This is a genomic window from Halorubrum tibetense (genome assembly GCF_055396225.1).
Genome location: NZ_AP043742.1, coordinates 2,914,629 through 2,970,556, shown reverse-complemented (window position 1 = coordinate 2,970,556; position 55,928 = coordinate 2,914,629). Strand labels below are relative to the sequence as shown.

General features: G+C 66.1%; 54 protein-coding genes and 1 pseudogene (2 of these 55 cut by a window edge). 31 read left to right on the top strand and 24 right to left on the bottom strand.

From position 1 onward, the window contains the following. Positions 1-142 carry the 5' end (the start) of a desampylase gene (locus tag ACZ5TV_RS14680; protein ID WP_379780084.1) on the bottom strand. It extends 287 nt beyond the left edge of the window, so only the first 142 of its 429 coding nucleotides appear in the window; it begins with the start codon at positions 140-142; its stop codon lies off the left edge, out of view. Positions 143-312: 170 nt separating this feature from the next. On the opposite strand from ACZ5TV_RS14680, the gene ACZ5TV_RS14675 reads away from it, so the two are divergent. Together ACZ5TV_RS14675 and ACZ5TV_RS14670 are read left to right on the top strand one after the other, a co-directional pair. After that, positions 313-2,811, top strand: a complete 2,499-nt coding sequence (locus ACZ5TV_RS14675; RefSeq protein WP_464383946.1) for a DNA topoisomerase VI subunit B — start codon at positions 313-315, stop codon at positions 2,809-2,811. Beyond that, the gene (locus ACZ5TV_RS14670) at positions 2,812-3,897 is read left to right on the top strand and encodes a DNA topoisomerase IV subunit A (RefSeq protein WP_379780703.1); all 1,086 of its coding nucleotides are present in this window, start codon (positions 2,812-2,814) and stop codon (positions 3,895-3,897) included. Between the two features lie 115 nt (positions 3,898-4,012). On the opposite strand, the pseudogene ACZ5TV_RS14665 reads toward ACZ5TV_RS14670, so the two are convergent. Beyond that, positions 4,013-4,246, bottom strand: a pseudogene (locus tag ACZ5TV_RS14665) (CDGSH iron-sulfur domain-containing protein); the annotation flags it as partial. A gap of 92 nt (positions 4,247-4,338) precedes the next feature. Between ACZ5TV_RS14665 and msrB the strand changes: the two are divergent. Further along, entirely contained in the window at positions 4,339-4,749 is a 411-nt protein-coding gene (msrB, locus tag ACZ5TV_RS14660; protein WP_379780701.1) for a peptide-methionine (R)-S-oxide reductase MsrB, read from the top strand. Between the two features lie 39 nt (positions 4,750-4,788). On the opposite strand, the gene ACZ5TV_RS14655 is transcribed toward msrB, so the two are convergent. The 5 genes from ACZ5TV_RS14655 to ACZ5TV_RS14635 form a co-directional block, all read right to left on the bottom strand. Continuing rightward, positions 4,789-5,493, bottom strand: coding sequence for a sensor histidine kinase (locus ACZ5TV_RS14655; protein WP_379780699.1), 705 nt, complete (start codon positions 5,491-5,493; stop codon positions 4,789-4,791). A gap of 54 nt (positions 5,494-5,547) precedes the next feature. Next, entirely contained in the window at positions 5,548-6,702 is a 1,155-nt protein-coding gene (locus ACZ5TV_RS14650) for an acyl-CoA dehydrogenase family protein (protein ID WP_379780697.1), read from the bottom strand. Positions 6,703-6,830: 128 nt separating this feature from the next. Then, positions 6,831-7,538 (bottom strand): GIDE domain-containing protein, encoded by a 708-nt coding sequence (locus ACZ5TV_RS14645; RefSeq protein ID WP_379780695.1) that lies wholly within the window; start codon positions 7,536-7,538, stop codon positions 6,831-6,833. A 163-nt stretch (positions 7,539-7,701) separates the two neighbouring features. Further along, positions 7,702-8,844 carry a pyridoxal phosphate-dependent aminotransferase gene (locus tag ACZ5TV_RS14640; RefSeq protein WP_464383945.1) on the bottom strand — a complete coding sequence of 381 codons (1,143 nt, stop codon included), beginning with the start codon at positions 8,842-8,844 and terminating at the stop codon, positions 7,702-7,704. Continuing rightward, on the bottom strand, positions 8,841-9,329 hold the full coding sequence (locus ACZ5TV_RS14635; protein ID WP_379780690.1) for an Lrp/AsnC family transcriptional regulator: 489 nt from the start codon (positions 9,327-9,329) through the stop codon (positions 8,841-8,843). The genes ACZ5TV_RS14640 and ACZ5TV_RS14635 overlap by 4 nt, the downstream gene beginning before the upstream one ends. 219 nt (positions 9,330-9,548) lie before the next feature. Between ACZ5TV_RS14635 and ACZ5TV_RS14630 the strand changes: the two genes are divergently transcribed. The 6 genes from ACZ5TV_RS14630 (at position 9,549) to ACZ5TV_RS14605 (ending at position 14,323) form a co-directional block, all read left to right on the top strand. Continuing rightward, positions 9,549-10,343 (top strand): SDR family oxidoreductase, encoded by a 795-nt coding sequence (locus ACZ5TV_RS14630; protein WP_379780688.1) that lies wholly within the window; start codon positions 9,549-9,551, stop codon positions 10,341-10,343. Positions 10,344-10,407: 64 nt separating this feature from the next. Continuing rightward, positions 10,408-11,691, top strand: a complete 1,284-nt coding sequence (locus tag ACZ5TV_RS14625) for an MFS transporter (RefSeq protein WP_464383944.1) — start codon at positions 10,408-10,410, stop codon at positions 11,689-11,691. Between the two features lie 123 nt (positions 11,692-11,814). Then, positions 11,815-12,426 carry a hypothetical protein gene (locus tag ACZ5TV_RS14620; protein WP_379780957.1) on the top strand — a complete coding sequence of 204 codons (612 nt, stop codon included), beginning with the start codon at positions 11,815-11,817 and terminating at the stop codon, positions 12,424-12,426. Beyond that, entirely contained in the window at positions 12,423-13,205 is a 783-nt protein-coding gene (locus tag ACZ5TV_RS14615; RefSeq protein WP_379780959.1) for an RNA methyltransferase, read from the top strand. The genes ACZ5TV_RS14620 and ACZ5TV_RS14615 overlap by 4 nt, the downstream gene beginning before the upstream one ends. A gap of 57 nt (positions 13,206-13,262) precedes the next feature. Then, positions 13,263-13,937 (top strand): AzlC family ABC transporter permease, encoded by a 675-nt coding sequence (locus ACZ5TV_RS14610; RefSeq protein WP_379780961.1) that lies wholly within the window; start codon positions 13,263-13,265, stop codon positions 13,935-13,937. Further along, positions 13,934-14,323 carry an AzlD domain-containing protein gene (locus ACZ5TV_RS14605; protein WP_379780963.1) on the top strand — a complete coding sequence of 130 codons (390 nt, stop codon included), beginning with the start codon at positions 13,934-13,936 and terminating at the stop codon, positions 14,321-14,323. The genes ACZ5TV_RS14610 and ACZ5TV_RS14605 overlap by 4 nt, the downstream gene beginning before the upstream one ends. 133 nt (positions 14,324-14,456) lie before the next feature. On the opposite strand, the gene ACZ5TV_RS14600 is transcribed toward ACZ5TV_RS14605, so the two are convergent. Genes ACZ5TV_RS14600 through ACZ5TV_RS14590 form a run of 3 tightly spaced genes read right to left on the bottom strand, consistent with a single transcriptional unit; the run spans position 14,457 to position 17,183 of the window. Next, positions 14,457-14,828, bottom strand: a complete 372-nt coding sequence (locus tag ACZ5TV_RS14600) for a DUF8147 domain-containing protein (protein WP_379780965.1) — start codon at positions 14,826-14,828, stop codon at positions 14,457-14,459. A 42-nt stretch (positions 14,829-14,870) separates the two neighbouring features. Next, on the bottom strand, positions 14,871-15,203 hold the full coding sequence (locus ACZ5TV_RS14595) for a DUF8066 domain-containing protein (RefSeq protein WP_379780967.1): 333 nt from the start codon (positions 15,201-15,203) through the stop codon (positions 14,871-14,873). A gap of 54 nt (positions 15,204-15,257) precedes the next feature. Next, a complete protein-coding gene (locus tag ACZ5TV_RS14590; RefSeq protein WP_379780969.1) occupies positions 15,258-17,183 on the bottom strand; it encodes an aldehyde ferredoxin oxidoreductase family protein in 1,926 nt (641 codons plus the stop codon). Between the two features lie 291 nt (positions 17,184-17,474). Here ACZ5TV_RS14590 and ACZ5TV_RS14585 point away from each other — a divergent pair, with 291 nt between their 5' ends. The 4 genes from ACZ5TV_RS14585 to ACZ5TV_RS14570 all read left to right on the top strand — a co-directional run bounded on the left by ACZ5TV_RS14585 (position 17,475) and on the right by ACZ5TV_RS14570 (position 22,383). Next, a complete protein-coding gene (locus tag ACZ5TV_RS14585) occupies positions 17,475-17,927 on the top strand; it encodes a VanZ family protein (protein WP_379780971.1) in 453 nt (150 codons plus the stop codon). A 37-nt stretch (positions 17,928-17,964) separates the two neighbouring features. Beyond that, the gene (locus ACZ5TV_RS14580; protein WP_379780973.1) at positions 17,965-19,059 is read left to right on the top strand and encodes an archaeosine biosynthesis radical SAM protein RaSEA; all 1,095 of its coding nucleotides are present in this window, start codon (positions 17,965-17,967) and stop codon (positions 19,057-19,059) included. 20 nt (positions 19,060-19,079) lie between these two features. Continuing rightward, positions 19,080-19,847 carry a helix-turn-helix domain-containing protein gene (locus ACZ5TV_RS14575; RefSeq protein WP_464383943.1) on the top strand — a complete coding sequence of 256 codons (768 nt, stop codon included), beginning with the start codon at positions 19,080-19,082 and terminating at the stop codon, positions 19,845-19,847. 79 nt (positions 19,848-19,926) lie between these two features. After that, positions 19,927-22,383 (top strand): heavy metal translocating P-type ATPase, encoded by a 2,457-nt coding sequence (locus ACZ5TV_RS14570; RefSeq protein WP_379778556.1) that lies wholly within the window; start codon positions 19,927-19,929, stop codon positions 22,381-22,383. Here ACZ5TV_RS14570 and ACZ5TV_RS14565 read toward each other — a convergent pair. Beyond that, on the bottom strand, positions 22,373-23,776 hold the full coding sequence (locus tag ACZ5TV_RS14565) for a metallophosphoesterase (protein ID WP_379778554.1): 1,404 nt from the start codon (positions 23,774-23,776) through the stop codon (positions 22,373-22,375). The genes ACZ5TV_RS14570 and ACZ5TV_RS14565 overlap by 11 nt on opposite strands. 237 nt (positions 23,777-24,013) lie before the next feature. On the opposite strand from ACZ5TV_RS14565, the gene ACZ5TV_RS14560 reads away from it, so the two are divergent. From ACZ5TV_RS14560 to ACZ5TV_RS14550, 3 genes are all read left to right on the top strand, one after another. Continuing rightward, the gene (locus ACZ5TV_RS14560) at positions 24,014-24,370 is read left to right on the top strand and encodes a DUF2209 family protein (protein WP_379778559.1); all 357 of its coding nucleotides are present in this window, start codon (positions 24,014-24,016) and stop codon (positions 24,368-24,370) included. A 68-nt stretch (positions 24,371-24,438) separates the two neighbouring features. Continuing rightward, the gene (gene hflX / locus ACZ5TV_RS14555; protein ID WP_379778558.1) at positions 24,439-25,779 is read left to right on the top strand and encodes a GTPase HflX; all 1,341 of its coding nucleotides are present in this window, start codon (positions 24,439-24,441) and stop codon (positions 25,777-25,779) included. Between the two features lie 151 nt (positions 25,780-25,930). Further along, positions 25,931-27,118: a CobW family GTP-binding protein gene (locus ACZ5TV_RS14550; protein WP_379778552.1), complete on the top strand. Its 1,188-nt coding sequence runs from the start codon at positions 25,931-25,933 to the stop codon at positions 27,116-27,118. 283 nt (positions 27,119-27,401) lie between these two features. On the opposite strand, the gene ACZ5TV_RS14545 is transcribed toward ACZ5TV_RS14550, so the two are convergent. Both ACZ5TV_RS14545 and ACZ5TV_RS14540 read right to left on the bottom strand, forming a co-directional pair. Further along, complete coding sequence (locus ACZ5TV_RS14545) at positions 27,402-27,554, bottom strand: hypothetical protein (protein ID WP_379778550.1); 153 nt, start codon at positions 27,552-27,554, stop codon at positions 27,402-27,404. Between the two features lie 138 nt (positions 27,555-27,692). Beyond that, entirely contained in the window at positions 27,693-28,862 is a 1,170-nt protein-coding gene (locus ACZ5TV_RS14540) for a glutathione-independent formaldehyde dehydrogenase (RefSeq protein WP_379778548.1), read from the bottom strand. 175 nt (positions 28,863-29,037) lie between these two features. On the opposite strand from ACZ5TV_RS14540, the gene ACZ5TV_RS14535 reads away from it, so the two are divergent. Beyond that, positions 29,038-29,205: a hypothetical protein gene (locus ACZ5TV_RS14535; RefSeq protein ID WP_379778546.1), complete on the top strand. Its 168-nt coding sequence runs from the start codon at positions 29,038-29,040 to the stop codon at positions 29,203-29,205. Between the two features lie 57 nt (positions 29,206-29,262). On the opposite strand, the gene ACZ5TV_RS14530 is transcribed toward ACZ5TV_RS14535, so the two are convergent. Further along, positions 29,263-29,844: an HhH-GDP family DNA glycosylase gene (locus tag ACZ5TV_RS14530; protein ID WP_379778544.1), complete on the bottom strand. Its 582-nt coding sequence runs from the start codon at positions 29,842-29,844 to the stop codon at positions 29,263-29,265. Positions 29,845-30,052: 208 nt separating this feature from the next. On the opposite strand from ACZ5TV_RS14530, the gene fdhF reads away from it, so the two are divergent. Beyond that, entirely contained in the window at positions 30,053-32,191 is a 2,139-nt protein-coding gene (gene fdhF / locus ACZ5TV_RS14525; protein ID WP_379778542.1) for a formate dehydrogenase subunit alpha, read from the top strand. 68 nt (positions 32,192-32,259) lie between these two features. On the opposite strand, the gene ACZ5TV_RS14520 is transcribed toward fdhF, so the two are convergent. The 3 genes from ACZ5TV_RS14520 to ACZ5TV_RS14510 are packed head-to-tail and all read right to left on the bottom strand — an operon-like array spanning position 32,260 to position 34,520. Continuing rightward, positions 32,260-32,472 (bottom strand): hypothetical protein, encoded by a 213-nt coding sequence (locus ACZ5TV_RS14520; RefSeq protein WP_379778540.1) that lies wholly within the window; start codon positions 32,470-32,472, stop codon positions 32,260-32,262. A 7-nt stretch (positions 32,473-32,479) separates the two neighbouring features. Beyond that, positions 32,480-32,992, bottom strand: coding sequence for a cyclic pyranopterin monophosphate synthase MoaC (gene moaC, locus ACZ5TV_RS14515; RefSeq protein WP_379778538.1), 513 nt, complete (start codon positions 32,990-32,992; stop codon positions 32,480-32,482). Then, positions 32,985-34,520 (bottom strand): NAD(P)H-hydrate dehydratase, encoded by a 1,536-nt coding sequence (locus tag ACZ5TV_RS14510; protein ID WP_379778536.1) that lies wholly within the window; start codon positions 34,518-34,520, stop codon positions 32,985-32,987. The genes moaC and ACZ5TV_RS14510 overlap by 8 nt, the downstream gene beginning before the upstream one ends. A gap of 98 nt (positions 34,521-34,618) precedes the next feature. Here ACZ5TV_RS14510 and ACZ5TV_RS14505 point away from each other — a divergent pair, with 98 nt between their 5' ends. Then, positions 34,619-35,200 carry a DoxX family protein gene (locus ACZ5TV_RS14505; protein ID WP_379778534.1) on the top strand — a complete coding sequence of 194 codons (582 nt, stop codon included), beginning with the start codon at positions 34,619-34,621 and terminating at the stop codon, positions 35,198-35,200. A gap of 21 nt (positions 35,201-35,221) precedes the next feature. On the opposite strand, the gene ACZ5TV_RS14500 is transcribed toward ACZ5TV_RS14505, so the two are convergent. Then, a complete protein-coding gene (locus ACZ5TV_RS14500) occupies positions 35,222-36,022 on the bottom strand; it encodes a Sir2 family NAD-dependent protein deacetylase (protein ID WP_379778532.1) in 801 nt (266 codons plus the stop codon). Between the two features lie 130 nt (positions 36,023-36,152). Here ACZ5TV_RS14500 and ACZ5TV_RS14495 point away from each other — a divergent pair, with 130 nt between their 5' ends. From ACZ5TV_RS14495 to ACZ5TV_RS14475, 5 genes are all read left to right on the top strand, one after another. After that, a complete protein-coding gene (locus tag ACZ5TV_RS14495) occupies positions 36,153-36,983 on the top strand; it encodes an MBL fold metallo-hydrolase (protein ID WP_379778530.1) in 831 nt (276 codons plus the stop codon). Between the two features lie 104 nt (positions 36,984-37,087). Further along, positions 37,088-38,704, top strand: coding sequence for a coiled-coil domain-containing protein (locus tag ACZ5TV_RS14490; RefSeq protein ID WP_379778528.1), 1,617 nt, complete (start codon positions 37,088-37,090; stop codon positions 38,702-38,704). 76 nt (positions 38,705-38,780) lie between these two features. Next, on the top strand, positions 38,781-39,686 hold the full coding sequence (locus tag ACZ5TV_RS14485; protein WP_379778527.1) for a hypothetical protein: 906 nt from the start codon (positions 38,781-38,783) through the stop codon (positions 39,684-39,686). Positions 39,687-40,976: 1,290 nt separating this feature from the next. Further along, positions 40,977-41,357 carry a DUF5805 domain-containing protein gene (locus tag ACZ5TV_RS14480; RefSeq protein WP_379778525.1) on the top strand — a complete coding sequence of 127 codons (381 nt, stop codon included), beginning with the start codon at positions 40,977-40,979 and terminating at the stop codon, positions 41,355-41,357. After that, complete coding sequence (locus ACZ5TV_RS14475; RefSeq protein WP_379778523.1) at positions 41,350-42,399, top strand: tyrosine-type recombinase/integrase; 1,050 nt, start codon at positions 41,350-41,352, stop codon at positions 42,397-42,399. Before ACZ5TV_RS14480 ends, ACZ5TV_RS14475 begins: the two co-directional genes overlap by 8 nt. Before the next feature lie 158 nt (positions 42,400-42,557). Here the strand turns inward: ACZ5TV_RS14475 and ACZ5TV_RS14470 are convergent, their stop codons facing one another. The 4 genes from ACZ5TV_RS14470 to ACZ5TV_RS14455 form a co-directional block, all read right to left on the bottom strand. Continuing rightward, a complete protein-coding gene (locus tag ACZ5TV_RS14470; RefSeq protein ID WP_379778521.1) occupies positions 42,558-42,986 on the bottom strand; it encodes a universal stress protein in 429 nt (142 codons plus the stop codon). Between the two features lie 64 nt (positions 42,987-43,050). Further along, positions 43,051-43,914 (bottom strand): ABC transporter permease, encoded by an 864-nt coding sequence (locus tag ACZ5TV_RS14465; protein ID WP_379778519.1) that lies wholly within the window; start codon positions 43,912-43,914, stop codon positions 43,051-43,053. Further along, positions 43,911-44,810 carry an ABC transporter ATP-binding protein gene (locus ACZ5TV_RS14460; protein WP_379778517.1) on the bottom strand — a complete coding sequence of 300 codons (900 nt, stop codon included), beginning with the start codon at positions 44,808-44,810 and terminating at the stop codon, positions 43,911-43,913. The genes ACZ5TV_RS14465 and ACZ5TV_RS14460 overlap by 4 nt, the downstream gene beginning before the upstream one ends. After that, a complete protein-coding gene (locus tag ACZ5TV_RS14455) occupies positions 44,807-46,783 on the bottom strand; it encodes a NosD domain-containing protein (protein ID WP_464383942.1) in 1,977 nt (658 codons plus the stop codon). The genes ACZ5TV_RS14460 and ACZ5TV_RS14455 overlap by 4 nt, the downstream gene beginning before the upstream one ends. 104 nt (positions 46,784-46,887) lie before the next feature. On the opposite strand from ACZ5TV_RS14455, the gene ACZ5TV_RS14450 reads away from it, so the two are divergent. The 4 genes from ACZ5TV_RS14450 to ACZ5TV_RS14435 all read left to right on the top strand — a co-directional run bounded on the left by ACZ5TV_RS14450 (position 46,888) and on the right by ACZ5TV_RS14435 (position 50,887). Further along, entirely contained in the window at positions 46,888-47,463 is a 576-nt protein-coding gene (locus ACZ5TV_RS14450) for a nitrous oxide reductase accessory protein NosL (protein WP_379778643.1), read from the top strand. 201 nt (positions 47,464-47,664) lie between these two features. Continuing rightward, positions 47,665-48,996 carry an RNA-guided endonuclease InsQ/TnpB family protein gene (locus ACZ5TV_RS14445; RefSeq protein ID WP_379778645.1) on the top strand — a complete coding sequence of 444 codons (1,332 nt, stop codon included), beginning with the start codon at positions 47,665-47,667 and terminating at the stop codon, positions 48,994-48,996. A gap of 79 nt (positions 48,997-49,075) precedes the next feature. Then, positions 49,076-49,813 carry an SOS response-associated peptidase gene (locus ACZ5TV_RS14440; protein ID WP_379778647.1) on the top strand — a complete coding sequence of 246 codons (738 nt, stop codon included), beginning with the start codon at positions 49,076-49,078 and terminating at the stop codon, positions 49,811-49,813. A gap of 138 nt (positions 49,814-49,951) precedes the next feature. Further along, complete coding sequence (locus tag ACZ5TV_RS14435; protein ID WP_379778649.1) at positions 49,952-50,887, top strand: DUF4349 domain-containing protein; 936 nt, start codon at positions 49,952-49,954, stop codon at positions 50,885-50,887. Here the strand turns inward: ACZ5TV_RS14435 and ACZ5TV_RS14430 are convergent, their stop codons facing one another. Then, positions 50,888-51,340, bottom strand: coding sequence for a TIGR00725 family protein (locus ACZ5TV_RS14430; RefSeq protein ID WP_379778650.1), 453 nt, complete (start codon positions 51,338-51,340; stop codon positions 50,888-50,890). It abuts the gene before it with no gap. A 308-nt stretch (positions 51,341-51,648) separates the two neighbouring features. On the opposite strand from ACZ5TV_RS14430, the gene ACZ5TV_RS14425 reads away from it, so the two are divergent. From ACZ5TV_RS14425 to ACZ5TV_RS14415, 3 genes are all read left to right on the top strand, one after another. Continuing rightward, positions 51,649-52,308 carry an HAD family hydrolase gene (locus tag ACZ5TV_RS14425; RefSeq protein ID WP_379778652.1) on the top strand — a complete coding sequence of 220 codons (660 nt, stop codon included), beginning with the start codon at positions 51,649-51,651 and terminating at the stop codon, positions 52,306-52,308. 112 nt (positions 52,309-52,420) lie between these two features. Continuing rightward, a complete protein-coding gene (locus tag ACZ5TV_RS14420) occupies positions 52,421-54,769 on the top strand; it encodes an ATP-dependent DNA helicase (protein WP_379778654.1) in 2,349 nt (782 codons plus the stop codon). Between the two features lie 131 nt (positions 54,770-54,900). Next, entirely contained in the window at positions 54,901-55,053 is a 153-nt protein-coding gene (locus ACZ5TV_RS14415) for a hypothetical protein (protein WP_379778655.1), read from the top strand. Positions 55,054-55,068: 15 nt separating this feature from the next. Here ACZ5TV_RS14415 and ACZ5TV_RS14410 read toward each other — a convergent pair whose 3' ends face one another. Next, positions 55,069-55,928 carry the 3' portion of a M24 family metallopeptidase gene (locus ACZ5TV_RS14410; RefSeq protein WP_379778657.1) on the bottom strand. The gene runs 316 nt beyond the window's last position, so the window shows 860 of its 1,176 coding nt (coding positions 317-1,176); its start codon lies beyond the right edge, outside the window — the gene reads right to left on this strand; its stop codon occupies positions 55,069-55,071.

The window sequence follows — 55,928 nt, the reverse complement described above, 5'->3', positions numbered from 1 at the left end:
CGGTTTCGTACGTCCGGGTGACCACGCTCGGATCCCCGTCAGTGCCACGGTGTCCGACCAACACTCCACAGACCTCCGCTGGATCCCCCTCGCGGGCATGCGCCACGACGGCGTCGTACGTCGCCCGGGTGAACTCGATCACGGTCGACGGAACGCGTCCCACTGATAAGTGTCTCCCGCCCGCCGTGGGATCCACCGAGTCGCTGATGTGACGGCGGAATCTCTGGCAACACAGCGGTCGGAATCCGCTGCTCCACTTTCGCTACGCTGCCGGTTCGTTTTTATCCCCGTCGCTGGAAGGTAGCCTACCGAATGACGTCCTTCCAGTCGAGCCTCGGCGAGGACGAGGGGATCGCGGAGGAGCTGGCCGAGAGCCAGCGCGAGATCTCCATCGCCGAGTTCTTCGAGAAGAACAAACACATGCTCGGGTTCGACTCGGGTGCCCGAGGGCTCGTCACCGCCGTCAAGGAGGCGGTCGACAACGCTCTCGACGCGACCGAGGAGGCGGGGATTCTCCCCGACATCTACGTCGAGATCACGGAGGTCGGCGACTACTACCGTCTCGTGATCGAGGACAACGGACCCGGTATCACGAAAGAACAGCTCCCGAAGGTGTTCGGGAAGCTGCTGTACGGCTCGCGGTTCCACAAACGCGAGCAGAACCGCGGGCAGCAGGGGATCGGGATCTCCGCGGCGGTCCTCTACTCCCAGCTCACCTCCGGCCAGCCGGCGAAGATCACGTCCCGGCCGAAGGGGCAGTCCGACGCGCAGTACTTCGAGCTGATCATCGATACGGACACGAACGAGCCGGAGATCAGCGTCGACGAGACCACCTCTTGGGACCGCCCACACGGCACCCGGATCGAACTGGAGATGGAGGCGAACATGCGCGCCCGCCAACAGCTCCACGATTACATCAAACACACCGCCGTCGTCAACCCCCACGCCCGGATCGAGCTGCGCGAACCGGGACTCGACGAGCCGTGGAAGTTCGAGCGTGCGACGGATGAGCTGCCCGCCGAGACCTCCGAGATCCGGCCGCACCCGCACGGCGTCGAGCTCGGCGCATTGATCAAGATGCTGGAGGCGACGGAGTCGTACTCCCTTTCGGGGTTCCTCCAAGAGGAGTTCACGCGGGTCGGCAAGAAAACCGCCGACAGCGTCATCGACGCGTTCCGTGACCGGTACTACGGCCGGGAGCTCGCCTGGTCGCCACCTTCCGCGCGGTCGACACTCGCGGACAGCGCGGCGGCCGCTGACGACGTCGAGACCGCCATCGAGGCGGCGGTCGCCAACAAGGGCGCGGCGGCGACCGCCGCGTTCGCCGAGGGCGTCGCGGAGACGGTGGGGAACCACGACCACCTGACGCGCTCCGAGCTGGTTCGGATCGTCGGCAACGTCGCCGACGGCGTCGAGGACGACACCGGCCGCACGTTCGGATCGACGGTCCGCGAGAACGCGGTCGACGCCGCGTGGGGTGCGATACTCGGCGTCGACGGCGCGACTGACACCGACCGTGAGGGCCGGGACGGGGACTCGGACGGCGAAGACGGCGTAGAAGAGTCCGACTCGGTGTTCGTCACCGACCTGTACGCCCTCGTCGACGAGGCGACCTCCACGCGCAAGGACGACGAGACGGTTCGGGCGATGGCCGAGGCGCTCGCGCGTCGAGTCGCGGACCTCGACGGTACCGCCTGCCGGATCACTCGCGACGACCTCGAGCGGCTCGTCGCCGATGCCGCCGCGTTCGTGGCCGAGCAACACGACGCTACGTTCGGCGAGACGGCTCGGGAGAACGTCGTCGAGGCGGTGTGGGCGCGCGCCCGGACCGTCCCCGACGACCCGCCGAAAGTGCGGGTGGTCGCCGGGGACCGCGACGCCGCGGCCGACCTCCTCGAGGCGATGCGGCACACGGACATCCTCGCGCCGCCGACCGACTGTCTCGCCCCGATCACGGCCGAGCTCGTGGAGGCCGGGCTCCGGAAGGAGTACGACGCCGACTTCTATGCGGCGGCGACGCGGGACGCCGAGGTCCACGGCGGCGACCCGTTCATCGTCGAGGCCGGGATCGCCTACGGCGGCGAGATCCCGGCGGAGGGGAGCGTCGAGCTCCTCCGGTTCGCGAACCGCGTCCCGCTGGTGTACCAGCGCGGCGCGTGCGCGACGACCGACGTGATCCGGGGTATCGGCTGGCGGAACTACGGGCTCGACCAGCCCGGCGGGTCGGGGATGCCGAACGGCCCGGCGGTGATCTCGATCCACGTCGCCTCCACGAACGTCCCGTTCACGAGCGAGTCGAAGGACGCCATCGCGAACGTCCCGGCGATAGAGGACGAGATCGAGCTCGCTGTTCGGGAGGCGGCCCGCGAGCTCAAATCGTACCTCAACAAGCGCCGCTCGATGCAGCAGCGCCGCGAGAAACAGGACGTCCTCGGCCGGATCCTCCCGGAGATGGCCGACAAGGTGTCGGAGGTCACGGAGCGGCCACGACCCGACATCGACGCCGCGTTGGCGCGGATCATGAACAACGTGAGCGTCGAGCGCGAGGTGGACGGAGAGACGGTGACGCTCGTCGTCGAGAACCACTCGGACGTCGCCGAAACCGTTGAGATCACGGATATCCTGACGGTCGAACCGACCGACCTCTCGGAGGGGACGGTCGTCGACATGGACGGCGAGTGGTTCGTCCAGTGGAACCCGGAAATCCCGTCGGGCGACGAACGGGAACTGACGTACTGCGCGGCCGACGACGCGGAGTTCGAGATCAGCGTCGGCGGCGTCGAAACGGAGAAACTCACGGTGAACGCCTAAATGACGACCGACAGCGACGCACGAGACGAGCTCATCGAGTTGGCCGCCGACTTCTACGACCAGTTTGCGGCGGGATCGATCCCGGAGATGCAGCTGCCAACCCGGACGAAAAGCAACATCGAATACGACGAGGAGAGCGGGGTCTGGACGTACGGCGACCGGACCTCGACCCGGAGCGCGAACTCCGTGCGCGGGGCTCGAAAACTGTTGAAAGCCGCGTACACGATCGAGTTCCTCGCGAACCAGCTCGACGACGACCGGTCGTCGACGCTGCGGGAGCTGTACTACCTCTCCGAGTCGTGGAACAACGACGAGGCGCAGTTCAACAGCCAGGACGAGTCGAACGACCTCGTCGAGGACTTGGAGGTCGTGACGGGCGTCACCCGCGAGGACTTCCACATGCGCCCGGAGGAGTCGGGGGCGACCCTGATGGGCCCGCTGGAGATCCGCGAGCAGACCCGCCGCGGCGAACGCGAGATCCACTGTCAAGAGGACGTCGGGGAGGGTGGCTACCAGATCCCGAACAACCCGGACATGATCGAGTTCCTCGATCACGACATCGACTTCGCGCTCGCCGTCGAGACCGGCGGGATGCGCGACCGGCTCGTGGAGAACGGGTTCGACGAGGCGTACGACTGCCTCGTTATCCACCTCAAGGGTCAGCCCGCCCGAGCGACCCGTCGGATCACGAAACGGATCCACGACGAGCTCGACGTCCCGATCGTCGTGTTCGCCGACGGCGACCCGTGGTCCTACCGGATCTACGGCTCCGTCGCGTACGGTTCGATCAAGTCCGCACACCTCTCGAAGTACCTCGCCACGCCGCAAGCGAAGTACGTCGGGATCCAGCCGGAGGACATCGTCGAGTACGACCTCCCCTCGGACCCGCTTTCCGACTCCGACATCAACGCCCTGGAGTCCGAGCTTGAGGACCCACGGTTCCAGACCGACTACTGGGAAGAGCAGATCGAACTGCAGCTCGATATCGGAAAGAAGTCCGAACAGCAGTCGCTCGCGAGCCGCGGGCTGGATTTCGTCACCGACACGTACCTCCCGGAGCGGCTCGACGCGATGGGCGTGATCTGATCGCCCAGCTCGCTCGACCGGCCAGCTCGCTCAACCGGACCGATCACTCAGTCTTCCCGGCGGACCGCTTCGTCGAATCGGTCGAATCGGTCGAATCAGTCGTGCCGGCCGATCCCTCCTCGGCGTAGACGATGTCGGCGATCACGCGACGGTCGCCGTCCGCGTCGTCGTCGGCGTATTCGTAGACGGCGCCGTCCGACTCGTCCGCGGTCGCGTTGTGCGACCCGTCACAGAGCGGCTTCGAATCCGAGAGCCCACACTCACAGACGTAGATCCTTCCGTCGTCGCCCATGTCGGACTCGTCGAGCACCGCCGGGCCGCGCTCCTCGTGTGTCACGGTTCGCGCCATGTGTATTCGATCCGACCCCGACGGCATACCGTTTGGGGACGGCCGACGGCCGCCGCCGCAACCCCCTTGCCCGTGCGGTGCCTATCGGGCGTATGAGCGAGTCGAGCGACCCTGACCCGGCGGCGTTGACCGACGAGGAGTGGCGGGAACGCCTCACGGACGAGGAGTACCGGATCCTCCGCGAGAGCGGCACCGAAGCCCGGTTCTCGGGCGAGTACGTCGACCACCTCCCCGATGACGGCGAGTACCGCTGTGCCGGCTGTGGGACCGTGTTGTTCGACGCCGAAACGAAGTACGAGTCCGGCTGCGGCTGGCCGGCGTTTTACGCCGCCGAGGAGGAGTCGGTGACGACGACGCTCGACACCAGCCACGGGATGCGCCGTACCGAAGTCCGATGTGCGAGCTGTGACTCCCATCTCGGCCACGTGTTCGACGACGGGCCGGAGCCGACCGGCAAGCGGTTCTGTATCAACTCGGTGGCGATGGAGTTCGACGAGCAGTGAACCGTCGGCTGCCCGCTGCGAGCCGAAAACGAGGGGTCCCTATCCCTCCGCGAGCGGGAGCCTGACCGCGAACACTGCCCCCTCGGGCTCGTTACCCTGAACCCACACGTCGCCGCCGTACGTCTCGACGAGCGATCGGACGAGGTACAGCCCGATCCCGGCGCCCGGGCTGTCGAGCCCTTTCTCACCTTTTCCGAATATCTCGTCGCGGTGCTCCGCCGGAACGCCGGGTCCGTTGTCGGCGATCCGCACCTCGGCGACGTCGGCTTCCTCGTCGACCGCCGCCGAGACGTCGACTTTCGGCGGCGTCTTGTCGTTGTGTTGGACCGCGTTCCGCAGGAGGTTCCGAAACACCGAGCCCAGCATGTCGTCGGCGACCACCGTCGCTTCGGGGAAGGCACCCTCGACGGTGAACACCGCCTCGGCGTACGCCGAGCGCACCTCCTCGACTTGCTGTGAGAGTACCCGATCGAGGGCGATACCGCTCTGTTGGGCGTCCTCACGAAGCATCACCTCTGCCAGGTCGCGAACCGTCGTCGTGAGCGCGACGGCGCTCTCCGTGCTCTCTCTGATCACTTCGAGATACGCCTCGCCGTCCTCGTCGACGTGATCCTCCAACAACGACGCGTACGCGCCGACGAGCTGGAGGTCGTTGCGGATGTCGTGGCGCATTACCTGGTTCAACAGCTCGAGGTCGTCGCGCTGCTGCTTGAGTCGACGTTCGGGGTCCATCTCGTCCGCCATATTCCGCGTTCGCTGTCACAACGTATGGAGATAGCGATTCCCGACGCGGACCGCTCAGAACCCCTCGTCGAGCAGTTCGCGGGCGATGATGTTCTTCTGGATCTCCGAGGTACCCTCGTAGATCTGGGTGATCTTCGCATCGCGGTAGAACCGCTCGACGTCGTGGTCGTTGACGAACCCTGCCCCACCGTGGACTTGAACGGCCTCGTTCGCGACATCGACGGCGACGCGCGAGGCGAACTCCTTGGCCATCGACGCCAGCGCCGTCAGGCTCTCCGACTCGTTGTCCACGGCCCACGCGGACCGATAGGTGAGCCACCGCGCGGCCTCGGTGTCGGTGTGCATCTCCGCGAGCTTGTGTTTGATCGCCTGGAAATCCGAGATCGACCGGCCGAACTGCTCGCGCTCCTCGGCGTACTCGAGCGCGCGTTCGGCCGCCCCCCGAGCGATCCCGACGCCCTGGGCGGCGACCGCCGTCCGGGTCTCGTCGAAGAACTCCATCAGCTGGAGAAAGCCCATTCCGCGCTGGCCGATCAGGTTCTCCTCGGGGACCCGTACGTCGTCGAAGACGAGCTCTGCGGTGTCGCTCGCGCGGATACCGAGTTTCCCCGTGATCTTCTCGCGAGTGAGCCCGTCGCGGTCGGCCTCGACCAAGATCTGTGAGAAACCGGTGTAGCGGTCGTCGATCTCCGGATCGGTCTCACAGACGACGACGAAGTAGTCCGCGACGGTGCCGTTGGTGATCCACATCTTCGAGCCGTTGATCACCCACTCGTCCCCGTCCTTTTCGGCACTGGTCGCCACCGACGTCACGTCCGACCCCGCCTGTGGCTCCGAGATCGCCGACGCCATGATCGCGTCGCCGGCGGTGACTTCGGGCAGTATCTCCGCTTTCTGTTCTTCGGTACCGAACCCCATGAGCGCCTCCGCGCCGAACCCGGCACTGGAGACACAGAGCCCGATCCCGGGGTCCGCCGCGAACAGCTCCTCGGTCAGGATCGCGTTCTCCAACGCGGAGTAGCCGACACCGCCGTACTCCACTGGGACGTGCGGCGCGAGCAACCCCATCCCGGCGGCTTTCTCCATGACCTCGTGTGGGTACGACTCGTCGACGTCGTGTTCGGTCGCGACCGGTCGGATCTCCTCGTCGGCGAACCGCCTGACCTCCTCGCGAAGGTGACGCTGCTCGTCGGATAGCTGGAACTCCATGTACCCACGTCGTTCCGTATCTATCATAGTCGTTCGTAAATGATCGGGAATTCGACGCGCGTTTATATACTAGGTGGTCGCCTCGGGGTCCGAATCGGTCGCGTCCACCGATCGGTGATACTTGCCGCCTACGCTACCGTGTCTAAAAGCATGAACCCGGCCATGCCAGCGATGAGCGTACCAAAGACGATACTCGCGGCGGATCGGCCGAACATTCGAACGACCGTTTCGAGCTCGCTTCCGTCCGTGACCCGGAACGTCGGAGCTGCATCGCCGTCGCCGATGTACTCGGTCGCGTCGTCAAGCTCGGGGCGCGTCTCCGTGACCGACCGCTTTTGGCCGATCACGTGTACCTCGTCGCCGGGGTCGATCCGGTTCTCCGAGTACTTGATGTCCCCGCTCCGGTTGCTGTACTCACCGTCCATTCCGAGCGTCGCCGCCTCCGGATCGACCGCGATCGAACCCGTGTCGTCGACGACGTTGAACGGGACCGAACCGCTCGGCGAGGAGATGGTGTTCCAGTTCGTCTCCCACTCGCCGTCATCGTTCTTTTCCCGCTCCTTGCGCTGCTTCTTCGCCGAGTACGCGAGACACGTTCGGCCGGAGTACGGCGCGCTCGCGGTTTCGACGAGCGTTTCGGCGGTGCCCTCGATCTCGATAGTGCCGTCCGTGAGGTGAGACTCCTCGATGGGGATCGGATCGCTCCGCCATACCGATATCCCCTGCCGAAACCCGTTTAGTCCCCAAACGATCAGGTATCCACCGATCGCTATACCCCCGAGTGTGAGCGCTCCTATCCCGATTCCGACCGCAAGAACCGCCGTCCCTCCGAACATGTCGTATCACTACCTCCACCGTATAATATCAATTATTTAAAATTACTGTTTGGTAACACACGACACGGACTGAACGAAAGCGGACTGACAGACCCCGGCGTACCCGAAGCGACTGGGTTTCGGCAACCGGATCGGAACCGCGCAGCTGGGCGGTCGGAGCCGCTCAGCGACGGTCGGCGACGAAGTCGGCGATCCGAGAGGTCGCCTCCTTCAGCTCGCGCATGGAGGTCGCATACGACACGCGGAGATGTCCTTTACCCCCCTCGCCGAACACCGACCCGGGAACGACGGCCACGCCCTCGGCTTCCAACAGCGCCTCGGCGAACGCCTCGTCGTCGCCGCCGCAGTTCGGGAACGCGTAGAAGGCACCGCCCGGCTCGAACGTGTCGAGCCCCATCTCGTTGAACCGCGAAACCACGAGGCGGCGGCGTCGGTTGTACTCCCCGACCATCTCACTGACCTCGTCGTCACAGCTCCGGAGCGCCTCCAACGCGGCGTGTTGGGCCGTCGTGGGCGCGGAGAGCATCGTGTACTGGTGGATCCGGTTCATCGCGTCGATGGCGTCGGCGGGGCCGAGCGCGTAGCCGAGCCGGAGTCCCGTCATCGCGTACGCCTTCGAGAACCCGTTGACGACGACCGTCCGCTCGCGCATGCCCGGTTGGGTCGCGATCGACGCGTGGTCGCCGGTGTAGGTGAGCGCCGCGTAGATCTCGTCGGCGACGACACGGAGGTCGTTCTCCCGACAGAACGCGGCGACCTCGGCCAGCTGCGAGTCGCTCATCACCGCGCCCGTCGGATTGTTCGGGTAGCAAAGGACGAGGAGGTCCGCGGACGCCGCGCCGGCGGCCTCCAGTCGCTCGCGAGTGAGCGCGAAGTCGTCGGCGGCGCGTGTCGGTACTGACAGCGGCTCGCCGCCGGCCAGTTCGACGCCGGGCGCGTAGGAGATGTACGTCGGCTCGTGAATCGCGACGGTGTCGCCGGGGTCGACGAGCGCGCGAAACGCGAGGTCAACGGCCTCGCTCGCGCCAGTCGTGACGAGCACCTCCTCGGACGGGCCGTACGACTGGTCGTACCGCTCGTGGTGGGCGGCGACCGCCTCGCGGAGCTCGGCAGTCCCGCGGTTGGCGGTGTAAGAGGTCTTTCCCCGGTCGAGTGCGTCGATCGCGGCGGTGCGAGCGGCCCACGGCGCGGAGAAATCGGGCTCGCCGACCCCCAGCGAGATGACGTCGTCGCGGGCCTCTGCCAGCTCGAAGAACTTCCGGATCCCGGACTCGGGGAGCTCCCGAGCGCGACCGGCGGTCCTCATGGGGAGACGGAGAGTCGGTCGTCGTCGTCCCCATCGGCGAAACGGACCCCACCGTCCTTGTACGTCTCCATGATGTAGTGGGTGACCGTCTGGGTGACCTCCGGCATCGGCGCGACCTGCTCGGAGATGAATCGGGAGACGTCCTGCATCGTCCCGCCGAGTACCTCGACCGCGAAGTCGTAGTCGCCGGAGACGAGGTGTAACGCGTCGACTGCAGGGAACTTCGCGATCCGGTCCGCGACCTCCTCGTACCCGGTCTCGCGGTCGAGCTCGACGTTGATCTCGACGACTGCGCGGATCTTGCCCTCGTCGACGCGGTCCCAGTCGACCACGGCCTGGTAGCCGTGTACGACGTGGTTCGCTTCGAGCGCTGCGATGGCGTCCGCTACCGCGTCGGCATCGAGGCCCGTCTGGGCCGCGATGTCGTCGATGTCCTCGCGGGCGTTCCGCGCCAACACGTCGAGTACCTCGCGCTCGGCGTCCATACCGTGACCACTCGCGGCGAGGGTTTCAATATGGCGACGCGCGCAAGCGTTCCGACCGCCGAGGGTTCCGTGTGGGTCCGAACTGACACCGTGGGAACCGCCTCCGAGAGGACCCAAAAGCGGTCTCGTGACTCCAACTGACCGGACTCGGTGGCTCGGCGGCCCATCATCGCGGTTTCGACACCCGTATTTATCTCCCCCGTCACCGACGGTCCATCCATGCCGACACGTGACGAGACTGCCGGACCGGAGTCCGAAGCCGGATCGACCCGACCCGCGACGCCACGGCTGTCCGGGGAGACGGCGCTCTTGACCGGCGCGAGCGCGGGGATCGGTGCGGCGACGGCTCGCGCGCTGGCCGCCGAGAGTGCGGATCTCGTTCTGGTCGCTCGGCGTCGCGAAGCGTTAGACCGCCTCGCCGACGACCTCAAAACGAGCTACGAGGTCGGAGTCGAAGTGATCGACGGCGACGTCCGCGAGCGGGCGACGTCGACGGCGGCGATCGAGGCGGCTATCGACCGGTTCGGCGGCCTCGATGTCGTGGTCGCTAACGCGGGGATCGGGCGCGGAAGCGACGTGGCGACGATGACCGACGAGGAGTACTTCGCGATGCAGGAGACGAACGTCGACGGAACGTTTTTCCTCACCCGTGAGGCGATTCCACACCTCCGAACGAGCGACGGCACGCTGGTCGTCGTCGGCAGTTTCGCCGGGAAATACCCCCGATCGTCGAACCCCGTGTACGCCGCGACGAAGTGGTGGGTTCGCGGGTTCGCGCACAGCGTCGCCGCACAGGTCGGCGACGATGGCGTTGCCGTCTCCGTAATAAACCCTTCAGAGGTCAGAACCGAGTTCGGTAGCGAGGGCGGCGAGGCGTTCGCGGAGCGATTCGAACCGGGCAGCGTGACGGAACCCGAAGAGGTCGCCGAAGCGATCGTGTTCGCGGCGACGCGCCCTCGGACGGCGGCCCAAGAGATCGACCTGTATCGTCGTGACAAGTTCGACGTGTTGTGACCTCCCTCACCGAGAGGACGTTTCGAACCGAAATCCCTTTTAAACCAGTGGGTCGCCTACGTGTGTGAGCAACGCCGACAGCCGATCCCAGTTCTGGGCGCTCTATCTCACCCGGTTCGCCGAAGGGTTCGGTTTCATCACACTCATCACGCTGCTGGGGCCGTACATAAACACTCTCGACCCGCAGGCGACGACGGTGCTCGGCGTCACCGTCTCCGCCGGGTTCATCATCGGGATGTACACGACGGGGTTCACGCTGGCACAGACCGCGGCGGTGGTCCCGCTCGCATGGGCCGGCGACCGCTTCGACAAGCGGACCGTCCTCCTCGTCGTCCTGGGCGTCGGCGCGGGCGTGTACGCGCTGTTCCCGCTCGTCGACTCCTCGGCGTCGTTCATCGCGATCCGCGCGCTCCAAGGGGTGGTCGTCACCGGGGCGGGGCTGATGACGCTCTCGCTCGTCGGACAGATCGCCGACGTCGGGACCCGAGCAGACAAGATCGGCAAGGCGAACGCGGCGTCCTTCGCCGCCTCGATCGTGGGGTCGCTCTCGGCTGGAGCCGTGTACGACGCGTTCGGGTTCGGTCCGATCTTCACCGTCATCTCGCTTCTGATGATTCTCGCGTGGATCGTCACGTGGGCCGTCCTCGACGACGACGACACCCGCGTCGAGGGGTTCCCGTTCTCGGATCTCGCGGTCAACCGGAAGATCCTCACGATCTCCACGTTCCGCGTTCAGTACGCCTTCGCCGTGACGATGGTCCGGACGTGGATCCCGATCTACGCCGGGACGTCGATGGCGTCCGGCGGGCTGGGTGTCGCCGGGATCGCCATCGCGATCACGGTCACCGCGGAGAAGGCGACGAACATGGTCGGGCAGCTGTTCACCGGCCGGCTCTCGGACGGATACGGCCGCTCGCTGTTCGTCTTCGCCGGCGGCGGTGCCTACGGGGTGATCGCGGTCCTGATCCCGCTCGCGCCCGCCGCCGGAGTCGCGCTCGGGGCCGACGTGACGCTCCCGATCCTCGGAGACTTGCCGCCGGCGTACCTGCCGCTGGTCGCGCTTTCGGGGCTGCTCGGTGTCGCCGACTCGTTCCGTGAGCCCGCCAGCATGGCGCTGTTCGCCGACGAAGGGACCGACGAGGGCGGCGTGGCCTCCAGCTTCGGCATCCGCGAGCTGGTGTGGCGACCGGGGTCGGTCGCGGGCCCACTCATCGCCGGCTGGCTGATGGTCGAAGTGAGCATGGCCGCCGTGTTCTACGTCGGCGGCGCGTTCGCGATCACCGGGGTGCTCGCGTTCCTCGCGATCCTAGCCCGGGATCACGGCCGGGCCGCGTTGACGACGTGGTGAGCGTCCGAAGCGGCCGATAGGTGGTGAGGGTTCGGGAGCGTCGGTAGCGTCCGGAACGGTGGATAAACCGTCCGCGGAGCCGCGAAGGACGCGCTTTTATCCGCGCCGGCTCTATCCGCCATCATGGCGAAAGTGAGCGTCGGCCTCCGCGGATGGCGGTTCGACGAGGACGAGATCATCACCGAGAACGGCGAGTTGAAGCCGCTGGAGGAGATCCCCGAGGAGCCCCGGGAACGCCTCGTGCGGCTCGTCGCGCTCGTCGAGGAGCCGTGTGACGCCTGCTACCTCGAACACGGGGAAGACGAGATCCACCGCTGTAACCAGGCGGAGATCGTGTACGGCGAACCGCGGGGGGAGGTCCTCTTGTGTCCGGCACACGAACCCGACTTCGTCTACTGGTTCCGTGAGGCCGGCGGGAGCGAGCACGCGGGAACGATCGAGTTCGGCGACCGGTTTCACGAGTGGGTCGCCGCCGGCAACGAGGCCCCCGACGGGTACGCCGCTATCGAGCACATCGACGAAGACCCGGACGCGCTCCCCGATCTCCCCGACCAACAGGAGATCCAGCGCCGGGTCGAGGAGGGGTTCGAGGGCGACCGGATCGACATCCGGGAGCTCGCCGGTGAGGGGTCGGCGGACGAGCGCGTGAACGACCCGGACGACGAACCCGTCAGCGAGACCGACCTCCAGGACGCGGGCGTCGACCTCTCCACGGAGTACCCCTCCGACCGATGACACGCGACACTCGCCCGAAGCCGGTCGTCGTCGTGGTCGAGCCGGAGACGCCCGGCAACGTCGGCACGATCGCCCGGGCGATGAAGAACTTCGGGCTGTCGGACCTGAAGCTCGTCGACCCGCCGGAGCTCTCCGAGGACGGCGAGGCGTACGGGTTCGCGGGTCACGCCCGCGAGGACGTCCTCCCGAACGCGGAGGAGGTGACGTTCGACGAGGTCGTCGAGAACTACCACACCGTCGGCACCACGGCGATCACCGGCGAGGACGACCGCAGACACGAGCGGTGGCCGTTCAAGACACCCGTCGAGTTGCGAGAGTCGCTGCGGACCGTCGACGCCCCCACCGCCATCGTCTTCGGTCGTGAAGGGCGCGGCCTCAACAACGACGAGCTCAGCCGGCTCGACGAGGTGTGTTCGATCCCCGCGGCCGATGACTACCCCGTGTTGAACCTCGGACAGGCGGCGACGGTGCTCCTGTACGAGCTCCGCGACCTGACCGTCGAGGAGACGCAGCTACCGGACGCGTCGGTTACGCGCGCGCCGGAGGAGGACATCGAGCGGCTCCACGACCGCTTCGGCGAGTTCCTCGACGCGACCGGGCAGCGGTCGCACCGACAGGAGAAGAACGCGCTGTTGGTGCGCCGTCTGCTGGGACGGGCTCACCCCACCGAACGGGAGATCCACTCGCTTCTGGGCACCGTCCGGAAGGCGACGACCAAGCTGGAACACGCCGACTACCTCGCGGCGAAGTACGACGAACACCCCTACCCGCGCGAATGACCGTGACCGACCGGCGGGCTCTCGCCGATCCGGAAGCCGGTCGGGGAGGACCGGGACGTGAATGAGGACCTGCGGGCGGGGATCCGGGACGTCTCGCCGCTGCTGCTCGGGATCGTTCCGTTCGCACTGGTCGCCGGGATCGCCGCGGTCGAAGCGGGGCTTACCCTCACCCAGGCGGTCGGCCTCTCCGTGATCGTGTTCGCGGGGGCCTCCCAGCTCGCCGCGCTCGACCTGCTCGGGTCGAACGCGCCGCTCGCGGTCGTGATCGGGACCGCCGTGGTGATCAACCTGCGAATGGTGATGTACTCGGCGTCGATCGCGCCGCACTTCGCTCGATACGGCCGCCGAGTTCGCGCGGCGCTGGCGTACGTCCTCACCGACCAGGCGTACGCGCTGTCCGTGGCGGAGTTCGCAGAGCACGACGACCGGAGCCGCTGGAAGTACTACCTCGGGGCTGCTGGGTCGCTATGGCTCGTCTGGCAGGTCGGAACCGTCGTCGGCGTCGTGCTCGGTGCCGGCGTCCCCGAGGAGTGGGGGCTGACGTTTGCCGTCCCGCTCGTCTTCTTGGCGCTTCTCGTCCCCGCGATGAAGGACCGGCCGACGACCGTCGCCGGGGCGGCCGGTGGGGCGGTCGCGGTCGTCGCCGCGGGGCTACCGCTCAATCTCGGCCTGCTAGCCGGCGCGCTCTCGGGGATCGTTGCGGGGCTCGTCGCCGAGGAGGTGATCGCATGACAGCCGCCGTCGATCCGACGGCGCTCGTGGCGCTCGCGGGAGACCCCGGCTCGCCCGGTGCCGCCCGGATCTGGGTCGCGATCCTCGTCATCGGGGTCGCGACCTACGGCTTCCGGCTCTCCTTTATCCACCTGTTCGGCCGTATCGACGAGGTCCCGCCGCGGGTGACGCGGGTGCTTCGGTACGTGCCGCCGGCCGTCCTCGCGGCGCTCGTCGTCCCCGACCTGCTCACCGTTCGGCCGGGAGTCGTCGCGACCCTCGCCGACGAGCGACTGATCGCGGGTATCGCGGCCGGGATCGTCGCGTGGCGCACCGAGAACGTGTTCGCGACGATCGCCGTGGGGATGGTGACGCTGTGGCTGTTCCGGTTCGTCGTGTTCGCGTGAGCGACGGGTCGGTTCCGTGGACGGTGGAGCTGAAACCAGGTGGGCCATCGGCACGGGTAGAGGGAGAGAGGGACATCGGCACGGGTAGAGAGAGGGCCATCGGCACGGGCGAGAGTGGCGAGGACAGGGGTGCTCATCCGTCGAACCGCTCGGGGAACCGCCAGACCGCGAGGAAGACGACGACCCCGATAACACCCGCGATCCCCAACAGGCCCTGTAGATCGAAGAGCCCACGAGCCGCCGGAACCGCGTACTGGACGAGCAGCCCCCCGAGAACGGTGTATCCGATCGCGGCCCCGCCGAGGAGGGCGGGCCTCGAATCGGGGTCGTCCGGGAACCGGAGCCACGTCAGGACGGCGACGACCCCGCCGGCGACCGCGCCGACCGGGAGCGCGACGATCGCGGAGAACGCGATCCGGGCGGCGAGGACGGACGTCAGGGCCGCGGTGACGACGAGGAACGTCGTCAGGCCGGTTCCGATCGCCGCGAGGTGCCGACTGTTCATAGGGGTCAGATCCCCGTCTACCTACTTATAGTACGGTCCGGGCTACTCCTCCCGCTCCGTGAGTCGACTCGTCGTCCGAGACGCACCCATCTCCCCGCGGCCGTCGGGCGAGCTCGCCCGGTCCGCTTCGTCGGCCTCGGCTTCGCGCTCGCGGACGGCCGCGTATCGCTGGGCAGCATCCGCAAACGAGTCGGCGACGGCGAGGGTGCGGTACGTGAGGTAGGCCCCGCCCAGCGCGACGAGCGACCAGAAGCCGACCAGTATTTGCCCGACGATCACGAGCGAGTAGACGAACGTGAGGAGGCTGATCCCGAGGAGGCCGATTCCGAGCGGGGTTCGGGCCGCCTCGCCGGGGGAGAGCGGATCGTGGACCATACTGGTGGCTTCCGGCGCGGATAAATAAAAAGAACGGCTCGGACCGGAAGGAGTTTAGTCGTCGGCGGGCGCGGCGGAGTCGCCGGCGGAGACGCCGGTTCCGGGGCCGATGTCGATCCCGAGTTCGTCGAGCTTTTCGTCGGGGACGACGCCGTCGATCCACTCGCGGTGCGTGTAGTACTCGTCTTTCATCAGGTCGAGCTCGGCGAGCTCGCCCTCGCTCGCACCCTGTCCGGGGATCGCGTCGGGGTGTCCCTCGACGAACCGTCCGGGGAGCGTGTCGTCCTCGCCGTCGAAGCCGGCGAGGTTGTTGTAGTAGCGTTCGAGGTTGTAGATCCGCTCGCCGATCTCGAACAGCTCGTCCTCCGTGACGTCGCGGCCGGTCATCCCGTTGTACTGGAGCACGTACTCCTCGATCCCCTCCGCGAACGCGTTGAACTTGCAGATGTCGAACGAGTCGGAGATCGCGTGGAGGTCCTGGAACGTGGCGGTGAGCTCGCCTTTCCCCTCCCACTCGTAGGGGTCGACCTTCTCGGGGATCCCGAGGATCTCGGCCGCGGGCGTGTACCCGCGGAGGTGACACGCGCCGCGGTTCGAGGTGGCGAACGCGATCGCCATCCCCTTCATACAGCGCGGGTCGTACGCCGCGATGCTCTGGCCCTTGACGGAGAGCTTGTTGTCGTGGGCGTCCTTCCGCTCACCGATCCGGTCGGGTCCTTCAGCGAGGAGGTCGCCGAGCTCGGTCGACCGGTTCCCGATCTCGTCGATGAGGTCGATCATCCGCTCGGAGTCGCCCCAGTCGATCCCGACGTCGAGTTTCCCCTGTTCCGTCATCTCCATCGCCATCGCCATCGTGTTGCCGACCTCGATGGTGTCGACGCCGACGTCGTTACACCGCTGGAGCATCAGGGCGATCTCGTCGCGGTCGGAGTGCCCGGAGTTCGGGCCGAGCGCCCACGCGGACTCGTACTCGTATGATTCCGTGCGGACGTTCATCTCCTCGCCCTTGTGATGCATCTGTACCTCGACTTCCTTCTTGCAGGCGACCGGACAGGAGTGACACGTCGGTTCATCGACGAGGATGTTCTCGCGGACGTTTTCGCCGGAGACCCGCTCGGCGTCGATGTCGATCCCTTCGCCGTCGTTGTACGCCTCCGTGGAGGTGAACTTCGCGTTCTTCGTCGGCAGTCCGTCCATCTCCTCGGTCGCGTTCATCAGGACGTTGGTACCGTACATCGACAGCCCACCCTCGTTGGGCGCGGTGACGTCAGATTCGCGAATGACCTCCATCGCCTGCTGGTACCCCTTCTGGAACGTCTCGGGGTCGGCGGGTTTCGGCATCCGGGTGCCGCTTTTCACGACGACCGCTTTCACGTTCTTCGAGCCCATCACCGCACCGGTGCCCCCGCGGCCCGAGGCGCGGTCGTCCTCGTTCATCACGCAGGCGTAGCGGACACCGTTCTCCCCGCCCTGTCCGATCGCCATCACGGAGACGTTCTTGCCGACGGAGCCGTCGACCTCCTCACCGAGCGTCTCGATCGTGTCGTGGACGCCCATCCCCCATACGTGGGAGGCATCGCGTACCTCGATGTCTCCGTCCTCAACGAACAGGTACACCGGGTCCTCGCTCTCGCCGTCGAGCAGGATCCCGTCGAGGCCGGCCCACTTGAGCCGCGCTCCGGACCAGCCGCCGTGGTGTGAGTCGGTGACCGTCCCCGTCAGCGGGGACTTCGTCACCAGTGCGATCCGGCCGCTCATCACGGTCTGCGTCCCCGTGAGCGGGCCGGTCATGAACGCCAGCCGGTTCTCCGGTCCCATCGGGTCCACGTCCGGTCCTTTCTCGAAGACGTACTTCACGCCCAGCCCGCGCGCGCCGATGTACTTCTCAGCGTCCTCTTGGTCGATCCCGTGATAATTGACCTCGCTCGCGTCGAGGTCGACCTGTGCGACTCGGTCCCTGTAGCCACCCATTTCAGTCATGTAATGCTCGTTCGTTATAGACGGACCACAGCGTGTTAGGTCTTCACGTGTATCCGAAGCTTTTTCCAGTTACGTCCCGATCGACGTGATCGGTTGGGATATATAAATACGGAGACTGGTTCTCGGACCGAAACCGTTCACGGTCCGGCGGTTTCGTCGTCGATACCGGCGGTTCAGCCCCGTGCGTGTTGTCGAGTGGTTTCGTTCGTCGATCAGGGACACGGGAGCAACGGGTGCCCGATCGAACGCTCGTCCACGAACCCTATCCGGCTCGGTCGCGAACGGTCGGGAGTGACCGATCGATCGCCGTCATCTACGGGACGGATCGACCGGCTCGAAGCGTGGCGGCCAGCCGTCGCGTTCGCCACCGTCGTGTTCGTCTCCTCGGTCGTTCCCATTCCCGGATCGGGTGGTGCCTCCTCGGCGAACGGTGGGTTCGTCCCGTTCGAACCACTCGGTCCGATCGGGCTCACCGACCCGTTCCACCTCGTGGGCTATGCCGTCCTCGCCGCGCTCGTCACGCGAGCGACCGGCCGGACGGTCCGGGGACTCGTCGTCGCCGTCGCCGTCGCGACCGTGTTCGGGCTCGGGATCGAAGTCGTCCAAGCGGCGATCCCGTGGCGCGGGTTCGCGTGGCGGGACGTCTTCATAAATGCCGTCGGGGCGACCGCCGGGGGAGCCACCGTCCGGGCGATGGGCTTTGCGTTTCGGGACACGGGCGGCGACGGGTCGGATCCCCGATGACGACACGGCTTTACGCGTCCGGGCGCTCTCCCCGACAATGAGCCAACCGAGCCCCGAGGCGTACGAGCAGGGGCGCGGCATGGACGCGCACAACGCCGTCATGCGCGACATCCGCGCCGAGCGCTCGGAGACGTACGACCCGACGGAGCCGACCCGCGTCTGGATCGACGAGGACAACACCCCGGACGGAGTGGTGAACTCGCTCACGATCATTCTGAACACCGGTGGCTGCCGGTGGGCCCGCGCGGGCGGCTGTACCATGTGCGGCTACGTCGCCGAGTCGGTCGAGGGGGGAAGCGTCGCCCACGCCGACCTCATGACCCAAATCGACGCCTGTCTCGACCACGAACGGGAGAACGCCGACGAGCCGGCCGAGCTGATCAAGATCTACACCTCCGGCTCCTTTCTCGATGAGCGCGAAGTGCCCGCGGAGACCCGTCGCGCCATCGCCGAGACGTTCGCGGACCGCGACCGGATCGTCGTCGAGTCGCTTCCCGACTTCGTGAGCCGTGAGAAGATCGCCGACTTCGCGACACACGGGATTGCGACCGACGTGGCGGTCGGCCTGGAAACCGCGACCGACCGGGTGCGCCACGACTGCGTGAACAAGTACTTCGACTTCGCCGACTTCGAGGACGCCTGCGCGGAGGCGGCCGCGGCGGACGGCGAGTTCGACGCCGACGTGGGGATCAAAGCGTACCTCCTGTTGAAACCGCCGTTCCTCGCCGAGCCCGAGGCCGCCGCCGACATGATCGACTCGATCCGACGGTGTGCCGACGTCGACGGCTGTCACACCGTCTCGATGAACCCGACGAACGTCCAGCGCTACACGATGGTCGACGAGCTGTTCTTCGAGGGCGGCTACCGGCCGCCTTGGCTCTGGACGGTCGCACACGTCCTCGAAGCGACCGCCGACGTCGACGCCATCGTCGTCTCTGACCCGGTCGGACACGGCTCCGATCGCGGCGCGCACAACTGCGGCGAGTGTGACGACCGCGTCCAGACGGCGATCAAGGACTTCGATCTCAGACAGGACCCGAGCGTCTTCGAGCAGGTCTCCTGTGAGTGCGAGGCGACGTGGGAGCTCGTGATGGCCGAGGAGACGAGCTACAACATGCCGCTCGCGCGGTGAGCAGTGGAGGGGGAGTCACCGTGCGCGAACTCGTCTTCTCGCTGACGTACGAACCGGAGTCGAACGCGGTCGCCGACGTGCTTTCGGCCGACCCGGACGCACGAGTACGGTCGTTGTCGCTACACGCCACCCGGGAGAGCCTCTGGCGCGTCGACCACGCGACGGGGACGCCGGGGACGCTCGACGCGCTCGAGGACGCGTTCCTGACGGCCGATTACTACGCGGACTGTCTCGCCGACGAGCCGTGCGGCGCGACCCAGACGACGCGGGTGCTCGAACACACGGACGATACCCTCGTCTGTTACTCATACTGGGAGCGCACGCCGACCTGCACCTCCGTGCCGCACCTCGCGTTCGACCACCTCGGCGAGGGCCTCCTTTTCGAGACCGATCACCGGAGGCGCGAGTACCGCTGGCGCATGATCCACGCCGGAACCGACGGGAGCGACGTCCGCGGCTTCCTCGACGCGGTCGAGAGCGCCGTCGGCGACGCCGCCCGGATGGATATCCGACGGATCAGCGAAGCCGGGTCGTCGAGGGAGGATGCAGGAGCGGCGAGCGACGAACTCGATTCGGGACTTCCGTCCGAGCAGGCGGCCGCGTTGCGGGCGGCGGTCGAACACGGCTACTACGAGACGCCGCGCGCGGTCGACGCCGCCGAGCTGGCCGACCGCCTCGACGTCCCCCGGTCCACGCTCACGTACCGGCTCCGGCGCGCTGAGGCGGCCCTCGCCGAGCGACACGTCGAGCGCCGGTCACTCCTCGACGGGTCGTTCTCGAACCCGTGAACGGGATTGGGTATATCCACCCATACAGTTGGCATATTCCAATAAAGACGTAACCGGGTCGGGGCCGTAGTTCCCGGCAATGAGCGATCCGACGGGCGAACCGGGTGACGAGACGGCTACGCTCGCCGTAACCGTCCCCGAGATGGACTGTCCCTCCTGTGCCGCGAAAGTCGGCAAGGGACTTGACCGCCTCGACGGCGTCCTCGACGCCGACCTCCGGCCGACGAGCGGTATCGCGCGGATCACGTACGATCCCGATCGGGTCGGGAAGTCTGACCTGATCGCGGCGGTCGAGGGCACCGGATACGCCGTCGCGGATCGGTCGGATCGGACGAGTGAGTCGGCCGAAACGGGTGAGTCGGTCGGGACGGGTGAGTCGGCCGGGACGGATGAGTCGGCCGGGACGGATGAATCGGACACCTCTGGGAACGTGGCGGCTGGAAGCGAGCGGCCCGCCGTCGCCGAGCCCGCCGACGTCTGGCGGAGCGATCGCGCCGTCCGAACGTGGATCGGCGCGGCGTTCCTAGCCGTCGGACTCCTCCTCGAGTTCGTCCTCACCGGACTGAACTACGCGCTCGTGACGGTCGCCGGCTTTGGTGTTTCCGTCGCCGGCGGTGCGTTCCTCGTCGCGACCGTGACGAGCGGGATCCCCGTCGTCCGGAGCGGCTACTACTCCGCGCGCAACCGGAGTCTGGACATCGATCTCCTGATGGGGACGGCCATCGTCGCCGCGACGGCCATCGGACTGTTTATCGAGGCGGCGACCCTCGCCGTCCTGTTCAGCATCGCCGAGCTGCTCGAACGGTATGCGATGGACCGAACGCGCGACTCCCTCCGCGAGCTGTTGGAGCTCGCCCCGGAGGAAGCGACGGTGATCCGCGACGGCGGGGAGGTCACGGTGCCGATCGACGAGGTGAGTGTCGGCGAGCGCGTCGCCGTCCGACCGGGCGAGAAGCTCCCCGTCGACGGCGTGGTTCGGGAGGGTGCCTCGGCGGTCGATCAGTCGCCGATCACGGGCGAAAGTGTCCCCGTCGACAAGGCCGTCCGGGACGAGGTGTATGCGGGCACGTTCAACGAGACGGGGTATCTCGAAATCGAGGCGACGAGTGCGGCCGCGGAGTCGACGCTCTCGCGGATCATCGACCTCGTGCGCGAGGCAGGGGCGAAGTCGACCGACAAGGAGCAGTTCGTCGACCGGTTCGCCGGCTACTACACGCCCGTCGTCGTCGTCCTCGCGGTCGCGACCGCGTTCCTCCCGCCGCTTCTCGTCGACGGAACCGCGACACTCACGCTTGCGGGTGTCGAACACACGTTCGTCGGGGACCGGCTGACGTGGTTTGTTCGCGGGTTGACGCTGCTCGTTATCGCGTGTCCCTGCGCGTTCGTCATCTCCACGCCGGTCAGCGTCGCCTCCGGCGTCACTGCCGCTGCCCGCAACGGAGTCCTGATCAAAGGTGGCAACCACCTCGAAGCGATGGGCGACGTTGACGCGGTCGCGTTCGACAAGACCGGGACGCTCACCACTGGCGACCTGACGGTGACCGACGTCGTCCCGGCCGACGACGCGAGCGAGGCCGACGTGCTTCGCTATGCAGGGGCGCTCGAACGTCGAAGCGAACACCCGATAGCCGAGGCGATCCTCGCGCGGGTCGAGTCCGGCGATACCGAGGTCCCCGAAACGATCGGCTTCGAGAGCCTCACCGGAAAGGGTGTGACGGGTCGTGTCGACGGGGAGACGTACTACGCAGGCAATCCCGGCCTGTTCGGAGAGCTCGGCTTCGACTTCGACGTGCCCGATATCGACGGACACGGTACGTCCGAACGCACCGATGGCGGGGCCGTCGAACTCAACGGGCCGAACGCCGGACCGGACGCCGAATTCGGCCCGGAGACGATCGAGTCGCTCCAGCGCACGGGCAAGACCGTCGTGCTCGTCGGGACCGAGGACCGACTCGTCGGCGCGATCGCGATCGCCGACGCGGTCCGGCCGGAGGCGAAGCGTGCGATCGCGAACCTCCGCCGACTCGGAGTGTCGTCGATCGTGATGCTCACCGGGGACAACGAGGGGACCGCTCGCGCGGTCGCCGACGAGCTGGCGATCGACGAGTACCACGCCGAGCTGCTGCCCGGGGACAAGGTCGCCGCCGTCGAGGAACTGGAGGCGACCCACGGCTCGGTCGCGATGGTCGGCGACGGGATCAACGACGCGCCCGCGATGGCGAGTGCGACCGTCGCCGTCGCGATGGGCGCGGCCGGGACCGACACCGCGATCGAGACCGCCGACATCGCGTTGATGGGCGACGAGATCGAGAAGCTGCCGTATCTCTACGCGCTCTCGAACGAGGCGAACGACGTGATCCGGCAGAACGTCTGGAGCAGTCTCGGTGTGAAAGCGCTGCTCGCCGTCGGCGTCCCGTTCGGGTACGTGAGCGTCGCGGTTGCCGTCATCGTCGGCGATATGGGGATGAGCCTCGGCGTGACCGGGAACGCGATGCGGCTCTCACGGATGGAACCGGAGCGATACCTCACCGACTGAGGGAACGGTCAGGGTCCGGTTCGACGACATCGTCGGCGGGTGCCGCGTCGTCCGCAGCTGTCGCATCGTCCAGTGGATCCGCGTTGTCGCTGGCGTCCGAGTCCCCGATGACCGTCCGATCCGGGATATCGAGGTCGGGTTCGCGACCGACGGTGAACACCCGCTCAGTCAGCGTCAGCTCCTCCTCGGCCGGGCTCGGCTTCCCGATCGTCCGGTACTCGACCGCAACCCCGTCGGGCTCGTCAGCGATCCGGACGGTGCCGAGCTGGTAGGTGGGGTAAAACACCGGCGGTAACACGCCGATGATCCCGTCGCGACGGTGGAGGCGCTTGAGCCACGTCCCGGTGTTGACGAGGACGCCACCGTCGAGCTCCCGGACGGTCGGGCGGTGCGTGTGGCCGTAACAGAAGACGGCCACGTCGGGGTCCGCCTCGAACGTCTCCCGCGCGGCCGACTCGTACGGTCCCTCGGCGTCGACGGTCAGCGACGTCTCGAACACGCCGAACCGATCGATCGTGCGCCGCAGGTCCCGCCGGATGAAGTACAACGGAACCGCGACGAGCACCAATAGCGTGGTGACGACGACGTTGATCGCGAGCAGGAACCAGACCGCAGTCCCCGCGGTGCCGAACTGTCCGAGGAACGAAGTCGTGCGGTCGACGGGCATCGACCAGATCCCGGCGATGTCGAGCGCCGCGAGGACTGCGACCACGACGCTGACGTTGAACAACAACAGGAACGGGACTAGGGCGTATCGCAGAACCGGGTTCATCTCGCGGTAGAAGTATTTCGAGAAGAGCCATATCGGCATCCGCTCCGTCGGCGTCACCGCCTGTACGTCCTTTAGCCAGTTGTACCGGCCGCGATCGGAGAGCCGGCCCGCGCGGCTCGTGACGAGCGTGTTGTAGTAGTAGCCGAGCGGGGTCGCGTGCTCGTTCCCCCAGTCCTCGATCCGGTTGTTCGGGTCCCGCTGGTGGCCGTGTTCGAAGTGGACGACCCGATCGCCGACCCGTCGCCGCATCGACTCGTCTTGAACCAGGTCGACGTTGTACTCGGCGAACCGGTCGACGTACTCGTCGTAGGCGGCGAGCTCGTGGTCGTGATTCCCCGGGAGCAGCGTGATCGCGACGTTTTGGCCGGTCCGCCGCAGCTGCTCGAACAGCTCCGGATACGACGACTCCAGCTCGTCGAACTTCTCCATCCCCTCGACGGTGGTGAACTCCCAGAGACCGAACGCGTCACCGTTTATGACCAGTTCGGCGTTCTCCTCCGTGTCGGCGAGGCGTTCGAGGAACCCCAGCAGTTCGTCGAGGAACTCCACCTCCTCCAGTTGTTCGTCGCCGCCGATGTGGAGGTCGCTGATGACGTAGTACACGTCGGCGTCGTCTTCCATCGGTCCGTAGGTACCGTCGAGACGAGTTTAAAACCCCGCCTTCGACGATACTTCTCGACGAGTGGCCGGCTTCCAGGCGTTCCGCGAGCGATCTTCGGAACTCACGACATCGGGCCCGAACCTCGTAGGGACGCCCGCCGACAGCCCGGACGATTAAAAGCGATGGGACACGTATCAGTAGCATGGTTCGACATCGATTACGGGAGGTGGAGGATCCCCACCCCTGAGGTCGTCGGCGTGGATATCAGCGGCCGCCACGAGGAGGACGGCGAGTACCTGATGGTTGCGGCCGCGGTCCACGCGACGGTCGACTCGACTCGCATCCGCTCCGTGGAGGGGATCGGGTTCGCCAGCGTTCGCGAGGGGCCGGCGTTGGAGGCGACCGTCGCCCTCACCGCCGAGGCGGTCGGGAACCTCCCGGAGCCACCCGGTGGGCCGATCGTCGCCGAGGGCGGCGAGTTCTACGAGGAGCCCGCCGAGGTCGTCGGACTGAGCTTCCAGCCGGAGTTTAAATACGTCGAGAGCGTAGCCGAACGCGAAACAGTGCAGGCCGCACACCACGCCGCGTACGCCGCCCGGGAGCTGCTGTTATGACCGGCGGCGACCACGCGATCGACGAGACGAGCGACCCGTCAGACGGTGGGCGATCTCGCGACGGGGCCATGTCCGACCGAGAGGGGGGAGCGCCAGACCGCGACCCCGACGGCCGCCGTGCGGTGGTCGCGAAACGCGTCGACAGCGGTGAGGCTGACCTGAGTGAAATAACGCAGCTCGCGCGCGCCGCGGGCTACGAGGTCGTCGGCGAGCTCGCCCAGACCCGAACGGAGGACGCCGCGTTCATGTTCGGCGAGGGGAAAGTCGCGGAGCTGCGGGACCTGGTCCGCCGGACCGACGCGTCCGCCGTGATCGTCGACAACGACGTCGGCCCGTACCAGACGTTCAACATCGGCGGGGAGCTCCCCGAAGGCGTCGAAGTGATCGATCGATTCACGCTCATCCTCGAGATATTCGGCCAGCGCGCGAACACGCGGAAGGCACAGCTCCAGGTCGAGCTCGCGGAGCTGCGCTACGAGCTCCCCCGAGCCGAGGCGAAGGCGAGCCTCGCGAAGCGCGACGAGCGCCCCGGGTTCATGGGACTCGGCGAGTACGACGAGAGCGTCGAGCGCGACATCAAACGGCAGATATCCGAGATCCAGGAGGAGCTCGAGTCGATCGCCGAGAAGGAGCAGGCGCGCCGCGAGCAGCGGCGGGACTCCGGGTTCGATCTCGTCGCGCTCGCAGGATACACGAACGCGGGCAAGTCGACACTGATGCGCCAGCTGGCCGCCGAGCTCGACGTCGACGAGAACGCGAACCGACACCCCGACCTCGACCCGACAGCCGAGTCGCAGGACATGCTGTTCACGACGCTCGGCACGACCACCCGGCGGGCCGAGATGGAGAAACGCGACGTGCTGCTCACGGACACGGTCGGGTTCATCGCCGACCTCCCACACTGGCTCGTCGAGTCGTTCGAGTCGACGCTCGACTCCGTGTACCGGGCGGACCTCGTCCTCCTCGTCGTCGACGCGAGCGAACCCGTTCCGGAGATGCGCGAGAAACTCGTCACGAGCCACGATACGCTGTACGAGCGCAACGAAGCCCCCATCGTCACCGTGTTCAACAAGATCGACCGACTCGCACCGGGCGAGCTGGCCGACAAGCGGGCCGCGCTTTCCGGGCTCGCACCGGACCCAGTCGCCGTCTCCGCACGGACCGGCGCGGGTGTCGCCGAGCTGCGAGACCGCGTGGAATCGGAGCTTCCCGACTGGGAGCGCGAGCGACTGGTGGTTCCGGTCTCCGACGACGCGATGAGCCTCGTCTCGTGGATCCACGACCACGCCTATGTGGACGAGGAGACGTACGCCGACGACCACGTCACGGTCGCGTTCGAGGCCAAGCCGTCGATCGTCGCCCGCGCCCGGTCGAAGGCGGCGGAGCTGGTACCGGCCGGATCGACGTAGTGGGATCGGCCGCCCCGTCCACGGAAGTGGGTCGGCGATATCGAACCGGTGAACTCCCACAGGGACGCTGCGGGATCGACCCCACGAGGATCCGTGCTCAGATCTCACCCGATCGATCGTTTGATTTGTCCCCTATGTAACTACGTCACGTATGACACACGACGATCGGATACCCGTCACCGTTCTGAGTGGCTACCTCGGCGCCGGTAAGACGACGCTCGTGAACCACTTGCTCGCGAACCCGGGCGACCGGCGGATCGCGGTGATCCTCAACGACATGGGCGAGGTGAACGTCGACGCCGAGCTCGTCGCCCGCGAGAACGAGGCGGAGGGAGTCGTCGACCTTTCGAACGGCTGTATCTGCTGTCGGTTACAGGACGACCTGCTCACGGAAGCGACACGCCTCGCCGACTCCCGTGAGTTCGACTATCTGCTCGTGGAATCGTCGGGCATCTCCGAGCCGGTTCCGGTCGCCCGCGCGTTCCTAGAGGGAACTGAGGAGACGGAGGCCGACCCGACCGAGCGATTCCGCCTCGACACGATGGTGACCGTGCTCGACACGTATGGGTTCTGGAAGGAGTTCGATGCGGGCGAGGACCTTCCGGGAGGCGCGAACGTCGAGTCCGGTTCCGACCGCCCCCTTGCCGACGTGCTCGTCGAGGGTATCGAGTTCTGTGACGTGTTGTTGTTGAACAAGACCGATATGGTACCCGACGACGTGCTCGGTCGGATCGAGTCCGTTGCGGAGCGGCTCGGGCCGCGTGCGAAACGGATCCGAACGACCTACTCGGAGGTCGACCCCGACGAGGTGCTCGGGACGGGTCGGTTCGACTTCGACGCGGCGAAACGCTCGGCGGGCTGGAAGCGCGCGATAGCCGAGAGCGAGGGGACAGGGTCCAGGGACGCCGAGGACGAGGCGGCTCACGAGCACGGCGCGGGCCACGACCACGGCGACCATGAGGGTCACGACCACGACCACGCCGAAGGTGCGGCCGCCGCCCACGGCGTCGACTCGTTCGTGTATCGGTCCGACCGACCGTTCGATCCGGGCCCGTTCGTCGACTGGGTCGACGACTGGGACGGAGCCGTGATCCGCGCGAAAGGAGTCGCGTACGTCGTCGGCGCCGACGACGTGATCGGGCTCAGCCAGGCCGGACCCTCCGTACAGGCAGGACCGATCGGCGAGTGGGGGCCCGACGACACTCGCCGAACGCGGCTCGTGTTCATCGGTCAAGAGATGAACGAGCCGCGACTGCGTGAGGAGCTCGACGACCTCACGGTCGACGACGGCGGAACCATCGAGGACGATCGAACCGCCGCCGACGTGTTTCCGGTATAACTGGCATCGGTGAGTCACCGGACGCTCCAGAGCGACCCGGACCGGCCGGCGGGTCGGGTGTCCACGCCTCTCAGCTGCGTGAGCCCGCGTTCACGATCTGTTCCTGTCGGAACGCGTTGGTCCGGAACCGACGAGCCGCACGGTACGCCCGTTTGTGTCGTGACGCCCGCCCACGTCGTCGGCTCCAGGGAGCTCACGGGATCGTCTCCGGCAGGGGTTGGGCGTATCTGTGGACTTCTTATATACCATCAGCGTGCAACCGACCGCCGAGCGACTCGCCGTTTCAGATCCCGAGCTCCGCCTGGAGGTCGTCCCAGTCCTCGTGGAACCCGTGGGTCGACTCCGACTCCGTCGCGAACGCCGACTGGTACGTCTCGTCGTACTGCAGCAGCTCGCCCCAGCCGTCGTGAAACGCCCAGTTACAGTACTGGCACATAGTCGGTCGAACGCACCGATTAGTTATAAGGGTTGGCGGCCGGTTCCGGCGGTATCACGGGTGCTCGCGGTCGCTCGGCGGGAGTGTGGCATCAAGAGAACGTCGGAACGTGGGGCGTGGTCCCTGTGTGTCCCGTGACTACGGCTCGAGTAGGACTTTCGTGACCCCTTCCTCGCGGGCGTCGAACGCCTCGTACATCTCGGGCGCTTCCTCGAGGCTCACGCGGTGGGAGACGACCCAGCTGGGATCGGCACGCCCCTCGATGATCATGTCGCGCAGGTACCGGTTGTACGCTTTCACGTTACACTGGCCGGTCCCACATTTCAGGCCTTTCTCGAAGAACTTCCCGAAGTCGATGCCGAGACGACCCTGTGCCGCCATGTCGTCGGGCGCACCGGGGTCTTCGGGGACGTACAGACCGGGGACGCCGAGCTGTCCCGTCGGCCGGACGACGCGGATGAGGTTGTTGAGCACGACCGCCGGGTTCTCCTTGGCGGGGTCGTACGCGTAGTCCTCGGTGTTCTCGTCGACGTCGTCAGGGTCGGTCGCCTGATATCCGACGGCGTCGACGCCCTTGTCGACCATCCCGCCGTGTTCCTCGATGATCTGGTCTACCGGGTCGCCCTCGGAGAAGTCGATGGCGTGAGCGTCACAGTGCTCCTCGGCAAGCTCGAGTCGGCTCGGAACCTGGTCGACGACGTAGATCTCCGCCGCACCCTTGATCTTCGCGCTGTAGGCGGCCATCAGCCCCACCGGGCCTGCGCCGAAGACGGCGACCGACTCCCCCGGCTGGAGGTCCGCCAGCTCGGTGCCGTGCCAGCCCGTCGGGAAGATGTCCGCGAGCAGCGAGAACGCGTCCTCGTGTTCGCGGCCCTCCGGCAGTTTCAGGGCGTTGTGGTCCGCGTACGGGACGCGGAGTTTCTCGGCCTGTCCGCCGGGATACGGGCCCATGGCGACGTAGCCGTACGCCCCGCCGGCGAAGCCAGGGTTGACGTTGGTACAGAAGCCGGTGAACCCTTCCTCACAGTTCTGACAGAATCCACAGGAGACGTTGAACGGCATGACGACGCGGTCTCCTTCTTCCAAAGTGGATACCGCCTCTCCGACCTCGCTGACGATTCCCATGTTCTCGTGGCCGAAGACGATCCCCTCCTCGGCCGCGGTTCGTCCCTCGTACATGTGGAGGTCCGACCCACAGATACAGGAGGTCGTGATGTCCACGACCACGTCGTTCGGGTGCTGGATCTCCGGTTCTTCCACGTCCTCGACAGCGACCTCGTACGGTCCCTGATACACAACTGCTCTCATAGATGATCCGAGTTACCAATGTACATCATCTAGTGTAAATCTATTTACAAGTCAATTACCCTTAACAATTTTATAACGAATGATCACAATATTATGTAGCCAATGGGGGCGACGGGTTCAAGCGTCTCAGACGCGTGTGTGCTATGATGGCACGCAAGAGGAGTAGGGGACTGAGATGGTGACCTACCGTCGGGGTGGATACGTACAGGGTGCTGACGAGGCAGTCGAGCGGACGTGTGACCACTGTGAGTGGCACTGTGTCGCGGACTCGTATCCGGAGCTGATCCGAGCGTACCAACACCACCTCCGGGAAGCACACCCGAAGGCGTGGCTCCGCGTCTGATCCGGGTTCGTCGCTGAACTCCAACCGGGACCCAACGACTCGCTTCGGGTCAGCGACTCACTCCGGGTCTGTCGACGCCGCACCGTGTCGCCAGAGGAACATGTACACTTCCCACGGACCCACTCCGTAGCGGTCTGCGAGCACGTGACACGTATCGAGGAACGCTTCGTACTGCTCGATGTTGGGGGGATCCGGGTACGCCCCCTCCAGATCCGTCAGCGACTGCGCCGCCTGCCACGTTCGGCGGTCGACGACGACGAACACCTCCGGGTTGGCGAACGCGAGGAACGCCGACGCGATCGGGAAGTCGACACCCGGCAGCGATGTCAACGCGTCGACCGCCGATCCGAACTCGTCGCGGTCGGCTGCGACGGCCTCGTCGATCGCGTCCCGGACTGCCTCGAAATCGGCCCCTTCGAACCGCTCTTCCCGGTGGGTACGGTCGAACCCCGGTGGCTCCTCGCCCAGGTACCGACGGCCGAACCACCTGACGACCCACTGGGCGTCCCGGCGACCGTACTCACCTCGCCGAAACGCACGCGGGAGGCCCTCGATCGACTCCGACTCGACCGTGTACAGCGGCTCGGACGACCGGTACGCCTCGATCGCTGCCTCGACCTCGTCCGGAGAGAGCTCCATGCCGCTCCCGTCGCCCGCCGACCACCTAACGGTTCCGTGCGGATTCGATGGTTGCTATCGGAGCACCCTCCCTCCTCACCGTCGGGCCAGCGTGCCCACTCACCCGTCATCACCGGGCCGAAGCCCCGCCCCCCTCTATCACCGACACACTCATACAACCCGATCCATAGATCATGAGGTATGAGCACACACTCAGTGGGTGATCCGGATGTCAACTGAAGGCGAGGAGGCGGTCAAAACGATCTGCCCCTATTGCGGGGTCGGATGCGGGATCCAGATACAGCAGGGCGAGGATCGAGGTGACGTGAACTTCCGGCCGTGGGGTGACGCCCCGGTCAACGAGGGCCGGATCTGTATCAAAGGGGGAGCGGCGACCCAAGTCGTCGACCACGAGGACCGTCTCACGGAGCCGCTTATCAGGGGTGACGACGGCGAGTTCCGGGAGGCGACGTGGGAGGAAGCGTACTCGCGGATCGTCTCGGAGATAGAGCGGATCCGCGACCGACACGGTCCGGACGGGATGGGCTTTTTCGGCTCCTCGAAGACGATGAACGAGGAGAACTACCTCCTCCAGAAGCTCGCGCGCCGATACGGCACGAATCAGGTCGACAACTGCACGCGGATGTGTCACGCCTCCACCGTCTGGGCGCTTCGAACCAGTCTCGGACAGGGTGCGATGACCAACAGCATGGCGGACTTGGAGGAGTCGGCGGACGTGCTCTGGATCCAGGGCGCGAACCCCGGCGAGCAGCACCCGATAGCCAACAGCCAGTACTTCCGACAGGCAGTACTCGAGGGCGCGACCGTCATACAGGTCGACCCGCACGCGAACAAGACGACGCGTTCGTTCAAGATCGACGAGACGGAGCGACACCAACACCTTCAGTTGAACCCGGGCACCGACATCCCGCTCCTCAACATCGTCCTCAAAACGATCCTCGACGGTCACAAGGACGATCCGGACGCGGGATGGATCGACGAGGGGTTCATCGAGGAGCGGACGGAGGGGTTCGAGCACCTCAAGGAGACGCTCGCTGACTTCGACAAGGAGGCCGCCGCCGAGGAGTGCGGCGTGCCGTTAGCCGACATCGAGCTCGCCGCGGAGAAGTACGCGATGGCGAACAACGCCGCCATCTTCACCGGGATGGGGATGAGCCAGCACACCTGCGGGGTCGACAACGTCCAGAACGAGATCAACCTCGCGCTGATCACGGGGAATCTCGGCGAGCCGGGCACCGGGGTCAACCCGCTTCGCGGACAGAACAACGTTCAGGGAACGTGTGACGTGGGTGCGATGCCGAACGTGCTCCCCGGCTACCAGCTCGTCGACGACGACGAGGCCCGGCGATCGGTGGAGGAGGCGTGGGGCTTCGAGGTCCCCGACGAGCCCGGCCTCACGAACGTCGAGATCTCACATTCGATCGGCGACACCGTCCACGGGTTGTACGTAATGGGTGAAAACCCGATCATGAGCGAACCGGACGGCAACGAGACCGAGAAACGATTCAAGGAGGACCTCGAGTTCCTCTGCGTTCAGGACATCTTCATGACGAAGACCGCAAAGCTCGCCGACGTCGTCCTCCCGGCGACGACGTGGGCGGAACGTGGCGGCACCGTCACCAACACCGACCGGCGGGTCCAGCGGATGCGAGGCGTCGAGAAGGTTCACGAGAACACGAAACACGACCTCGACATCCTGATGGAGGTCGGAAGCCGCCTGTTCACCGAGGACGAGTTCCGCTTCGACGACGTCGAGGCCGTCTTCGAGGAGCTCCGCGATGTGTGTCCGATCTACCACGGGATGACCTACGACGCGCTCGGCGAGGAGGGACTCCAGTGGCCCTGCTACGAGGAGGGTGACGAGGGGGACCAGTTCCTCTACGAGGACACCTTCGACACCGAAAACGGACTGGGACGGATCGAGGGCGTCCGCCACCAGCCGCCCGCGGAGGTGCCGGACGAGGAATACCCGCTGATACTCACCACGGCCCGGCTGGAGGAGCACTACAACACGGGAACGATGAGCCGACGATCGCCGACGCTCTCGCGACAACACCCGGAGAACTTCGTCGACGTTCACCCGAACGACGCCGAACGCTACGGGATCGAGGAGGGGGACCTAGTGACGCTCAAATCGCGACGCGGCGAGATAGAGGTGAAAGCACAGGTGACCGAGGACATCAAGGAGGGAGTCGTCTGGACGACCCCGCACTTCGCGGCCGCCTCCGCGAATCGTCTCACGAACGACGTCCTCGACGAGCGCGCGAAGATCCCCGAGTACAAGGCCGCCGCCGCGGAGATCGCGGTAACCGTCGGCGGCGACGGCTCCGCCCCCGCGGACGACTGAGGGGGAATCGTCCTCTCGTGGCTGGATGCTCAGCCACGACTGGACGCGTGGCCATGGGGCCAGAGCGCCTACCTCGCTAGCTCGGACCCGACGGCAACGATGGCGAGTCCCAGCCAGACGGCCGACGCCGGCCCGGCCAAGTCGAGGTAGATACCGGCGGGGGAGCCGTCCGCGCTCCCGAACGGGAGCCCGATCAGCCAGCCGCCGAGCGCGACGAGGGCACAGCCGCCGAAACAGCCGACTCCGAGCAGGCCGAGGTCGTGGAAGACGGATCGATCCATGGGTCGCTCACCGATTCGGGTCGTCCGCCGGACGCTCCTTCCGTTTTTCCACCACCGCGACGTCCGTGATCCGTGTATCCGGGTAGCCGCCGTCGGCGTCCTTCTCCGCGGCTTTCACCATGTCCCAGACGACGTTGAGGCCGGTCGTCACGCCCTCCAACGCCTCCATCTCGCAGCCGGTCTTGCCGGTCGTCTCGACGGTGACCGTCAACGCAACGCGGTCGTCGTCGACCACGAACTCGGTGTCGACGTTCGTGATCGGGATCTGGTGACACATCGGGATCGTCTCCCACGTGTGTTTCACGGCCTGGATCGCCCCGACACGCGCGGTCGCGAGGACGTCTCCCTTTCCGATCTCGTCGCCACGGATCGCCTCGATCGTCGTGGGGGTCAGGCGGATCTCTCCATGTGCGACTGCTCGCCTGTCGGTGTCTGGTTTCGAGCCGACGTCGACCATCTGGACGTCGCCGTCGGCGGTCGTGTGAGTCAGCTCGTCGTCCGGAGCCGTGCCGTCACTCATCGTACAGCGCCTGCGGGAGCCGATCGATTAAATCCGTCGCCACGAGCCCGTTCCCGTTGGTCTCTGCGGCCGCGTCACCGGCGAGCCCCGTAACGTATGCGGCAGCGGCGGCGGCCGCGAACGGGTCGGTCCGGGCCGCGAGTGCTCCGGTCACACCGGCGAGAACGTCACCGGTGCCGCCGACGGTCATCCCCGGGTTTCCCGTCCGGTTGAGCCGGACATCGACCGGGCCGGTACGAGCGTCCGGGCCGGTACGAGCGTCCGAGTTAGATCCTTCGTTGGGACCGACAGCGCTCGAACGGCTCTGCCCCGCGATGACGTCGTACCGGCCTTTCACCAGCAGGGTGTGTCCGATCCCGGCCGCGAACGACCGAACCAGCTCCGCGCGTTCGTCCGGGTCTTCCGCGGTCTCTCCACCCATCTGACGGAGCTCGCCCTGATGAGGGGTGCAGATCAGCTGGGCGTCCGTATCGACGTCGGAGACGACGCGGAGCGCGTCGGCGTCGACGACCACTCGGCCCGAGTACGATTCGAGGAACCGACGGACAAGCGTGAGGGAGTCGTCAGCGTCGCCCATTCCTGGCCCGATCACGACGGCGTCTTGCGCCACCGCGAGGTCGAGGAGACGACCGAGATGGTCCGCGGTGAGGCGGTCGCCGGCGAGCCCGCGAACGATGAGGTCCGCCGAGTAGCCCTGTATCGCGTCGGCGACGGCAGTCGGGCACGCAACGCGGACGAGGTCCGCACCGGCCCGCAGTGCCGCTCGCGCGGAGAGAGACGGTGCACCGGTGTAGGGTCCGCCGCCGACGACGAGCACCTCGCCGTTGTCGCCCTTGTGCGAGTCCGGGTCCCGCCCGAGCCCGAGGAGGTCGCCGGGGCCGGTGTACCGTTCCGCTGCCGCCGGAATCCCGATGTCGGCCACGGTGAGTGTCGCGTCAAGCGCTCCGAGGCCGGGCTTCTCGTCGTGAAAAGTGACGACGTGGTCGGCGTCGACCGCGACACCGTCCGTTCCCCCGGTCGGTTGTCCCGTGTCGGCATCGATCCCCGTCGGCACGTCAACACTCACTATAGTCACTCCGGCGGCTGCGGCCGCGTTCAGACGCTCGACGGCGGTCCGCTCGGGCGCCCGAACGTTACCGGTGATCCCCGTGCCGAGAAGGGCGTCGACGACGACGTCCGCCGCGTTCAGACCGAGGTCTGAGCCAGCGACGTCAACGACGCTGTCCGCGGAGAGCTCGGCCGTTCGGAGCGCTTCCCAGTTCTCCCGAGCGATCGTCGTCCCGATCGATTCGGGACGTCCCAGCAACCGGACGGTCACGTCTCGCTCCTTCAGAAACCGGGCAGCGACGAACGCGTCACCGCCGTTGTTGCCACGTCCGCAGACGAGTGCCACTCGATCTCCCGGCTCCGAGACGGAGCGAACCACACGGGCGACGGCGTTACCCGAGGACTCCATCAGCTGTTTGCGCGGGACCCCGAGGGCTGCCGCATTGGCGTCGACGGCCGCCATCCGGTCGCTGGAGAGCATACGGACCGGTTCGCCGACACGAAAGATAAGCGTAGGGGCCCGATCTCACCAACAGTTATTTGATATATACTAGAGAACCGGCGCACGGTGGTGACATAATGTCGACACAACCGTCCGAACGGACGCTACAGGCAGAGCTGTTAGGTCGAAACGTCGAGTTCAATTACTCGGAGACGTGGTTGGCGTACTCGATGCTGGGACTCCGGGTCGTGATGGCGTGGGTGTTCCTTCAGGCTGGATTAGAGAAACTGCTGGAGGGCGGGATCGGGGACCCGCTGGCGTGGTCGTCGGCGGGGTTCCTCCAGAACGCGATCGCGGAGGCGAACCCGCTGAGCGGGCTGTTTGCCTGGTTCGCTAACTACGGGGCGATCGTCGACCCGCTCGTGATCTTCGGGCAGATCCTGATCGGGCTCGCGCTGCTGTTCGGCGTGTTCTTCCGCTTCGCTGCCCTGATGGGTGCGATCCAGATGTCGATGTTCTGGACCGCCGCATGGCAGGGCGGACTCATGCAAGGATTCCCCGTCGACCACGGTTACTTCGTCGACAGCTCGCTCGTCTACATGCTCCTGCTGTTCGGTCTCGGCGCGTGGGGTGCCGGCCGCATTCTCGGCGTCGACCGCGCACTCGAGGAAACCCAGTTCGTCCGGGCCAACCCGTGGGCCCGTTATTTCCTCGGGTGAGCCGATAATAACCGCTTACGCCTACTCCGAGAATTTCTTCGGGCCGACAGCGTCCGCGTCTTCGCCGAGCACCCGCACCGCTAACGACGGCAGCAGATCCGTCAGGTCCGCACGAAACGTGTAGTCGGCGGTGTCGACGTAGCGCGTCGGCTCGAAGTTGACGACGGCAAGCTCGCCGTCCACGAGTCCCGGTAGCGACGCGGCCGGGTCGACGGTCAGCGACGATCCGGCGACGAGGAAGAGATCACTCTCGGTAGCGTGCCGTCGTGCCCGTCGGTGTGCGTACGCCGGCAGGGGTTCCCCGAAGAGAACGACCGCCGGCTTATACACGCCGCCGCAGTCACAGGTCGGTGGGCGTTCGCCGCCACGAACCCGTTCGCGGACCGGCCCGGCCGCCGCGGTGTCGCCACACTGGGCACACTCCACGCGAGCGTTCGTGCCGTGTAGCTCGATGACTTCGGTCGTTCCGGCCGCGGCGTGAAGCCCGTCAGTGTTCTGGGTGATAACCCCGTCGAGGACCCCCGCGTCCGAGAGCGCCGCCAGCGCGTAGTGTGCCGGGTTCGGCGAGGCACCGCCCGGTGGACGCATCCGCTCCGCCAGCGCCACTCGGTCTACCCAGAACCCCGCAGGGTCCCGGCGGAACCGGGAAACGTGGAAGTCCGCCTCCTCGAACGCGTCCCCCCAGATCCCGTCGTCGCCGCGAAAGGTCGGGATCCCGGACGCAGCCGAGAGTCCGGCACCAGTCAGCACACTCACGCGGTCGGCATCGCGGATCGCGGTCGCGAGCTCGCTGAGCGTGTCGTCCTGTTCGTGATCAGTCATGGCGAGTTTACTGCGTTGATATAGCAGTCGGAGATTGATAAGTCCGAGACGAGTCGTCTCTCTCGCTGTTGGTGATCGTGACCGGTCCGACTCCGCAACGGTTACGGTGTGAGCCGAGACAGCTCCGGACATGATGACATCCGATTGGGGAACGTGGCTACCGCGCGCGGTCGCGGAGGCTGACCCCGACACGGTTTCGCTGTGGTATCTGGGCTGTAACGGGTTCGTGATCAAGGGTCGCGAGGGGACCGTTCTCTGGATCGATCCGTACGTCGGGACGGGAGACCCACCGAGGACGATCCGGATGATCCCGGTCCCGTTTGACCCAGTAGATGTGGACGCTGCCGATGCGGTGTTGGCGACGCACGAACACACCGATCACGTCCACGGCCCCTCACAGGCCCCGATACTCGCGAACACGGACGCGGAGTTCGTTGCACCGGACGATTCGCTCGCGGTCGCGCGCGAGGAATCGTGGACTGAGGAGTGGGACGTCGATGACGAACAGCTCCTCGAAGTGACTGAAGGAGACGAACTCCGGGTGGGGGAGTTCACGATTCACGTGGTCGAGGTACACGACGCGGACGCGACCCACCCCGTCGGCTACGTCATTGAACATCCAACTGGGACGGTGTTCCACGCGGGCGACAGCAAACCGTCCTCGACGTTCGGAGAGCTCGCGGCCGAATACGACATCGATCTGGGGATCCTCGCGTTCGGTTCCGTCGGGACGATCCCGGACAAAGAGACCGGAGAACCGGTTCGAACCAAGTGGTACAGCGACGAGAACGAGATCGTCTCGGCCGCGAGTGATCTCGAACTCGACCGCCTCGTTCCGACCCACTGGGACATGTGGAAAGGGCTCACCGCGGACCCGACGGCGCTCCACGAGCACGTCCGGAGCTTCGAGCATCCCCAGCGGTTGGAGATCGTGGAGATCGGCGACCGGATCGAGTTGTAAGGGTCGGTCACCGGCTGTGGGACGCCGGTTCCGGCCGATCGTCCCGTTATCGGTGTTGAGAGATCGCCCGTGGAATTTAAGCCCGTGCTTACGGAGGTTTCCGTATGAACGAACGGACGGCGGAGGCGACAACGACCGTCGACGAGGACGGGATCCGAGTGGAGAAGTCCTTTACCGACGACGCGTTTCCGGTACCTGCGGTGATGTACGACCTCGCTTCGAACCGCGAGGACGCGGTTCGGGTCCGGATCGTCGACCGGATCCCGGAGTCGTTCCCGATGGACCGGATCGGCTTCCACCCGGACTACGAGAGCGAGAACTGGACCGCGTACAAGGACCATCGTGTCGAGTTCGAACGGGTGCTCGAACCCGGGGAATCGGTCGAGACAGTGTTCGGTATCCGCGACGACGACCCGGATCTCGAGACGTTCCTCGGCGCGCCGGTCATCGAACACGTCCCTGTCGGCGAGGAGATCGAAGACGTGCTCGGAGCCGGCGAGACCGACGCCGTCAGAGAAGTCCTCTCCGGCGACCGTGCAACCCTTCCCGGAATGGAGCGTGAGGCGGTCGGGACCGACGAGAGCGGTGAGGCGACCGACGAGAGTGACGAGCTGGGCGAGAGCGACCCCGTCGATCAGGACGGGATCGCCCCCGAAGACGAGGATGTCCCGACTCCCCGAGCGGTCGGTGGCGGGACGGTCTCCGCCGTGACGCGCCGTGACGACGCGTCCGATACCCAGTCAGAAGAAGCGGACGTGCCGACCGAAGACAGGGCAGCGGAGCCGGAAGTGGCGTCCGACAACGAACCCGAAGCAGCGGCCGGAGGGGACGACCCCGCCGCCGGAACGTCGGCGGGCGGCGTCGCGTCGACACTCGCCGAGGAGATCCGATCCGGGGCGGTCGACGACGCGGATCTGGCGGTCCTTCGTTCGGAGCTCGACATCGGCGGCGTCCCACGATCGGTTGATGTCCGTATCAGTCGGCTTCAGTCGAGCGTCGCCGATATCGAAGCGTACGCCGACGCCCTCGCGGAGTTTATCGACGAAGAGGGAACCGCACGCGAGATCCTCGACGGCCTCGACGAGCGGGTAGCGGACGTCGAAACGGAACTCAGTTCGGTAGATGACCGAGTCTCCGCGGGCGAGCGCGCACACGGAGAGCTCGCCGGCGAGGTCGAACGAGTCGAGGGATCGGTCGAGGAGATGTCCTCCACTGTGGACGATGTCGAAGGATCGGTCGACGCCGTCTCCGAGGAGGTCTCGACGCTCCACGAGGATGTCGACGGCGTCCGATCGACCGTGGAAAGAGTGGAGACAGACGTGTCGGAGGTCGAGGAGACGGTACACGAGACGAAGGAGACGGTCGGGGGCGTCGTCGAGGACGTTGCGGGTGTCGAAAGCGACCTGTCGGTGCTCGACGACACGGTGGATGACCTCGGTGACGATATCGAAACCCTCTACGAGTCGGTCGACGACGCGGCCGCGGTCGCCGACCGGGCGGATGGTCGGGTCGACGACGTGGAAGACCGGCTGGGTCGGTTCGACGAGGAGTTCGACGATGTCTGGGACGATCTCGCCGAAGTGGACACACGCCTGACGGATATCGAAAGTCGCCTCGGCGACGACCTCGAAGATGTCGATGCGGAGTTAACCGAGATACAGGACCACCTCGAGGAGCTGGAGGCGTTCCGGGAACGGCTCAACGAAGCGTTCGGGCCCTGATCGGATCGTCGAGTGCGCGCACAGAGCACCGGACCGAAGCGCAACCCGTTTTACCGACGGTCGCCCACGTCGGGTAATGACCGATCCGTTACCCGTCGCTGTTCCGCGGAAGGGTCGCCCGCTCGAAGCCGTGCTCGAACGGCTCGCGGATGTCGGCGGAACGGACGAGCTGGCGTCGCTCGCGGACACCGTGAGCAACACGCTACGGTACGAGAAGGCGGTGACGAAGAACGCGGTCGAGGCGGATCACGGCCCATACGAACGGCTTGCGACGTACTCGGACCCGGCGGACCCGGCCAACCCGGAGTTCACGCTACTCCGAGACGATCGGCCGGGAAAGCCTCGCCGGATCGTCTTCGACTCGGCGACAGTACGCGTCCGCGACGTAGACTTCAGGCTTGTCGGGCGAGAGGAACCGTTCCGGGCGCTTCGAACCCACGAGTTCGCGCTCGGTTTCGACTCCGCCGATCTGGTCTTAGAGGAAGTCGTCGGGATCCGTCCGAGCGGCCTCTCAGGACTCGCGGACGTGAACGACCGGATCGATCCCATGGACACGGACGTTCGGGTCGTAAGTGGGCTCGGGGATACGGTGTACCACACGCTGCTGGCGGCTCCGGAGGTACTGCCGGCAGGCACTGCGCTGGATCGAACGTTTCTCGACGCGTACGATGGACCGCTGTGTATCTCCGCTCGGTACGAGCGGCTCGTCACGGCGGTACTCGGAACGGATCTCCTCGAAGACGTCGAGTTCGTGTATCCCGCTTCGGAAACGTCGGAAGAGGCAGCTATCGCCGAGACCGGGATCGGCGTGTACCTGACGGTAAGCGGATCGACGGCTCGGGATCACGGCTTGGAGTTGGGTGAACACCTTTTCCCCAGCGAAACCGTCGTTATGCGGAACACCGCGGAAGACCACCCTGGAATCGAGCGTGCGTTAGCCGTCTTCGAAGGGATCGGCACCGATTCCGAAATCCCTGTCTAAGCAGCGCTTCAGTCAGATTCGGACGGTTTCATCTCGATCAGTCTGCAGAGTTTTCCATATAGCGAATTGTGATTTATCAGATCGGGTTCGGACAGTATTATGTTGTGTAAAGTATAACAGATTTGTACCAGGTCGCCTCAGCCGAGATGTTCGAAACGGCATCGCTCTCACGCCTACGGAGGTCGTATGTTCGTTTGACGAACCCAAGGGGCGAGGAGTCGGCGAGTCACTAGGTGAAGGCCTTCAGTTACTGAGAAGCACGAGGGATCGGGCCTCACCAGTGTACCGAACCGAAACCGGCGTAGCACTCTCTAATGGCGATGGCAAACGTCTCTAAACTCGTTCGCCCGTACAGCATCTCTGTCGTCGAACGGCAGTGAACAGCAGTTCGCGGTCCGAAATACACCGTTAGACACGGTTCGAGAAGCGATCGAGACCGTCCGGCCTACGTATTCGGTCGGTTGAGCCGTGAATCGTGGGATACTGGTGGTCTCCAGCTGATCCTCGACGGTGACCCGTCTATTGCAAGCGATCAATGCGCGTCGAACATCCGACTCTGTACAACGTTCTTCCGTAGGAGTTCGTTGATACGGCTCCTACACACAGATAGCGAAAGCAATCAACGCGTAGAACGGTTCACGGAGCTATTCTCGGATCGTCGGAGTCACACTAGGATCGCAAGACAGCTCCCCACAGCGTGCTACACATGAACGTCCGTACCGTATCCGATCGGTAGTGAGTAAGACTCGCCCGAGCAGTGTACTTCCGCATTCATTGACGCTATCGAGTCGCTATGACGAGACCAACGTAGAGAGCCCGCGATCTGGACCAACGGTTAGCGCCCTCGTATCCCCGTTCGCAGGTCATCGATCCGATGTCTCGCTGTGTTAAGGCGGTATCGCACGAGTACGGACGCTTCCGTGCCCCGGACCCGTCAATATAAACACGGGGAGCGTTAACGGGGATCAATTGTCACACGGTCTGTGGGCGGGAAGGGAGAGGCCGAGGGCCGGGAAGGATTCATGAACTGAGTACGACTACTCTCTTTCCTACGTCCAACACCGACCACCTGAAACTACCTGATCTAGGAAGCGAACGTGTCGTACGCCGAGCCTCGCGACCGATAATTAATATCTTGTATTAGGGTACTACATAGTGGATTTAGCAGGTATAGAATTTGAGATATGCAAGTATTTTCCCGGGGAGTATAGACCTTGAATCCAGTATAAGTGACCTTATCCCGGAATATGGGACAGATTGAAGTCCACGGCGGGAGAGCACTGAGACGAGATGAGCGACGAACGTCGGTCGGTGAAAACGTACGTGCCCGCCGAACAGAAACAGCGGTGGCAGCGACACGCCGACGATCTCGGGATGTCACAGAGCGAGTTTGTCAGAACGATGGTACAAGCCGGGAGACGCGGGTTTACGTTCGAAGACGAGGATAGCCCTTCGGAGGCATCTCCTGAGGGGTCTAACCCTGGGGGTCACGGGCTCGAAAGCCGGATCGAATCGGCACTATCCGACCGACCGTGCTCTTGGGAGGAGCTCGTCGATGCAGTGTTCGATGACTTCGAGGACCAGCTCGAGGAGACGCTCGAATCGCTCCAAGACGACAACCGCGTCCGTTACAACGGACGGCGGGGAGGGTACACGCTCGTCGATGAGTAGATCAGCCGCTGTCGACCCGGCGGATCCGGTCGGCTACTTCATCGAGGACCTGACGTATCACGGCAAGACAGAGCGGACGAGAGAGTCGTACGAGCGGGTTCTCAGGCGGTTCGAGGCGTTCCTCCCAGAACGGACTTCACCGAAAACGGCGACGCACAGGGACTGTATGGCGTTCGTTCATTCGCTTCGAGGGGATGTCGCGGAGAGTACGGTTGCAACGTACGCGGCGTATCTGCATCGGTTTTACGGGTATATGACTGAGGTCGGTGCGTTCGACGGGAATCCGATGACACTCGTGATGGAGGAGATGGACGAAACCGTGGACAAAGACCCCGCTCGTCGGGATATTCCGATCCCAGCGATGAGGGAGTTCGTGAGGGGGATCACCCATCCGTTACACCGTGCGATCGTCTGTACGCTGTTGAAAACGGGGATGCGGGTCGGCGAGCTTTGCAACCTCGATATACGGGACCTGACTATCACGGATCCGGAGATCGAAGCGTTGTACGAGCTCGGAACGCGCCCGGCACTGGCGGATCGGCCGAACTCGCTGTACGTAACGCCCGACGCAAGTGTCGGTGAGGAGCTGAACGGCGAGGTTCGGACGGCCTCAAACAAGCGAAAGCGAGCGACGGTCATTCCCGTCGACGACGAGCTCGCGTCGGTGTTGAAACGCTGGCTCGCTATACGTCCCGATACGCTATCGCCGGCGGAGCCGCTGTTCGTCGGTACGGCTGAGGGGTGGGGCGAACGGATCGAACCGCAGTCGGTTCGTCATATCGTCGAACAGTACGCCCGAGAGACGGGGTGGTATCGGACCGGAGGTGGCGCGGGTGAGAACGTTACACCCCACTACTTCCGCCACTTCTTCACGACGCATCTCAGGGATAGAACGGGTGATCGCGGCGTTGTGAAGTACTTACGCGGCGATGTCGCCGACGACGTGATCGACACATACACACACAACTGGGGCGACCAAGTGCGAGAGGCGTACGAGGCGAGTGTCTATCGACTGCTGGATGGCCGCTCACCACGTGTCTAAGTAGTCTCAGCGCTCACGACGAGATCTGTCGGTACTGAAACGACGGATACCTGTCTCGCACCGATCTTATAAATCGTATAGCGCAATATAGAATAAGGCATCACGCATGGAGAACGCACGGCGAAATAACCACCGAGAAATAGAACGAGCTCGGCCGCTCACTTCACGAGCGTCGTCGGCACGTCCGTCTTCCGGACGACCGCCTCCGCGACGCTGCCGATCAATACCCTTGAAAGGCCCTCGCGGCCGTGAGTTCCCATCACGACGTGATCGAACTCCCCCGCTTCGGCGTACTCGACGAGTCGGCGATCCGTTTCGCCGAGCAGGTACGTCACGGTGAGGTCCCTGTCTCCGGCAAGGTCGCGGATCGCCTCGAACACCGCACGGGCGGTCTCGTCACCGACCTCGCCGAGGTCGTCGGGGTCCGCATCGTACACTTCGCTCGCGTTTGCGGGGAGCATGTCGATCTCGGGATACGCGACGTGAACGACGGTTATCCGTGCGTCGGGGAAGGTGTCTAGCGCATACGCGAGCGATTCGCGGCCGAGGGGTGAGTCGTCCATCGCGACGAGGATTCGTTCCGGCATACACGAGCTACCGAGGCAACCGCTATAACAGCTCTTCTGGCGTCAGGTAAGAACGACTGTCGAATCATGACGGGAGCCGCCTCCGAAGTCGCTCGAAGGTGGCGTCGATCCGGCGTCCGTACGCGATCGAGGCTATCGCGACGGCGAGCCCGCCGAGGGTCCACCCAACCAAGGCGAAGAGCGCCCGTCCGGTGTCCACGAACCCGCTGTCGGCCGCGAACGCCACGCTGACGACGTGTTCGAGGACCAGTCCTCGAAACGCGCCGTTCGGCGTCGATGCGACCGCACCGGACAGCGTCGCCGCGGCACCCTCCACGGACAACGACCGCAGCACAGCGAGATCGCCACCGAGGACGCCGCCGAGTACGACCAGTGCTGCCAGCGCCAGAGCGGATCGTCGCCCGGATGTTAGCGACGAAATCGCGGCCGCGATCGCGAGGTACGCGCTGCCGAACACGAGGACGAACGCAACGAACCGGACGTACAGCGCCGGGGAATCGACGCCCGGATGAGTCGCGTAGATCCCGGTGTCGGGGCTGGCCGTCAACCAGACGTATCCGCCGACGAGCGCCAGGGGGACGCCGACGAGTGCCACCAGCGCCACCGCCCGGGCCAGCACGACCCCGAGAACGTACGCCGTCGTTCCGACGGGATACGTCCGGATCACCGCGAGCTCGCCACTCACGGTGTCTGCGAGCAGCGCCCGGTATCCGAGGACGGCCGCGATCAGCGGGACGATCACTTCGACTGGTAACAGGAGGTCGACCACGGCCGGGACGACGCCCGTCGCCCCGCCCCCACCGATAACCGTGATCCCGGCGAACACCGCGAGCGCCCCGACGCCCAACACGACGTACCCCGGTGTCCGGGCGACCGTCGCCAGCTCCCGGCGGAACACCGTCGTGAACGCGCGCACCGACGCTCTCATTCCGACACCCCCGTGACGTGTACCGCCCGTTCGTCCGGGGCGTCGCCCGCCGACTCGCTGTCAGTCCCATGGATCGCCGCGCGATAGAGCCCCTCGACCGAGTCGACGTCGTACTCTGCATACAGCGACCCGATCGGCCCGGCAGCGACGACGGTACCGCGGTCGAGCACGACGGCGCGGTCGGCGTACCGATCGACGAGGTCGAGGTCGTGTGAGCTGACCACGACGGCGGTACCGCCGGCCGCGTTCTCGGCCGCGAGGCGGAAGGCACGCTCCCGCATCCCGGGATCGAGGCCCGAAGCCGGCTCGTCGAGGACGACGAGCGGCGGGTCGCCTATCGTCGCCTGAGCGATCCCCAACAGCCGACGCATCCCGCCGGAGAGGGCACCCACGCGCCGATCGGAGGCGTCCTTCAGACCGACGGATTCGAGGGCCGCGTCCGGATCGTCGCCGACCAATCGGGCGTAGAACGCGAGCGTTTCGCGGGCCGTGAACGACTCGCGGAACGGAACGCGTTGCGGGAGGTACCCGACCCGTCGAACGAGGCTCGGTTCGACGGCGGAGTCCCCGAGTTCGGCCCCTCTGTCGTCGGTCTCTGTCGGGCGATCCACCGCTCCGTCGACGGGGAGGGTCACCTCAGCGAGCGTGCCGAGGAGCGTCGACTTCCCCGATCCGTTCGGTCCCACGACCGCCGTGACCCCGGGTCGGATCGATAGGGAGACATCGTCGAGCACGACGATCCCACCGTACGTCCGGGTAACACCATCGAGCGTGGCGACGGGGGTGGGTTCGGTCGTTCCGTCCCGGCCACGATCCCCCTCAGCGTGCCGTCCGTTCCCAGCCTCGCTCTGCCGTCCGTGCCCCGCTTCGTCCGGGGTCGTATGTGCGTCCGTCATGGGTCGTCGTCAGTGTTGCTTCGTTCCAGCAGTTCGTTCCGCCAGTCGGGATGGACCGGCCCGCCGCCGTCGCGAACGGTCCGGATCCGATCGGGGTCGTACGGGTCGCTGGCCGGGCTCGGATCGATGATGCTCCCGGAACGTGCGCCCGGAACGGTACCGAGGAGCCGGTCAAGCAGGCGTACCGCCGGGGACTCGGCGAGGGTCGTCGCCGCCGGCTCGCGATGGAACGCCGCGTCGACCGGAGAGGTCGGCTGGTAGGCCCGGTCGGTCGCACGGAACCCGGCGTCGGCACCCTCCCAGTAGTTGCCCCGGTCCCCGTCGGCCCAGATGCGGAGCGGCCCCGCGCCCGCGCCGGCGTGTTCGTCGTTGCCGACGAAGTCGTTGGCGACGACACGGCTCGACGGGACGACCGTTGTCGCCCGCGCTCCCGCCTCGTTGTCGACGAGAACGTTGTGTTCGTACAGCGAGCTGCGGGAGCTCGTCGAGAAGCCGAGGGAATTGTTCGCGAGGGTGTTGTAGCCGACGTAGGTCCGGGTGCCGGACGCCTGGATCCCGGCCGGGGAATCCCGAACGTCGTTCCCGACGATAGCGTTCCCCTCCGGGCGAGTCATCACCGTGATACCGCCGTACACCGACTCCCTCGCGACGTTGTCGGCGATTAGCGTGTTCCCGGTGTACATCAGGTGAACGCCGTAGCGGTTCCCGAGGAATGTCGAGTTCCGGACGACCGAACCGTCGGCGCGGTGGAGGTAGATCCCGTCACGTCCGTCCTCGAACCGGGAGTCGGTGACCGTCACCCGGGACTCCATCCCGACGACGCCCATAAACCCGTCACGCCACGAGTCGGCCCCGCGGACGTGGACTCCTCGGAGCGTCGCGTCGGACCCCGACCGCAACAACACTCCGCTGGCGTTCGTCTCGATGGTGACGTCGTCGACGACGAGACCCGGGGCGTCGATGGCGGACACGCCGGCGTCGCCGTGGCCGTACCCGAGTTGGACGTTCGTGTCCCAGTCCCCGTCTTCGTCCGCGGGGCCACCGACGGCGTCTGGGTCTCGCGTCTCATTCCCGGTCCCGGCCAGCGAGAGCCCGACAAGCCCGACGTCAGGCGCTCGAACCTCGATCACCGACCCGGTCCCGTTGCCGCGGACGGTCGCGTCCTCACCGACGACCGTCACCGGTTCGTCGATGACGAGGGTCTCCTCGTACACGCCCGGGGGAACTCGAACTGTCCCACCCGCCGGGGCGGCGTCGACGGCCGCCTCGATCGTTGGCGCGTCCTCGCCGACGACCACCTTCGGACCGGGCCGGTCGATCCGGTCGAGGGCGGTCGCGATCCGGTCGTCGGCCGCGACCCAGCGGTCGGTTGCCGTCGACCGAACCGCGTCCGCGGTGTCTATGTCGAACGAGCGCGCGCGGACCGAGGGCCAGTCGACGACCTCGCCGCCGTGGTCTGCGGCGAACGCCGTCGCGGCCGTTCGGTCCGCGAAGGGGACGACCACCTCGCCTGCCGGGGAGCGCGCGTTCGAGCCGACCACGTACACCGCGTCGGTGGCCGGTGTCCACGCCGGGTTGTCAGTCGCCGCGAACAGCTCATCGTCGGTCGTCGTCGGGTCTGATCCGTCGAACGTCGACACGTATACGACGAGGGGGAAGCCGAACTGCCGGTCCGTTCGGTCGCGTTCGAGCGCCTCGATAAGCGTCCCGACCCCGTTGTATCCGACTACGTACTGGTACTGCGAGTAGAACACCTGTGCACGTGGGACCGTCGCATCACCGGCCATCTGAGCGTCCGTCTCCGCCGAGAGGCCGAGCTCGACGGTGTCGTCGTACGCGACCGGGTCCGGAGTCGCCGTCGTCGGGTCGGCGAGGAACGCGCCGGCCGTGACGACCGCCGCGAGGAGCACGACGGCGACCGCTAGCCATCCGACGAGCCGCGAACCCTCGTCGAACGGGTCGATCCGTGTCACGTGATACGTTGTGCAAGCACGCGTATAGACGGTTTGGTTTGTTCCTCGAACGCCGTACTGAACCGCTACGGTGGGTATTTCGGGCAGCGCGGTCGATCGAGCGTATGGACGAATCCGACGGTTCAGGGACGAACCGACGAACGGTGTTGACGGGCGTCTTCGCGGCCGGAAGCGTGGCGGTCGCCGGCTGCCTCGGCGGCGAGGACGGGGAGGCGATCGATCCGGTGTCGCTCGACGGGGAACGCTCGTGCGACCAGTGTGGAATGATCGTCGAGGACCACCCGGGGCCGGTCGGACAGATCCACTTCGCTGACGACGAGCCTGAGGGGGGCCGCCCGGCACAGTTCTGCAGTAGCACCTGTACGTACCGGTATCGGTTCGACGAGGTGGACGCGGACCGTGATCCGGTCGTGACGTTCCTCACCGACTACTCCCTCGTCGAACAGGAGGTGTTCGAGGAGGGGGAAGACGTGCTGTTCTCGTCGCACGTCGAGAGCGACGCGTTCGCTCGCACCGCGTCGTTGACCGTCGTTGCCGGCAGCGATGTCGCCGGAGCGATGGGCCCCGAGCTGATCCCGTTCTCCGCGGACGAGGACGTGGAATCGTTCCGTGAGTCGTACGGCGGGCAGGCGATCGACGCCGAGGACGTCGACCGCGAGGTCATCGAAGGCCTCTCGTAACCCCTCGACGGCGAAGTCGGATTGTCGCGCACTCCACTCTCCACTGACTTATGGAAGTTTCAAGGCTAAAACCCCGCCCTTTAGGGCGGGGATACAGCCGACAACTCCTACACAATCCACCGTCGATAGCAAGGCTGGATATTCCACGCCAATCGTCACTATTAAGAAAATAGCATCCATAACTGGTTATGAAGCCAGAAAATGAGTCGAACCATCCGAACCTTCGAGGCCACGATTACGAACCAGCAACAGGTTCGTGGCGACCTCGATCAGCTCGGATGGGCCGCCTCAAAACTCTGGAACGTCGGTCGCTACTATGCACAAGAACAGTGGGACGAAACGGGCGAGATTCCCGATGACGGGGAACTCAAAGCCGAACTCAAAGGCCACGAACGCTATACGGACTTGCATTCTCAATCCAGTCAGCGCGTTCTCGAAGAACTCGCTGAAGCGTTCAACGGCTGGTTCGGTAAGCGTCGGAACGGCGACAACCGTGCCCGACCGCCCGGCTACCGGAAACACGGAGACTCCCACCCGCGTTCAACCGTGTCGTTCAAAACGGCTGGCTTCAAGCACGACGCACAGTTCACCCGTGTCCGCCTCTCGAAAGGCCGCAACCTGAAAGAACACCGTTCGGACTTCATCCTCTGCGAGTACCAGACTCGCCCGGATGTTGACCTGACCGAGTGGGACATTCAGCAGGTTCGCGCCATTTACAAGCGCGACGAGTGGCGACTACAATTCGTCTGTCGCACCACCATCGACGCGGAACCGCCGGGAGACGAGGTGGCTGGTGTTGACCTCGGGATATGCAACTTTGCCGCCGTCTCCTTCGGCGGTGAATCCGTGTTGTATCCCGGTGGCGCACTCAAAGAGGACGAGTACTACTTCACAAAGAAGAAAGCAAAGTGCGACGATTCCTCGTCCCGTGAAGCCACTCGTCTCGACCGCAAGCGAACGGGTCGTCGGACGCACTTCTTGCACGCCCTCTCGAAAGTACTCGTGGAGGAGTGTGTCAAACGAGGCATCGGAACGATTGTCGTTGGCGATCTCGGCGGCATCCGAGAAGACGACGAGAACGGCGACCCTCGAAACTGGGGCGACCACGGCAATCTCGACTTGCATGGGTGGGCGTTCGACCGCTTCACAACGCTTCTGGACTACAAGGCGGAAGCCGAGGGTATCGACGTGGAGTTGGTGTCGGAACGGGATACATCGAAGTCGTGTTCGGCGTGCGGTCACACAGATGACAGCCAACGTGTCGAACGTGGTCTGTATGTCTGCGATGAGTGCGGTACAGTAGCGAACGCGGACGTGAATGGTGCTGAGAACATTCGACAAAAGGTACTCCCGAGTCTCGCCACGGATGGCGTTGACGAGACGCAAAGCGTCTCGTCCGCACACCAGAACGCTTCGCGTTCTGGGGACGACGATAGGGATAACGGCTGGTTGGCACAGCCAGCGGTTCACCTGTTCGACCGTAGAGAGGGCCGTTTCGCCCCACGAGAACAGGCTGTTAGCCGCGAACCGTAATATCCCAACGGCGGTCGGGAATCCTCGCCCTTCAGGGCGGGGAAGATGTCAAGCGCGTGGCGGCCGAGCTCCGTCGTATATGTGTGGACGCTATACGTTGTTCGCCGACGCGGCCGTGCTCGAGTCCCGATTCGGCGCGACGTTCGGCGAGCGGTACGAGCCCGGGTACAACCGCGCGCCAGGCGAACGGCTCCCGGTGATCGCGGACAGTACGCCGGGACGGGCGACGTGGATGGAGTGGGGGCTGACACCGTCTTGGGCGGACGAGTCGTTCGGGCTCATCAACGCCCGAGCCGAGACGGTACGCGAGAAGCGCAGCTTCGCCGAGGCGTTCGAGTCCCGACGGTGTCTGGTTCCGGCCGACGGGTTCTACGAGTGGGTCGACGAGGGCGGCCGGAAACGCCCGTACCGCGTCGCGTTCGCCGACGACCGGCCGTTCGCGATGGCGGGGCTGTACGAGCGGTGGCGGCCGCCGACGCCGGAGACGACACAGACGGGGCTCGGCGCGTTTGACGGCGGGGAGAACGATACTGGCGACGGGGCCGATCCGGACGGCGTGTCCGACGACGGTGTCGTCGAGACGTTCACCGTCGTGACGACGGAGCCGAACGAGCTGGTCGCCGACCTCCACCATCGAATGGCCGTCGTCCTCGCGCCCGAGGAGGAATCGACGTGGCTCCACGGCGAGCCGGCGGAAGCAGCGGCGCTGCTGGACCCGTATCCGGCGGCGGAGCTGCGGGCGTTTCCGGTGTCAACTCGGGTGAACGCCGCGGGTGCGGACGGTCCAGACCTGATCGAACCGGTCGCCGGGGAGTGACGAGCCGCGCGGCCGAGTCGGATCGATCGAGCCGACCCGGCCGGTGGACGGTTCAGCAGTTACCCACGCAAATCGAAGACACAAACGCGCGTTTGTGCCTTGCGTATTTTTACCGTGGTTCCGGTCCTCGGGCCGACCATGCACACGAGACGACTGCTACTCGTCGCGGCGGTGGTGGCGACGGTCCTGTTGGCGGGTTGTGCCGGCCTCGGCGACGCCGATGACGCACCCGGAGCGACGGTCGAGACGGAAGGCCCCTCCGGTGACGACGCCCTTGATGAGGTCGAAGTGGGAGACGGAACGGGGTTCAGCGGCGGCGAGGTGTACATGGACGCCTCGCTTGACGGAGAGACGAACGCGAGGGCGACTCTCGCGGCCGAGCAGCGTCTTATACGGACCGGCGAGCTGGCACTGACCGTCGACGACTACGGGTCGGCCGACGGTGAGGTTCGAGACGTCGTCACGTCGTACGACGGGTTCGTGAGCGAGGCGACACGGGAGACCCGCGAGCGCGACGACGAGGAGTACACCGTCGGCGAGCTCGTCGTCCGGGTGCCGAGCGACGACTTCGACGCGGCGATGGACGACCTAGAAGCGCTCGGCGAGGTCGAACGGGCGTCGACGGAGAGCCGAGACGTCGGCGAGGAGGTGGCGGACCTCGAGGCGCGGTTGGAGAACCGCGAGGCGGAGCGCGACCGCCTCCGTGACCTCTACGAGGACGCGAACACGACCGAAGACGTCCTCGCGGTCCAGTCGGAGCTCGCGGACACCCAAGAAGAGATCGAGCGGCTCGAAGCCCGTCTGGCGTCATTAGAGGAGCGCGTCGCCCTCGCGACGATCCGGATCCAGCTCGCGGAGGAGCCGCCCGAAGTGGACCCCGACGAGCCGGAAGCGTGGTACGACACCGGGGTGTCGGCCGCGTTCCTCGAATCGGTGAGCGGCGTGGGAACCGCACTCAGAGCGGCCGTCGTCGCCGCGGCGTATGCGGCCCCGTACGTGATCACCGCGGTCGTTCCACTGGGGGTGGTCGGGTTCGTGATCGCCCGGCGAGTGGATCGGTCGTCGCTCGGGTAGCTATTCGTGCTTGGTCGCGGCGGTTTCGACGTGGGTGACGGCCGCCGCCGGCGAGTCGACCGCTTCGATACCGTCTACGTCGTGTGTGTCGAGTCCGGCGACGACCCGGTCGTGTGCCAACGCGAGGCCGATCTCCGAGAGCGTCCCCCCTGACCCGTCGATCGCGATCACGACGTCACCGTTCAGTACGACGAGGGCGTTACGGGCGTGGCCGAGCCCGGTCGCGATCGGCGTGGTGACGTACGGGTTGGCGTCCTCGCGGCGCGCCGTCGGCAGGATCCCGATCGTTTCGCCCCCGGCCTCACGAGCGCCGCGACACACCGCTTCCATCACGCCGCCGAGTCCGCCACAGACGACCGTGTGTCCCCGATCTGCGAGGAGGCTTCCCAGCTCCGTTGCGACCGCCGCAGTGTCCGGCGGGACCGAACTCCCGCCGATGACGCTGACGCGCATACGACGGTTCGGGGCGAGACGTATATAAAGGATGTCGGCGGGCCCGTCCGTGTTGCTCCCGATCCCCTACCGCTTTCGGCCCGCCCAGCGCTTTCGGCCCGTCTAGCACCTTCGACCCGCCCAGCGCTTCCGGCCCGCCTAGCGCCTTCGACCCGCCCAGCGCTGTCCCCGTCCTGACTCGTACCTGACGAGCGAGCCGGACACGACGTGATGAGAGCGTTATTCAGGTGTGTGACGGGTTTTCGACGGCTGTAATCGGATCCGTTCGTTGGTGAAACACTTTTAAGTGCTCGGCGTCCACGGAGGATATGAGATACGATACCGTCGTCTTCGACAACGACGGTGTTCTCGTCGGCCGCACGCGCTTCGACGTGCTCCGGGAAGCGACCCGGGACGCGTTCGAGGAGTGTGGTGTCGACGACCCCGACCCCGACGACGTAGAGCGGATGACGATCGGCGCGACCCCCGGTAGCGTCGGTACCGTCTGTCAGACGTACGATCTCGACCCCGGCTCGTTCTGGCGCACCCGGGACGACGTCGTCTCGCGCGCCCAACAGCAGGAGGCACGTGAGGGACGGAAGACCCCGTACAACGACCTGGACACGCTCAAAGAGCTCGACGTAAAGATGGGGATCGTCTCCTCGAACCAGCAGGCGACGGTCGACTTTCTCGTCGAACATTTCGAGGGGTTCGAACAGTTCGGGGCCGCGTACGGGCGCGAACCGACGATCCACAGCCTCCAGCTGCGGAAACCGAACCCACACTACCTCGAACAGGCGCTCAGCGACCTCGACGCCGGATCGGCGCTGTTCGTCGGCGACAACGAGTCCGACATCAAGGCCGCCGAGAACGCCGGCGTCGACTCCGCGTTCATCCGCCGGCCGCACCGTCGTGACTGGGAGCTCAACGTCTGGCCGACCTGGGAGATCGACTCGCTAGACGACCTCTTCGACGTCTGTTCGACCTGACCGGTTCGGCGACGTCTCGATAGTTTCATCGCACGCGATGTCGCAGCGTGACCGATCGGTCGAGTCGCCCGATCCCGACACCTTAACGGCTGGGGGGAACAACCCCGCCGTAGTGACTGCCGACCCATCGTGGACCGACGTGTTCGGCCACGCGGAGCCGTATCCCGAACAGGCTGACGGGATCGACGCGGCCATCGGGGCCGCCAGCGACGGGGGCTTCCTCGCGCTGGAGGGCGCGTGTGGAACCGGCAAGACGATGCTCGCGCTGACGGCGGGTATCGACCGGGTCCGGGACCCCGACTCCGACTTCGAACGCGTGTTCGTACTCACGAGCGTCAAACAGCAGCTGCGACAGTTCGAGACGGACTTGGAAACGATCAACGCGAATCTCCCGGACGGGTACGAGCCGGTGTCCGGGCTCACGCTAGTGGGGAAAGCGGACGTCTGTCCGTACGCCCGAGAGAACCGTGGCGGGATCGACCGCAAGAACGTGTACGAGCGGTGTGAGGGGCTGCGCGAGCGGACACGGAACCTCACCGGGGAGGGTGGTAAAACGACCGCGGCGGCGCTCGCCGACGACGCGCGAAGCCAGCAGGTCGGGTTGCTGGATTCCGGATCGGCCTCGTCCGTTTCCGGTGGGAGCGATGCCGAGTACCTCACCGTCGACGGCGAGCCGACCCCGTACCGTCCCGACACCGAGGAGTTCGAAGGGACCGAGTTCTGTCCATTTTACGCGGGCTTTCTCGACGATCTCCCGGACGACGGCGGCGACCCGGCGGAGGCGGTTCCGTTCGATGTCACCGCGCTCGGCCACGTGGACACCGACGAGCTCGTGCGACTGGCTGCGGGCCACGGCTCCTGTCCGCACTCCGTCATGGGCGCACTCGTCCCGGAGGTCGAGGTCGTGATCGGGAACTACTACCACGCGTTCGACCCCGTCACTACGGGGACGTTCACCGGAGCGCTGCTCGACGACGCGACGTTCGTCGTGTGCGACGAGGCGCACATGCTCGAACCGCGCGTGCGCGACCTCGTCAGCGACGCGGTCGCCGACGCCAGCCTCCGGGACGCGGTCTCGGAGATAACCCGCGTCGTACAGCCGCTCTCCTTCGAAACGGAGGGTGCGGAGTCTGACGACGCGGAGCTGGTCCGTGGGGAGCTGGCCGACAGCGACGTGAGCCTCGCGGAGCTCGAAGCGGTCCGCGAGTTCTACGCGGACCTCCGGTCCGAGCTGGACCGCCGCGTGACCGCGCACCTCGACCGCGAGCACCACGACTGGCGGGCATCGATGCGCGAGCTCGAGGACGACGAGCTCCCGCTCCGTGACCCCGAGAAACCCGGGGAGGACGCGATCACGACGTGGGCGACCGAGGAAGGGTACGACGACCGGGTCTGGTCGCGGGCGCCCGCGGTCGGCGCGGTCGTCAAGCGCGTCCTCGACACGCTTGCCGACGAGGACAAGCGGCGGGCGGCTCCGGGTGTCGGACGGACGCTCAACGCGTGGTATCGTGAGGGACACGAGGAGTTCTTCCGAGCCATCGACCTCGAACGCACCGACGACGAGACCGCGCCGCCCGACTCCTGGCGGCGGGCGTACAACGCGAGCCTCGCCCTGTACAACTGTCTCCCGAGCGAACCGATCGGGGAGCGACTCGGCGAGTTCGGCGGCGGCGTCGTGATGAGCGCCACGCTCGAGCCGATGGACGTGTTCCGGGAGGTAACCGGGCTCGACCACCTCGCCGAACGCGGGCGGCCGGTCGTCGAGCGGACGTACGGACTGACGTTCCCGCCGGAGAACCGGGCGAGCTTCGCGGTCGACGCACCGAAGTTCACTCACGACAACCGCGGCGCGCCGGGTGAGCGGAACGAGACGCGGCTGGCCCACCTCGACGCGACGGCCGCGGTCGCCCGACTCGACGGGAACGTCCTCGTCGGCGCGCCGAACTACGCCGAGGCCTCGTGGCTGGCGAACGCGCTCGAAGCACGCCTCGACAAGCCGGTCCTCCTCGACGAATCGTCGGGTGACAGGGAGACGGAGTCGCTGAAGGCGGCGTTCTTCGCCGGCGAGGGCAAAGTGCTCGTGACGAGCCTCCGGGGAACGCTGACCGAAGGCGTCGACTACCGGGGCGATCGCCTCGCCGCGGCGGTCGTCTGTGGCGTCCCGATCATCAACACGGCTCGCCCGCGCACCCGCGCGGTCATCACCGCGTACGACCGACGGTTCGACTCCGGCTTCGAGACCGCACTCACCGTTCCGGCGGTTCGGAAGGCACGACAAGCCATCGGGCGGGTGATCCGTGGCCCGGACGAGCGGGGCGTTAGAGTCCTCCTCGACGCCCGCTACGCGCGCGAGTCGTGGAACGGCGTGCGGGGCTACCTCCCGGAGCACGAGCGCCAGGAGTTCCAACCGGTGAGCACTGACATGCTGTCGGTCGCGCTCGACCGGTTCGAGGCGAGGTGAGTGGCCGGCGATCGGGGCCGAAGCGCTGGCGATCGGTGAGTCGAGCCGACGCTCCAGAACCGCCGGGAAGGACGGCCATACCGCCGAGTAAGGAGATCGTAACTATCCGGGGTGGGGTAGTTCCCCCGAGTATGGAAACCGCAACGCAGGACGAACGGTATCACGTCGTTTGCCGGCGCTGTACCACCGAACGAGTGTTCGACGTCGGGGACGCGGCCGACGAGTTCGCGACCCGACACGGCGAGGAGACCGGTCACCCGATCGTCGTCGAGCGCGTGGATTAACTCCCGGAGATCCTGTCAGACGACGTTCGCGTCGATGTCCCGCGGGAAGTGTGTGAGCCACTCGATACCGTCCTCGGTGACGGCGATCGTGTCGGAGTGGCGATAGCCGTACTCCGCCGTGTAGATGCCCGGCTCGATCGTGTACACCTGACCGGGTGCCATCAGGGCGTCGTCTCCCTCGGCGACCTCCCCCCACCCTTCGTCGATGTACGGCGGCTCGTGGCCACCGAGCCCGATGTTGTGGCCGACGTGGTGTTGTGCGAGCTCCGTGATCCCTTGCTCCTCGAAGTAGTCGTTGACGACCTCGTCGACGTGGGCAACGGGGACGCCCGGACCGAGCGCGTCGATCGCGAGCGTCTGTGCCTCCAGCATGAGCTCGAAGTAGTGCGCCTGTTCGTCGCTGTAGTCGCCGACGAACATCGTCCGCTCCAGCTCGGAACGGTACCCGTCGACGTTCGCGCTCGCGCCGGTGATCAGGACGTCGCCCTCCGAGAGCCGCTCGTTTGGCGTGTGACCGTGAGGAAGCGCCGTCTCCTCGCCGGAGATGTACCCCGCATGAACGGGACCGTCGCCGCGCACACGGACGCTGTAGGTGTCGCCGAGGGTGTCGAGCATCGCGCGTGACGCCTCCATGGACGCACGCTGTGAGACCGTCGCTGGGTGCGCGCCGGGCTCGGAGAACTCCGCGAGGTAGCGGTGTCCGAGGTTGGCCCACTTCGCGGACTCGCGGATCAAGTCGATCTCGGCGTCGGATTTCTCCCAGCGCATCCGGTCGACCCACGACTGCGACTCCACGTCCAGGAACTCCGAGAGTGCGGGGCCCTGGTACCCCATCACGCCGGGAGCGCCATCGGCGTCGGCTGCGACGGCTCCGA

Coding starts and splice junctions, on each gene's coding strand:
- ACZ5TV_RS14675 (WP_464383946.1), top strand. CDS start 313: ATGACGTCCTTCCAGTCGAGCCTCGGCGAGGACGAGGGGATCGCGGAG.
- ACZ5TV_RS14670 (WP_379780703.1), top strand. CDS start 2,812: ATGACGACCGACAGCGACGCACGAGACGAGCTCATCGAGTTGGCCGCC.
- msrB (WP_379780701.1), top strand. CDS start 4,339: ATGAGCGAGTCGAGCGACCCTGACCCGGCGGCGTTGACCGACGAGGAG.
- ACZ5TV_RS14655 (WP_379780699.1), bottom strand. CDS start 5,493: ATGGCGGACGAGATGGACCCCGAACGTCGACTCAAGCAGCAGCGCGAC.
- ACZ5TV_RS14650 (WP_379780697.1), bottom strand. CDS start 6,702: ATGGAGTTCCAGCTATCCGACGAGCAGCGTCACCTTCGCGAGGAGGTC.
- ACZ5TV_RS14645 (WP_379780695.1), bottom strand. CDS start 7,538: ATGTTCGGAGGGACGGCGGTTCTTGCGGTCGGAATCGGGATAGGAGCG.
- ACZ5TV_RS14640 (WP_464383945.1), bottom strand. CDS start 8,844: ATGAGGACCGCCGGTCGCGCTCGGGAGCTCCCCGAGTCCGGGATCCGG.
- ACZ5TV_RS14635 (WP_379780690.1), bottom strand. CDS start 9,329: ATGGACGCCGAGCGCGAGGTACTCGACGTGTTGGCGCGGAACGCCCGC.
- ACZ5TV_RS14630 (WP_379780688.1), top strand. CDS start 9,549: ATGCCGACACGTGACGAGACTGCCGGACCGGAGTCCGAAGCCGGATCG.
- ACZ5TV_RS14620 (WP_379780957.1), top strand. CDS start 11,815: ATGGCGAAAGTGAGCGTCGGCCTCCGCGGATGGCGGTTCGACGAGGAC.
- ACZ5TV_RS14615 (WP_379780959.1), top strand. CDS start 12,423: ATGACACGCGACACTCGCCCGAAGCCGGTCGTCGTCGTGGTCGAGCCG.
- ACZ5TV_RS14605 (WP_379780963.1), top strand. CDS start 13,934: ATGACAGCCGCCGTCGATCCGACGGCGCTCGTGGCGCTCGCGGGAGAC.
- ACZ5TV_RS14600 (WP_379780965.1), bottom strand. CDS start 14,828: ATGAACAGTCGGCACCTCGCGGCGATCGGAACCGGCCTGACGACGTTC.
- ACZ5TV_RS14595 (WP_379780967.1), bottom strand. CDS start 15,203: ATGGTCCACGATCCGCTCTCCCCCGGCGAGGCGGCCCGAACCCCGCTC.
- ACZ5TV_RS14590 (WP_379780969.1), bottom strand. CDS start 17,183: ATGACTGAAATGGGTGGCTACAGGGACCGAGTCGCACAGGTCGACCTC.
- ACZ5TV_RS14580 (WP_379780973.1), top strand. CDS start 17,965: ATGAGCCAACCGAGCCCCGAGGCGTACGAGCAGGGGCGCGGCATGGAC.
- ACZ5TV_RS14570 (WP_379778556.1), top strand. CDS start 19,927: ATGAGCGATCCGACGGGCGAACCGGGTGACGAGACGGCTACGCTCGCC.
- ACZ5TV_RS14565 (WP_379778554.1), bottom strand. CDS start 23,776: ATGGAAGACGACGCCGACGTGTACTACGTCATCAGCGACCTCCACATC.
- hflX (WP_379778558.1), top strand. CDS start 24,439: ATGTCCGACCGAGAGGGGGGAGCGCCAGACCGCGACCCCGACGGCCGC.
- ACZ5TV_RS14550 (WP_379778552.1), top strand. CDS start 25,931: ATGACACACGACGATCGGATACCCGTCACCGTTCTGAGTGGCTACCTC.
- ACZ5TV_RS14545 (WP_379778550.1), bottom strand. CDS start 27,554: ATGTGCCAGTACTGTAACTGGGCGTTTCACGACGGCTGGGGCGAGCTG.
- ACZ5TV_RS14540 (WP_379778548.1), bottom strand. CDS start 28,862: ATGAGAGCAGTTGTGTATCAGGGACCGTACGAGGTCGCTGTCGAGGAC.
- ACZ5TV_RS14535 (WP_379778546.1), top strand. CDS start 29,038: ATGGTGACCTACCGTCGGGGTGGATACGTACAGGGTGCTGACGAGGCA.
- ACZ5TV_RS14530 (WP_379778544.1), bottom strand. CDS start 29,844: ATGGAGCTCTCTCCGGACGAGGTCGAGGCAGCGATCGAGGCGTACCGG.
- fdhF (WP_379778542.1), top strand. CDS start 30,053: ATGTCAACTGAAGGCGAGGAGGCGGTCAAAACGATCTGCCCCTATTGC.
- ACZ5TV_RS14520 (WP_379778540.1), bottom strand. CDS start 32,472: ATGGATCGATCCGTCTTCCACGACCTCGGCCTGCTCGGAGTCGGCTGT.
- moaC (WP_379778538.1), bottom strand. CDS start 32,992: ATGAGTGACGGCACGGCTCCGGACGACGAGCTGACTCACACGACCGCC.
- ACZ5TV_RS14510 (WP_379778536.1), bottom strand. CDS start 34,520: ATGCTCTCCAGCGACCGGATGGCGGCCGTCGACGCCAATGCGGCAGCC.
- ACZ5TV_RS14505 (WP_379778534.1), top strand. CDS start 34,619: ATGTCGACACAACCGTCCGAACGGACGCTACAGGCAGAGCTGTTAGGT.
- ACZ5TV_RS14500 (WP_379778532.1), bottom strand. CDS start 36,022: ATGACTGATCACGAACAGGACGACACGCTCAGCGAGCTCGCGACCGCG.
- ACZ5TV_RS14495 (WP_379778530.1), top strand. CDS start 36,153: ATGATGACATCCGATTGGGGAACGTGGCTACCGCGCGCGGTCGCGGAG.
- ACZ5TV_RS14490 (WP_379778528.1), top strand. CDS start 37,088: ATGAACGAACGGACGGCGGAGGCGACAACGACCGTCGACGAGGACGGG.
- ACZ5TV_RS14485 (WP_379778527.1), top strand. CDS start 38,781: ATGACCGATCCGTTACCCGTCGCTGTTCCGCGGAAGGGTCGCCCGCTC.
- ACZ5TV_RS14480 (WP_379778525.1), top strand. CDS start 40,977: ATGAGCGACGAACGTCGGTCGGTGAAAACGTACGTGCCCGCCGAACAG.
- ACZ5TV_RS14475 (WP_379778523.1), top strand. CDS start 41,350: ATGAGTAGATCAGCCGCTGTCGACCCGGCGGATCCGGTCGGCTACTTC.
- ACZ5TV_RS14470 (WP_379778521.1), bottom strand. CDS start 42,986: ATGCCGGAACGAATCCTCGTCGCGATGGACGACTCACCCCTCGGCCGC.
- ACZ5TV_RS14465 (WP_379778519.1), bottom strand. CDS start 43,914: ATGAGAGCGTCGGTGCGCGCGTTCACGACGGTGTTCCGCCGGGAGCTG.
- ACZ5TV_RS14460 (WP_379778517.1), bottom strand. CDS start 44,810: ATGACGGACGCACATACGACCCCGGACGAAGCGGGGCACGGACGGCAG.
- ACZ5TV_RS14450 (WP_379778643.1), top strand. CDS start 46,888: ATGGACGAATCCGACGGTTCAGGGACGAACCGACGAACGGTGTTGACG.
- ACZ5TV_RS14445 (WP_379778645.1), top strand. CDS start 47,665: ATGAGTCGAACCATCCGAACCTTCGAGGCCACGATTACGAACCAGCAA.
- ACZ5TV_RS14440 (WP_379778647.1), top strand. CDS start 49,076: ATGTGTGGACGCTATACGTTGTTCGCCGACGCGGCCGTGCTCGAGTCC.
- ACZ5TV_RS14435 (WP_379778649.1), top strand. CDS start 49,952: ATGCACACGAGACGACTGCTACTCGTCGCGGCGGTGGTGGCGACGGTC.
- ACZ5TV_RS14430 (WP_379778650.1), bottom strand. CDS start 51,340: ATGCGCGTCAGCGTCATCGGCGGGAGTTCGGTCCCGCCGGACACTGCG.
- ACZ5TV_RS14425 (WP_379778652.1), top strand. CDS start 51,649: ATGAGATACGATACCGTCGTCTTCGACAACGACGGTGTTCTCGTCGGC.
- ACZ5TV_RS14415 (WP_379778655.1), top strand. CDS start 54,901: ATGGAAACCGCAACGCAGGACGAACGGTATCACGTCGTTTGCCGGCGC.